Origin of the sequence: Paraburkholderia saeva (assembly GCF_907164555.1) — a bacterium.
Lineage (GTDB): Bacteria > Pseudomonadota > Gammaproteobacteria > Burkholderiales > Burkholderiaceae > Paraburkholderia > Paraburkholderia saeva.
In genome coordinates, this window is record NZ_CAJQZC010000014.1 from 1 (window position 1) to 57,671 (window position 57,671).

Sequence of the window (57,671 nt, forward strand, 5' to 3'; positions counted from 1 at the left end):
GACGAATCAGGGCGAAGCGCCGCGACCGAAGGAGCGCAAGGTGGGCACCCGCAAGCAGCGGGAACTGACGCGTGAAGAGCTGAATGAGGCGATCCTGAGAACTGCCGGAACGCGGGTTGGCTCGGTGCTTTAAAGCCCTTAAAAGTAGAGATTTCTGAACCCTGAAACCGGACATTTCTAAAAAGCCCAAACCCGGACATCTGAAACCAGCCTCGACATTGGTTGTAGAGGCTAAGCAGTAATGTCCGCTTTTAGCCAAGTTCAAATGTCCGCTTTTTCGCAGCGTAAGCTGACCGGCCGCCGGCGATCCGGCGCGGGAGGCATGAATGGCTGCGACCGAACGGATAACGATGACAGCCGTGCCGGATCGCCGGCGGCCAAGGGACAAACCCATACACGCTTCCACATGTCCTCATTCCCGGGAATCGCCAGCTTGCGCGGTGGATTGGGGCGGGCGGCACGAACGGTGGACCGAATTTCAGCCAAGGCATGCCTGCGAGGCATGGCCACCCACTCACAAAGTCTTTTCCCTTTGCCTTGGGGACCACTAGATTAGCTCCCATGGCAGCAACGCAAACATGCAGACGCAAGCGCCGCAGCCTCGATTCACAGGGTTTTGGGCGGATATCGGCGCTCAGCATGCACAGCAGGCTTCCAACCTCACTGGAGATTGATCATGACTAATTTGAAAGGTAAAACCGCCCTCGTCACCGGCGCCTCCCGCGGCATTGGCCGTGCCAGCGCCCTCACCCTCGCGAAAGACGGCGCCCAGGTGCTCATTCACTACAGCAGTGGCGAGAAGGAAGCGGATGCGGTGGTCGCGGAAATCCGTGCGGCGGGCGGCAAGGCCACGAAGGTCGGCGGCGATCTGCGTCAGGCGGACGGGCCGCATGCACTCGCCCGGCAAGTGCGCGAAATCGTCGGCGAGCGTCTGGATATCCTGGTGGCGAACGCAGGCATCTCGAAGGCGGCGAGCATTGAAGACACCACCGTTGAAGACTTCGACAACCTGTTCGCGGTGAATGTGCGAGCGCCCTACTTCCTCGTGCAGCAGTTGCTGCCGGTACTCGGCAAAGGCAGCAGCGTCGTGCTGCTGTCTTCGCTCGCCGCGCATTCCGCCGTGGGCGCACTGCCGGCCTACGCGGCCACCAAAGGCGCCGTCGATACGCTGGTCAAGCATTTTGCCGCTGCGCTTGGCGAACGCGGCATCCGCGTGAATGCGGTCGCGCCCGGCGTGGTCGCCACCGACATGTCGAACTTCACCAAGACCGATGCCGGCCGCGAGGCGACGCTCGGCATGCAGGCACTCAAGCGCATCGCGCAACCCGACGACATTGCCGGAGCGGTGGCCTTCCTCGCCTCCGACAACGCACGTTGGGTGACGGGCGACACGCTGCACGTCGACGGCGGCTCGAAACTCTAAGCGCCTGGCATAGCAACACAGACCCGAGAAAACCTGATTATCGACACCCTGACAATGTCCATCGATAAGGAAAACGAAATGAACTCTAACAATCTCAAACTGCTTTCACCGGTCAAGGTCGGCCCGCTCGAACTCTCGCATCGTGTCGTGCTCGCGCCGATGACGCGCCTGCGGGCCGATCCGGACGACAGTCCGAGCGCGATGATGGTCGAGTACTACCGGCAGCGTTCCTCGGACGGCGGCTTGCTGATCACCGAAAGCGCCCACCCGTCGTACGACAGCCGCGGTTATACCGGCGCACCGGGCATCTATACCGACGAGCACGTCGCCGCCTGGAAAAAAGTGACTGACGCGGTTCACGCCAATGGCGGACGCATTTTTATGCAGATTGCCCACGACGGCCGCCAGTCTCATGTCGATCTGAGCTGGGGCAATGCGCCGGTCGCGCCTTCGGTGGTGCCCTACGAGACCACCGTGTTCACGAAGAACGGCTGGGTGCCGAACTCGCCGCACCGCGCGCTGGAACTCGAGGAAATCCCGGCCATTGTCGAATCGTTCCGCCGCGCCGCCGAGCGCGCCAAAGAGGCCGGCTTCGACGGCGTCGAGCTGCACAACGCCAACGGGTATCTGGCGGACACGTTCCTGCAGGACGGCACCAACAAACGCACCGATGCCTACGGCGGCACGATCGAGAAGCGCGCCCGCTTTTCGCTTGAAGTAGTCGATGCGTTCGCGTCGATCTGGGGCGCGGACCGGGTCGGCGTGCGCGTCTCCCCGAGCGGCCGCTGGGGTGCGATCGCCGATAGCGACCCGGAAGCCACATTCGGCTATTTCGCCGAGCGCCTCAACACATATGGCCTGGCCTATCTGCACGTGATCGAACCGCGGGTGATGGGCACCGAAACGCTGGTTGAAGGTCAGGCACCGGTCGCGTCATCGTTTCTGCGTAAGGTTTTCAAAGGTCCCATCATCGCAGCAGGCGGTTTCGACCGCGAAGGCGCGGAAGACATCCTGCAGCGCGGCGATGCCGACCTTGTGGCATTCGGGCGCTGGTTTTCGTCGAATCCGGATCTGCCCGAGCGTCTCCGTCACGGCCACCCGCTCACGCTCTATGTGCGCGATGCGTTCTGGGGTGGAGACGAACGCGCGTATATCGACTTCAGGCCGTTTGCCGCACAAACCATCGAAGCGGTACAAACTGCCTGAGCCGCGGCGGCCCGCAACAGCGGGCTCGTCCGGCGAAAGCCCGTATGCAGCAGTCGTGCCGATCAAGGATCACCTCGCCTTCTACCCCGACCGGGTCGACGCCGTCGACGTGCAAGCCTGAGCGCCGCGAACCCGTGAATTGCAGCGCGAGCCGCCACTGTTATCCGGGCGGCTCGCACAAACCGATCAAGGAATACCCATGACTACGCAACCTGTTGTACTCGTTACCGGTGCACTGACCGGCATCGGCCGCGCCACTGCCTTTGCTTTTGCGCGCGAGAAAGCCAGCGTCGTCGTATCGGGCCGCCGCGTCGAAGAAGGCCAGCAGCTCGCACAAGAACTGCGCGAGACCGGCGTGCAAGCCGAGTTCGTGCAATCGGACGTGCGCTTCGAAGACGACCTGCGCAAGCTGGTGGATACCGTCGTCGCACGCTTTGGACGGCTGGATGTGGCCGTCAACGCGGCCGGCACCGAGGGCGAATCGGGCCCGGTGGTGGAGCAGACACCCGAACGCTACACGGCCGTATTCGACACCAACGTACTCGGCACGCTGCTCGCCATGAAGCACGAACTGCGCGTCATGACGGCGCAAGGCAGCGGCAGCATCGTCAATATCTCCTCGACCATGGGCTTGCGCGGCGCGCCCAACGCCTCGCTGTATGTTGCCAGCAAGCACGCGGTGGAAGGGCTGACCAGGTCGGCGGCGCTCGAAGCCGCGGCATTCGGCGTGCGCGTCAATGCCGTCGCACCGGGCCCGGTCGAAACGGCCATGCTGAACCGCCTCACCGTGAATGCGGACCGTAAGGCCGGCATGCTGGCGACTGTTCCGCTCAAGCGCGCCGGCACCCCGGAAGAAATCGCCGAGGCGATCGTGTTCGTTGCTTCAGACAAGGCGAGCTTCATGACCGGCGAGGTACTCAGGGTCAACGGCGGCAGAACCGCCTCGTAACGCTCACCTCTGGTTGCCGGACGCCACTCGTTCAGCCCAGAGAGATCTTTAATTACTTAGGTATCCGTCATATTTTTAGGGGATTCGCATGTCTACGCTGTTTTCCCGGGCGCAAATCGGCCCTTATACGCTGTCGCACCGCCTGGTGCTGGCCCCCCTCACCCGCATGCGTTCCGGTCAGAACGACATCCCTAACGACCTGATGGTCGAGTACTACTCGCAACGCGCGAGCGACGGCGGCCTGCTGATCGCCGAAGCGACACCGGTATCGATTCGCGGCAACGGCTATCAAGGCGCCCCCGGCATCTACGCCGACGAGCAGATTGCCGGCTGGAAGAAGGTCGTCGATGCGGTTCATGCGAAGGATGCCCGGATTTTCCTGCAACTGTTCCATGCTGGCCGTCAGTCGCACCGCGACCTGCAGCCCGGCGGCGATGCTCCGCTCGCACCGTCGGCCGTGCCGTTCGAAGGCATGGCGCATACGAGGAATGGCTGGCAGCCCGCTTCGGCGCCGCGCGAGATGGGCCTCGAGGAAATCAGGGTTGCCATCGACGAATTCCGCCAGGGCGCGCAGCGTGCGCTCGCCGCCGGCTTTGACGGCGTAGAGATCCACGGCGCGAACGGCTATCTGGTCGACCAGTTCATTCAGGACGGTTCCAACCATCGCACCGACGCCTATGGCGGTTCGGTCGCTAACCGCGTGCGCTTCCTGCTCGAAGTGACCCAGGCCGCTGCTGGGGTGTTCGGCGCGAATCGCGTCGGCGTACGCCTGTCGCCAGGCGGCTCGTTCGGCGGCATGTCCGACAGCAACCCGGGCGCTACCTTCAGCTATGCCGCGCAACAGCTGAACGCACTCGGCCTTGCCTACCTGCACATCATCGAACCGCGGGTCGCAGGCAGCCAGGTGGTTGAGGAAGGCGCCGCACCGGTGGCATCCCGTGCGCTGCGCAAGGTCTTCAGCGGTCCGATCATCGCCGCCGGCGGATTCAGCGCCGCATCGGCTACGGCGGCCGTTCAGGATGGCGACGCCGACCTCGTCGCCTTCGGACGCGACTTTATCGCCAACCCCGATTTGCCGTATCGCGTGCGTCATAACCTGCCGCTCACCCCCTACAACCGCGAAACGTTCTACGGCGGCGATCACCGCGGCTACACGGACTATCCGTTTGCGGAAAGCGCCGTCACCGCAGCGTGATAGCACCCCCGTAGCCAACCTGTCCATGCGCACCGGCAGCGCCGTTTTGCGGCCTGCCGGGCGCCCAGGAGAGAAGCATGCTTTACGAAATCCGCACTTATACGTTCAAGCCGCTGCGCGGCGCCGACTGGCTCGCGCTGTACAGGAGCGAGGGCTTGCCCTTGCAGAAGGAATTTCTCGGCGAGCTGACTGGCTTCTTTACGACCGAGATCGGCGAGATCAGCCAGATCGTGCATATCTGGGCCTATGAGAGCCTCGACGACCGGATCGAACGCCGCGACCGCATGGCGGCCGACAGCCGCTGGCAAGAATTCGGCCGCAAGGTGAAGGCGCTCGACATCCTCGTCAGCATGGAGTCGAGAATCATGCGCCCAACGGAATTTTCGCCGCTGCAATAGCAGCGTTGAAGTCCTCACACCAGGCGCATGGCGTGCCATGCACAACCATAAAGGTGAATACGATGTCCACTCCCGCTTTCGATGAGCTTCCTGCAGCGCTTCAGAGTGTGCAAACGCACCCGTTGTTCGTGATGCGTCTCGATGTCAAACCCATTGTGATCGTCGGCGCGACGCCGGGCCCGTTCCGCCGCGTCGGCATCGTGCCGTCCGGCACCTTTGCGGGCGAACGCCTGTCCGGCAAGGTGCTGGACGGCGGCAGCGACTGGCAGACCGGGCGCAGCGACGGCAGCACCCAGCTCGACGTGCGTCTGATCCTGCAAACCGATGACGGCACGAACATCACGATGGCCTACCGCGGCATCCGCCATGGCGCGGTCGATGTGATCCAGCGGCTGGAAAAAGGCGAAGAAGTCGACCCGGCCAGTTACTACTTCCGCATCAATCCGATTTTCGAAGCCCCCGCCGGCAAGTACGAATGGCTGAACCGGGTCATCGCCGTCGGTACGGGCCACCGGTTTGCGTACGGCCCGGTCTACAGCGTGTTCGAGGTCAAGTAGGCAGAGCAACGGAAGCGTCGTCTCTACCTGAAATGGAATCCAGGAGTTAGTCATGCAAGCGCGTAACCACGACGGTCATGTCCGATCGCTGACAGTCATCCAGGCGATGCTCGCCATCGCCTGCGGCATGATCATCGCAAATGTGTATTACGCACAGCCGCTCACCGGGCTGATCAGTGCCACCTTGGGCCTGCCCCATACGAGCACCGGCCTGCTCGTCACCTTGCCGCTGGCCGGTTACGGCATCGGTCTGCTGACGATCGTGCCGCTTGGCGATCTGTTCGAAAACCGTCGGCTCGCGCTGACGCTGATCTGCATGGAGATGCTGTTCACGCTGGCGCTGAGCCTGACGTCATGGGTGACGGCTTATCTGTTCATCGCCTTCCTGATCGGGCTGGTGGCGTCAGCGGTGCAATTGCTGGTTCCGTACATTACCTATCTGGTCGACGAAGAAGCCCGTGGCCGCGCGGTGGGCCGGGTCGTCAGCGGCGTGATGCTCGGCATCATGCTGGCTCGCCCCTTGTCGAGCCTGATTGCGAACGTCTGGTCGTGGCGTGAGGTGTTCAGGATGTCAGCGGTCCTGATGGCTTTCGTCATCATCGGACTTCGCTTCGTGCTGCCGCCGCGTCGGCCGATGCAGCCGCCTGCTTACGGCAGCCTGCTGAGCTCGCTTGCGAAGATCTTTCTGAGCACCGAAGTGCTGCGGCGGCGTGGCATTTACCAGGGCGCCTTGTTCGGCGCATTCAGCGTGTTCTGGACTGCTGTGCCGCTGTGGCTTAGCGGGCCCAGGTTTGGGCTGACCCAGCAAGGCATCGCGTGGGTCGCGCTTGCCGGGATTGCTGGCGCGATCGCCCCGCCGTTCGCTGGCCGCATCGCCGACAGGGGGCTGACCCAGGCTGGTACCGCAGGTGCCATGTTGCTGGCCTCGGGGTCGTTCATATTCTCCGATCTCGCACGGGGGCATTCGGAGCTCTCGCTCGCGCTGGTGATCGCGACGGCGATTCTGCTGGACTTTGCGGTATCCGCGAATCTCGTGCTTAGCCAGCGTGTTATCTATTCGCTGGGCGCGGAGCAGCGCAGCCGTCTTAATGGTCTTTTCATGGCGACGTTCTTTGCGGGCGGGGCCATCAGTTCGGCGGCAAGCGGCTGGGCATTCGCTCACTTCGGCTGGGCCGGCGTGACCGTACTCGGTATGGTGCTGCCGCTTGCCGCGCTTTTGTACTTTGCAACCGAGCGCCGCAAACCCGTAGTCGAATGTGTTTCGGCGAGTCTTCCGTGATAGAACGGCCACGGGAAGCCCAGCGAGCGCGCTGACGCCATACGCGCAGCGCGACGCGCTCGGGCTGCGACATTACCCTGGAAGATATCCGCCTGAAGGAAATCAAGCGATTATGGATGTAGTTCGACCGTGATGCGCCGGCTTGGCGCGCTGGAACAACTCTATTGGTTCTACGACAGGGCGACGCCGTTTCATTTCGTCATGGCTGCCGAAGTTGAAGGCCAAACGCAAGCCGACGCCTGGCGTAATGCACTCGACCGGCTCCAGCAGCGCCACCCGCTGTTTAGGGCCTCGATTCGGCAGGGGCCAGAAAGGACCTATACTTCGTCTCTGATGACGCAGCACGGATTCCGCTCAGAGTCGTCGCAGATGAGGACGTTTTGAGCTGGGAACGGGAAGCTGCGGTCGAAATGTCCACGCGCTTTCAACCCGGCGACGCCCCGTCGCTTCGCGCGACCGTGGTATTGCGGCCAGAGAGCGCCGTACTCATGCTTGCCGTGCATCACACGATTGCTGACGGCGTGTCGATCGCTCACGCGCTGACGGATCTGCTGCGTCTGATGGCAGATGAACCGCTCGATGCGGCTACGCTTTCACCGTCCCTCGAAGACCTCATCAGCGGCGCTCCCGTTGACGTGGCAGGCAATGAGATGTGACGTTGCAAGGGCTCACGCTACCAGATTCACCTACGACAGAGGGAGACGATCGGCCGGTGCCGTCGGTGTGCAGTCTGCGCCTGTCATCCGGGCACACGGCTCAGCTGTTGGCCGCTGCACGCGAGAACGGCACGACCCTCCACGCCACGCCACGCTGTATGCCGCGCTTGTCTTCGCCGGGCGGCGGCGTGCATCCGCATGGCAGGAAACAGTCGTGCGCATCCTGTCACCGATCAATCTGCGCGGACGCGTCGGACTGGATCATCGTCCAGTCCTCGCGATCGGCGTGGGCGTGCGGCATGCGGCATGCGGCATTGACGGTCCGCAGGATTTCTGGCAAGTCGCGCGTGCGCTCAAGTCGGAACTGAACGACTGCCAATCGGGCGAGAATCTGCAAAAGGTGGGCGCTGCGACCGGTCAACTGGTCGCTCATGGCCTGGATGCATCAGAGGCCGCACAGTTCATGGTTGGTCATTTCACCTCCGAAGCGACGGTGACCAACCTGGGTGTGCTTCCTTTTGCAAACCGGTATGGGCATCTCGGTCTCAAGGCTGTGTGGGGACCGTCTGTCCTAACCAACCCGCCTGGCGAACAGGTAGTCGGCGCAAGCACATTCGACGGCTGCCTGCAGTTATTGCATACGAGCCTCGACCCTCATCCGTCGCTTCTGCAGGAGATTCAGGCCGTTTTGCAGCATGCGGCCGGCATCGTCACGAAGCATGAGGCACGAGCACGAATGGCGCATTGAGTCGTGCTGAAATCCACCATGAGAAAGAGCGCGACCCGCGCGCATCGTTTACTTTGTCGATCCGGCAGGTGGCGCGGGTGAGAACCACCGTTCATGAAGAGGACCGAGCTGCTGCGGGCCCTCTTCATGCTCCCTCCGGGCGGTACAGCACTCGCTTCTCACCCGGCGTTGAACGCGTGAAAGCTGATCGTACGGCCGTAGCCCGAGTCCGTCGCAAGACGCACGGCGAACATGCCCATCACCTCCGCGTAAAGGGCCGTTGAGAGCGGGCCGCCATTGACAGGCTCGAATCCCAGTTCCGTTGCAAGACGCGACACGACCTCTTTCGCCTTATCGTCGTCCGAGCTGACAAATACGCTGGTCTTGCCAGACTTTCCCGGTTCGCGGATGACGTTAGACCAGATCGAGGTGAATGCGCTCACCACGCTTGCCTCCGGTAATGCCGTTGCGATGCGCTCCGCCGAACTGGGCAGGCCGTCTCGCCCAACGCTGTCCGACACCGACACCGCCACCACGATGCCCTGATAACCGCTCAAGGTGGGCGCCGCCCGCTCGATCGCAGCAGCCGGCACGACGACGAATACGATGTCGCTGGCGAGAAAGTCCTGCTTCGACGCTTCCATGACACCGAGTTCGTCCATTAACTTGAGCGCCGACGCACTGCCAGGCTGGGCGCCGCGCACTTTCAGGGCGTGACGCGTCCTGCGGCCGATCGCAGTGGCAATGGCGCCGCCCATGTCGCCGGTTCCAAGTATCGAGATCTTTAGTTCATCCATTGTATTTCTCCAGTAGCCCATCGTGGCTTCGTTCCATAAACCAGGCGTTACCTGGCTCAATGATTCAACATAGTCATTTAAGGAAGCCGCCGGCTCAGCCCGACAAAACTTCCAGCATCTGCGCGTTAAACCCGTTTACAAGATCGTGCTCACCTGGTCCGGGATTGCCACGGAACAGCTTGGCGCCTTCGACCAGCACCTCATTCGAGTCAGTGCCGAGGATGGCAATCGTTTCGTCGATAAACGCGTCCAGCGGCATGGCCTGTTCGGCTTCGCGGCTGTTCATCAGGTCCGTGCGCACCCACGGTGGCGCGATTTCGAGTACACGCACGCCGGTATCGCGCAGCATGAAGCGTTGCGACAGGATGTAAGAATGCAACGCCGCCTTGGTCGACGAATACACTGCCGTCACGGCAAGTGGCACGAAGGCCAGCACTGAACTGGTATAGGCGACCACGGCATCGTTCTTCGTCTTGAGATGGTCGATCAGCGCGGAGGTCATACGGATCGGGCCCACCAGGTTGGTCGTGATGGTGGAGACCATCAGCGCATCGTCGATCTGGCCGGCGGCGGTATCCGGCTGCATGACCCCCGCGTTGTTAACCAGTACGTTGAGATCGGGATAGTCCTTGATCAGTTGTGCCGCTACCCGCTCGATGCTTGCAGCATCGGTAATATCCAGCTCGATTGCCGCCATGCCGGGGTTCGCCGCCACCACCTCGTCGAGATGGCTGCGCCGGCGTCCAGCGATGATCACCTTGTTGCCACGCTGATGCAGCGCTTCGGCCAGACCGCGGCCGATTCCCGAACCGCCGCCTGTAATAAAGATAGTGTTTCCGCTGAGTTTCATGTTGGAGTCCTTAGTGATATTTAGAAGATCAGAATTACGAGATCGAATGCCTTAGTGCTCAAGCTGGGAAGCGATCGCCGAACATCGGCAGGCCGCTTACGGATTGCGCCTCAGTCGCTTCGTCTTGCAGCACGTCCCAGTGTTCGGCCAGCTTGCCGTCTTCAAAGCGGACGACGTCGGCTGCAATCCACGCGGCCGGTCTGCCGTTGCCCGAGAAGCGGCCGTGTGCGATGACATAGTCGCCCTCTGCCACGACGAGCTGGTTCTCGTAGCGCAACGTGTCGGGCAGCGTGCGGATCAGGGCAAACAGACCCTCGCGTCCCGGCGCGATATGCGCGCTATGCTGAATGTAACGGTCCGACCAGAAGCGTTCGGCTGCCGCGTAGTCGCGCTTGTTGAACAGCGTATCGAATGCCTCGAGGACGAGGGCCTTGTTCTGCTCAGGTGTCGTTTTGCTCATGTCAGTCTCGATGAAAGTAAGTGAATCACAATCGCAGCTCGATGTGAGTCAGGCATTGGCGAGGCGCGTAGCGGGATAGTCGGAATAGCCTTGCGGACCCGAACCGTAGACCGTGGACCAGTCCACCTCGGCCAGCGGCGCACCCGCGGCGAGCCGTTCGACCAGATCGGGGTTGGCAATGTAGGGACGCCCAAATGCCACCATGTCGGCGAGCCCTGCCTCGATCAGGCGGTTGCCACGTTCGGCGTCCATTTTGACGTTGGCGATCAACGTACCGTGGAAAATCGGCCGGAAATGGTGGAACATGCCATCCCCCATCAAGGGTTCGAGCGGCGTGCCGGTGAAATCGGTTGTGTTGCCCATCAACAGCAGATGCGACAAGCCGTAGCCATTGAGTTCGCGGATCGCGTATTCCGCCACGGGCAGCGTCTCGTCGTTCGCAGCGAATGGGCCACCCTCGTGCATCGGGCTGATCTTCACGCCCACCCTGGCAGGTTCGACTTCATCGAGCACGGCCTCGACGACCTCGAACAGGATTCGCGTGCGGTTTTCGATGCTGCCGCCGTAGCGATCCGTACGGCGATTGGTGGTGGTGTTAAGGAACTGTGCGAGCAGGTAAAGATAGTTCGCGAGAATCTGCACGCCGTCGAAACCCGCATCCATCGCGTTGCGGGCGGCGCGCGCAAAATCCGCCACGGTCTGGCGAATTTCGTCCTGGGTCATGGCTCGCGGGATAACGGTTGGTTTGCGGCCGGTGGGCGTCACCGACTCATGCTGCACATTGACGTTCGAAGCCGACAACGGCGGCGCGCCGTCGCGCAGGTCCGGATGCGAGATTGCACCGGTGTGCCAGAGTTGCGCGACGATACGCCCACCCGCGGCATGCACCGCATCCGTGACGCGTCGCCATCCGCGTACCTGCTGGGGGCTCCAGAGCCCGGGCGTATCGGCCCAGCCAAAGCCCGCGGGACTGATTGCCGTGGCTTCCGCGACGATCAGCCCGGCGGAAGCGCGTTGCGCGTAGTACCCGGCCTGGAGATCGGTGGGCACTTGATCGGCCGGGTTTGCGCGCATGCGGGTCAGCGGTGCCATCACAATGCGGTTGGGCAAATCGAGATCGCCCAGGCGGACAGGTGTGAAAAGAGCTTGAGAGGACATGTGTTTTAGGCCCTGGAAACAGGATTGGAAAGGGTTCAAACCGTGACGACGATCTTGCCGACCTGCTCGCCCGCTTCGATAAAGCGGTGCGCGGCGGCGATCTCGTCGAAGGGAAAGGTCCGATCAATCGCTGGACACAGCGTGCCGTCGGCAAGCCCGTCGCTGACGAAGCGCTTGAGCGCCGCCAGTTGGGCGTCGTCGCGGGTACGGGCTGTCAACGCGAGACCACGAACCGTCAGATCGCGGGCAAGGATGTCGAAAGGCGGTATCACGGTGAGGTCGGTGGCGAGCGCACCGTAGAGCACCAGCGTGCCGCCATTTGCGGTGGCCCGCGCGAGATCGGCGAAACCGGGGCCGCCCACGGGATCGAACACAAGTTCCGCACCTTTGCCGTCGGTCAGGCGCTTGACCTGCGCGACCACATCCTGCTCGCCGGTCGCGACCACAGCCGCGGCACCGTGGCGCAACAGTGCGTCAGCCTTGGCGCGAGAGCGCGTCAAGGCCAGCGGACGCGCACCCACGCGGTTGGCGATCTGGATGGCGGCAAGACCGACGCTGCTCGATGCGGCAGAGATCAATAGCGTCTGGCCGGCCGCGAGGCGACCGACGGCGACCAGTCCGGCCCACGCGGTCCCGTATGCGGCCCAGGTTGCGGCGGCTTCGACAAAGCTGACGTGTTCGGGAATCGCGACCAGCGAACGTGCCGGCGCCAGCGATACTTCGCCGTAGAGCGAATACTGCGCGGCACCATACGCGGGCACCAGCGCAACCCGGTCGCCTACCGCAAACCCGGTGACCTCGGGGCCGAGCGCCTCGATAACACCTGCGGCTTCGAAACCGATACCGCTCGGCAGCGCCGGTTTGACCGGCGCACGGCCGGAGCGCAGCGTCAGCTCCGTGCGGTTCAGGCCGATCGCATGAATGCGCAAGCGCACTTCCCCTGCGCGCGGTTCGCCCACCGCGACGTCTTCAATCTGCAGCACATCGGGATTGCCAAACTCGTGGATGCGTATGGAGCGTGTCATCGTCGTTTCCCTTCACTTTGGTTGCGTGGTGAAGGGAAAGATAATGGCGCGCCGCGCGCGGCGGTAGCCGTCCGTTTCTGCTATCTCTTATGTACGAGGTGCATAGATGGCGAGCTCGCGCCTGAAGTCGGCGGTGAGGTGCTCGACGACTGCGCGTCCCGCGGCGCGGGTTGCCCGGCCCATCGGAAAGTACGCGTGCACCGGAATGTCGGCGGTCTTCCAGTCGACCAGCAGCCTGACCAGCGAGCCGTCAGCGAGCTCGCGGCGGCAGGCCCATTCGCTGGTCGAAGTAATGCCAATGCCCGCTGCCGCCGCAGCCACGGCGCCCTCGTTCTCGTTGGTCGAGAAATGCGCATTGAGATCGACCACCGCCTCCTCGCCTGCACGCACAAACTTCCACGCCGTCGGGACCACCGACGCCGGTCCGCCAACGATGCGGTGCCGTGTCAGCTCCTCTGGCGTTACCGGTTCGCCGTGGCGCTCGATGTAGTCCGGCGACGCAACGATCACACGCGAAATCTGCGTAATCAGCGTGGCCGTTGCACTCGAGTCCACCAGACGCCCGAGCCGGATGGCGACGTCCACAGCGTCCTTGACGAGATCCTGCGGCCGGTCGCCCAGCAACACTTGCAGCCGTAGTTCTGGATGACGTTGGAGAAAAGGCGCGAGCCGCGGGATGACCTCGCGGATCGCCACACTGCCCGGCATGCTCATACGCAACATACCGCGCAGTTCGCTGCCTTCGCGCACGCTCTGCCCAGCGTCCTCGAGCGCCATGAGGATGGGGTCCAGACGGGACAGGAACTCGGCGCCCGCGTCCGTCAGCACGACCGCCCGCGTCGTACGCGTAAGCAGGCGCGCGCCCAGATCGCTTTCCAGTTCGGCGATGATGCGCGATACCTGCGATTGCGACAGCCCGAACTCGCGCGCGGCGGCCGAGAAACTGCCGAGCCGCGCGACACGGGTGTAGAGCTTGAGGGCGAGGATGTCCTTCACGGTGCCGAGGGTTTGAGTCAAGGTGAGCGAACCCGGGTAAGGCTATACGATTGATGCGCGATGCGCAAATATGCGTACCACCACGCTGCGCCCCTTTTCTCAGTCGTGGCCGTCCTTGACGCGACCCACAGGCATTAGAAGTCGTGGTGGAGGCCGAGCGCAAAATCACTGATCGATCGCAGACGTAACCCATGCGGTTATAGCGAGGAATGTCCATCGTTGACCTGATAGAAGCCGGTATCGGGCGCGTCATCGTTGACGAACGTCAGCGACGGACAGGTAGCGCAGGCCTTACGACAGGCTCTCCGAGATTGATCAGGGCGCCGTGGTTGATCACAAGCGGCTGGGTCATGTGCTGCAGGTCGCGCAGTTGATTCAGGCCGATCGCGATAACCGCCGCACGTCAGGCTCGCGATCACGAACCAATCAGGGGCAGGCGCCGAGACTGAAGGGACGCAGGATCGGCACAAAGAAGCAGCGCGAGATTACCGTTGAGGATCTGAACACCGCGATTGGCAAAACCGCGGCCAGCCTCCAGGACCCTGCACTCAAAACTCGTCAAAGAGATAACACAAGCACAAACCGCGACACTTCTACTTTGCTGCCACTGCGACACTTCAGAATGGCCTCGACCTGATGTGTAGCGGCTATATTCCAATGTCGCGTTACTGGTCCCGGAATCAATGCTCTGGGCAGGCGTCAATGGTTCACCACTCGCGCCGGAATGAAGGCCCAGATCAGAAAGGCGGACAGGGTCAGCGAACCGGCAACCAGGTACAGGCCAGACGACAGTGTGCCGGTCTGGCCTTTGAGCCAGCCAATCACAGTCGGACTGACGAAACCCGCCAGATTCGCGGTCGAATTGATCAGCGCGATACCGGCGGCCGCGCCCGCCCCGCCGAGAAACGACGTAGGCAAAGCCCAAAACATAGGGAGCGCGCTGACAATGCCTACCGCGACCATCGTCAGACCCAGCATCGACAGCATCGCACTGCCGGCCGTATTCGCGCACAACACGAAGCCGCCGGCGGCGAACAGGCCTGGCACGATTACGTGCCAACGTCGTTCGCGCCGTTTGTCCGCGCTGCGTCCAATCAGCAGCATCGCAATCAGCGCAGCCGTATAGGGGATCGTCGTCATCAAACCGATCAGCGCCGGACTTTTGATGCCCGTACCCTTGATGATGGTCGGTTGCCAGAAGCTCAGCGCATACGAACCCATGATGATGCCGAACAGGATCAATGCGAGCAGCCAGACACGACCGGAGCCGAACACCTGGCTTACCGAACCATGCGTCCGGGTTTTGCTGTCTATGTCGAGGTCGAACTGAACCTGTGAACGCTCCTCAACGGTGAGCCATGTTGCGTGCGCCACTTTGTCGTCGAGGCGCCGGTAGACCATCACGCCAAGCAGAATGCCCGGCAACGCTTCGAGGATGAACAACCACTGCCAGCCCTGCATGCCGGCGAGGCCGGCCGTCGCTGTCATGATGTAGCCCGACAGCGGGCCTCCAATGATGCCGGACACGGGATTGCCGGCGGTCAGCAACGCCACCATCCGGCCGCGTCTGTGCGACGGAAACCAGTAGGTCAGATAGAGCAGCATGCCGGGATAGAAGCCGGCTTCCGCAATGCCGAGAAGAAACCGCACGATGTAGAAATGCAGCGGCGTACTGACCCAGGCCGTGCACATTGAAAGGACCGCCCAGGTGATCATGATCCGGGCAATCCAGCGCCTCGCGCCGAGCCTGTGCAGCAACAGGTTACTGGGCACTTCGAAGAAAAAATATCCAACAAAGAACATACCCGCGCCAAGACCATAAACCGCTTCGCTGAACTGTAGATCGTTCAGCATCTGCAGCCTGGCAAAGCCGACATTGACGCGGTCCAGGTAGGCCACCACGTAGCAGGCGAACAGCAACGGCAGGAAGCGCCAGGCGATGCGTCTGTAGACGGCGTCGGCGGACTCGACAATGCCGGTGCCGGCCGCAACGTTGTGGGGATGGGTATTCAAGGCGTGTCTCCGTTTTTTCAATCGCGATTGAAGCGGTATCGATGCTCGCAGTGTCACTTTTTAAGAGCACTGGAAAAAGCACCTTCCGGTGCGTTTAGACCAAAAAATATTTTTTGTTTGAGATATCTTCATCGGTTAAGCTGAAACGATGAATACCGAGTACCTGGAAAGCTTTGTGGCCGCCGTCGATTGCGGCTCCCTGGCCGAGGCGGCGCGCCGCCTCGACGTGACGGCGGCCACGCTTGCGGCCCGCGTGCATGCGCTGGAAGTGGACCTCGACATGCAGCTTCTCCAGCGTGCCGGCCGAGTGGTCAAGGCGACAGAAGCCGGCCTCAAGATTCTCGAGCCGGCGCGCGCACTGTTGCGCGATGAGCGCAACTTGCGTGTCATCGCGGGCGACGGCGCGCGAGTTGGCGAGTTGCGGCTTGGCGCCTTCGTTTCCGCCCTCACCAACGTCTTGCCACCGGTGCTCAAGAACCTCTATGCGCGCTACCCGGAGGTAGCCTTGTTCATCACCCCGGGCGCATCCATCGAACTATGTCGCAAGGTCGGCAGCGGCGAGCTCGACGCGGCCGTGGTGGTCGAGCCGCAGTTCGCCATTCGCAAAACCTGCGAATGGCGCCCCTTCCTGGAAGAACCGCTGGTCGTCGTGGCTCCCGCCTCAATGGCCGGTCGCGATGCGCACGAGGTGCTGCGCAACGAGCCGTTCATTCGCTACGAGCGCTCGGTGCTGGGCGGTCAGCTGGCTGATCGCTACCTGCGCGACCATCAGATCCATCCGCACCAGCGGCTTGAGATCGATGGCCTGCTCGCGATCGCCGCGCTGGTCGACCAGGGCATCGGCGTGTCGCTACTGCCGGACTGGGTGTCGCTCTGGTCGAGTGGCCTGTCGCTGGCGCGGCTGCCGTTGCCGGGCCCCGCGCCGGTACGACGCAGTGGCTTGATCTGGGCCAGCAACGGGCCGCACGCAGCCCTCGCCCGGGATTTTTTCCAGGAGGCTCTGGCTATTTTCGGCGCCGTCCAGGCCGTGCCGCGCGCGAAGGTACGAAGCCGCTAGTCCTTCGGCGTCGCGTCGTGAATCCTGGCGGCTCGAAGGAAATCGAAATCGACGCCCTTGTCGGCCTGCAGGACCGTGTCGAGGAACAGCTTGCGATACCCGCGTTCGGCTGTCGGCGTCTGTACGGGCGCAGCGGCTGCGCGGCGCGTCAGTTCGTCATCTGAGACAAGTAGCGTGATTTCGCGGGCAGTCACGCTGAGCCGGATGCGATCCCCGTTCTGAACATAGGCGAGCGGGCCACCGATGGCCGCCTCAGGCGTCACGTGCAACACGATGGTGCCGAAGGCGGTACCGCTCATGCGCCCGTCGGAAATGCGAACAATGTCCTTGACGCCGGCACGCGCCAGCTTTTTAGGAATCGGAATATAGCCGGCCTCGGGCATCCCAGGCGCACCTTTCGGACCGATGTTCTTCAGCACCAGAATGTCGTCGGCGGTGACGTCGAGGTCATCCGAGTCGATTCGCTCAGCCATGTCCTGACCGTTCTCGAACACCACAGCGCGTCCCTCGTGCTCCATAAGTCTGGCATCGGCGGCGGATTGCTTGATGATCGCGCCGCCAGGTGCGAGATTGCCCCGCAAGACGGCGATCCCGCCTTGCGGATAGATCGGGTCGGCGATTGAGCGCACTACGTCCTGTTCGAAGCCGGGACCCGCCAGGTCGATCTCCTCGCCCAAGGTGCGCCCGGTGACGGTCATCGCGTCGAGCTTGAGCAGCGGCTTGAGTTCGCGCAGCAACGTCGCCATGCCGCCGGCGTGGTGGAAGTCTTCCATGTAATGCTGGCCGGACGGTTTCAGGTCCAGCAACACGGGCGTTTCGCGACCCATGCGGTCCAGTGCCTTCAGATCGACATCCAGTCCCATGCGTCCCGCAATGGCGGTCAGGTGCACGATGGCGTTGGTCGAGCCGCCGATCGCAAGCAACACGCGGATCGCGTTTTCGAACGCATCAGCGGTCAGGATCTTGTCGATGGTCAGGCCGCTGCGTGCCATCCGCACTGCCTCGGCGCCAGTCTCCTCGGCAATACGGATACGATCGGCCGTCACGGCCGGCGGTGACGCGCCGCCAGGCACGGTCATCCCCAGGGCTTCGGCCACGCAAGCCATCGTGCTTGCGGTGCCCATGACCGAGCAGGTGCCGACGCTGGCTACCAGCTGGTTGTTCACGGCGGCGATCTCGGTACTGTCGATCTCGTCGGCGCGGAACTTGCCCCAATAGCGACGGCAATCGGTGCATGCGCCGACGCGCTCGCCGCGGTGCGAACCGGTCAGCATGGAGCCCGTGATCAACTGGATGGCCGGAATATTCGCCGATGCGGCGCCCATCAACTGTGCCGGCACGGTCTTGTCACAACCGCCGATCAGCACGACTGCATCCATCGGCTGGGCGCGGATCATCTCCTCGGTATCCATCGACATCAAATTGCGCAGGTACATGCTGGTCGGCTGCGAAAAACTCTCGTGGATGGAAATCGTCGGGAAATCCATCGGCAAGCCGCCGGCCAGCATCACACCGCGCTTGACCGCTTCGATCAATTGCGGCGCGTTGCCGTGACAAGGGTTGTAGGCGCTCCCGGTATTGGAGATGCCGATTACCGGTCGATCCAGCGCTTCGTCGGTGTAGCCCGCCCCCTTGATGAACGCTTTGCGCAAGAAAAGGGAGAAGCCGCTGTCACCATAGTTGGTGAGACCTTTACGGATTCCGGTGACCGGTGCGGCCGGCGACGCTTCTGGCTTGGTCTTGGACATGGAGCAACCCGACATGAGAATGAGAGAGAAAGAAGCGTCGCGTGGGCGCGAGGCGCTGCCGCGCACGTGCTTTGGGGACGCGGTTCACATTCATTATGGAAGACTCCGAACAACAAAAAAACCGGCTTTTGACATCTTCAGACAACAAAAAAATTTCCGTGTTGCCGGGTCACCGCAACGACTTGCAGAACTTGCTCGTCGCGCCGTCAGACCCTTACCCGTCATCCTGAAGGCCCAGATCAGAAAGACGGACAAGGTCAGCGAACCGGCAACCAGGTACAGGCCAGACGACAGTGTGCCGGTCTGGCCTTTGAGCCAGCCAATCACAGTCGGACTGACGAAACCCGCCAGATGGCGGTGTCCGACGCTAGCACGGCATTCGCACTAACTGCGGAAGCCCGGGATGCTCCCCTGCAGTTCGTGCATCCTCTCACTTGCCCATAATCCGGTCTTCCGACTCGCCAACAATCACGATCTCAGTGCGGCGGTTTTTGGCTTGCCCCTCAGGCGTGTCGTTACTCGCTACGGGACGGTCGTAAGCAAAGCCCCTTGTCCTGATGCGCGAGGGCGCAATGCCGCGTTCCTCGAGCGCGTGGGCAACGGTCATGGCGCGCGCTTGCGACAGCTGCATGTTGTATTCGTGCGTGCCGACGTTGTCCGTATGCCCTTCGACGATCACGGGTTTGTCACTGCGCTTGAGCAGCACAGCCGCGCGTGCCAGCGCAGGTGCTGCGTCCGCGCGCAGCGCCGACTGGTTGAAATCGAACAGCACCTTCTCGGGCAGGCGCATCTGCACGCCGTTTTCACCCTGCGTCACCTCAATGCCGGTGGCCTGGTTGAGCGCAATCTCGTGGCTGCGATCAAGGCCCGAACAGGCTGAAAGCAGCGCCACTGCGCCGATGCAGGTCCCCAGTGAAAGCAGTTTCTTCAAGTCATTCTCCTTCAGGAAATGGAGCCGCGCCGCATTGCACGAAGTGCAGCGCGGTCCGGTTGCAGAAAAGGCGTGTTCAGTGTGATCGCTCAGCCCTGCCTGAGGGCTCCCGACTGCAGGACCGGCGCCACCGCCGACGCTGGGCTTGCCGGTATGGCCTGCCTGGGCGCTTCGTGTTTGACTGGCTGTGAATCTGCACCTACCAGCACCAGCTCGTTGCCATTGACCTCAATTTTGACGGGGTCAGTTTTCTTCCACTGTTTCTTCTGGATGGCGAGCTTCCACGTCTTGTCCTGTACCGGCTCCCGAAAGAACGCAACCACACCCACGACCTGCGCATCCGGGTTCATCGGTTCGGCAAGACTCGCGCTGGCACCCGGGCGCAACACAACGTCCTTTGTGGCCAGCAGATCCACCTTGAGCAGGTTTAGATCATCAGACTGCAACTGCGCATAATTCAGTTGTGCGAAGGTCTTTGCATCCTTCAGCTGATAGAACCTTACCACCGCCGAGAGCGATTGGCCTGTGGCATCTGAGTTGATTGACGCGCGGCCTGTGAGGTCCACGTTCATCGTCTTGACCTGGGTTGTGAACGCCCATTTCGCCGCGCCCACGGCGCTGTCGCTAACCGCCTGTGCGGCACCGCATCCGGCCGTAGCCACAGCTGACAGTATTGCGATCGCCAGGCTTGCGCGGTATGCCGCGCTTCTCGTGTTTGCGTGCATTACGAAGATACTCCTGTTTTTTTGCTGTCTTTCACGCGTTTGCCTCCCCTGCTCCGTTCCAGCGGCCGAGCTGCACGCGCGTGATGCGCGTCGGCGCGCTGGCTACCAGTGCGGCCGGCGCTTCCAGTTGTGCCGTAAAACCCAGATTCGACTGACGCGGCTCCAGCGTGGGTTTTGGCATCAGGTCGGCCCTCACGTGCATTTCCAGATCCGCTTCGCTTTCGTAGCCCAGATAGAAGTGCAGCAGCGTCATGATCTCGCGGTGGGCGGCTTGCCCCGGCACGAGCGCCAGTACAGTCTCACGCGACGCGGGTGTGATGACGACCCGCACCGTATTTGCCCGATCGTAGAAGCCGCGGCCGAGCAGACACTGCTCACCGAGTGCGGCAGGCTCAGGGTCGTTCACTTCCCGCCACACGGGATGGAACTCCTCGACCTCAATCGAGGCGTCCGGAATGGCATGCCTCAGCACGCCGGCCAGCCCTTCCGCGGTGCGCGTTTTCTGCATGACCAGCCCGAGCATCGAAAGGAGCCGCCACTTGTCGGCTACCTCCGAGAGCTGCTGGCGCGCGGTAGATGACCCGTGCTTCCCTGCGGCTGCGGGCACCCCGTAAACGGACGTGGCGATGCGTGTGGACGTGCTGAATCCAAATCCGGCAAAGCTGAGCAGATAGCGAGACACCGGATCTGTGCCGTCGCGCCTGAAGCCGATCGGATACCGGTATTTGCGGGCGACGCGGTAGTACTGCGTGATGACGCGGTGATGGAACAGGTCGAGAAACGCCGACAGGCGCTCTGCCCCGTCACGGTTCTGCGCCACCTCATCGACGAAGTACGCGGGCATGCGCGCGTCGACGCCATAGAGTCCGAGAAACGTCGTCACCACCGCTACCGGCGCCGACGGGTTGTCGGCGTCGTAGCGGACCGTGTCGATCTCGCGCCCGGGAAAACCCAGTTGCGCGCGCGAGCGGAACCGGATGGGGTCGGCCGCCGGCGAATCCGTCGTGCCGATGGGCGGCGCATCGGGTGCGGCCAGCTCAAGCAGCTCGCAGAAACGGATGAAGTTCATCCGTGGCGCGTCGTCGAGGATGGCCGGCAGCAGTGGTGTTGCCGACGCTGGCATGGTGTGGGCGTTCAAAACGGTGCCCCTCCACCCTTGGTTTCGGGCCATTCGAAACGCTGCCCCGTGGGCTGGGCCACGATCACGAGCTTCGTGTAGAGGTTCAGTGTCGCGTAGAGGCCAAGAAACCGGTTAAGCATGCTGCCGAAGAGTTCGAGATCCCCGTTGCCTGCAAAGCGGCCGCTGTCGAGGGTCACGGTGATCTCCACGCCGCGCAGTAGCCCGCCCTTGACGAGCTTGCTGAGCGGCCTGTGCTGCACGTCGGTGATGGCGTTGATGCGCCGGCTGTTGAGTTCGCCGTCGGTCCAGTCGTAGAGCGCGAGCGAGCCGCGCAGGATCTCCGCATCAAGTAGCGACAGGTAGTTCGGGGCGAGGTGCGAGAGTACACGCCACTGGAACCGGTCACCCGTGGGCGGATAGACCGGCAGGGTCGGCGCCGTGAGGTTGCGCACCGCGCCGATGTTGGTGAAGCCGCCGCGCATGCGCGTGATGCCTGCTTCGCGCAGCGCCCTGCGGGGCAGCATTCCGTTGGTGCCCGTTACCGACAGCGACAGCGTTTCGGTGGGCAGCGTGTTCGCCTGATCCCAGGCGTGGCCGCCGAGCACGATCCAGGTGTCAAACCGGCCTGACGGACCGCGCCGCATCCGGGTGTGGTAATAGCGTTCGGGCATGTCGTGGCGCAGCATGCCGCCGCGATGGCGGAACGCCGCGAACGGCACATATTCGTAGCGCCGGCCACGCTCGAAGTAATCCACGGCATCGACCGAATAGATGTCGACCAGCGAGCCGTGTTCGGCACGCGCACGTACCCGGTACTCGGTTTCGTGCTGCGTGACCGTGACAGGATCGGCGCCCACCGGGAAAAGATTGATGACCGGCGTGCAGTTCAGGCGGACGTTGTCCGCAGTGAAACGCATGTCATCCGGATACGGGCGCTCGAGAACGACCTCGACATCGAGCGACATCGCCGACGCGGGAATCGCCTGAATGTCGAGCCCAAGCAGGTCGACGAACATGAACTTCTCGGGGAACGTAAAGTACTCGAGCAGCAGCTGGTATCCGCCGAATGCGTTGTCGGCCTTCGGCCAGAGCCGTTCTTCGGCCGCGAAGCCTGCGGGCGCGAGGCGCAGTCCCGGCATTGGCATCGGGGCACCGGGCCGGTCCTCGGGCCAGCCCGGCACACGGACCTGCATCGCAACCGGCTTTGCCGTGAGTGCGGCGTACAGGGCAAGCGCAACGGGCCGGTCTGCATTCAGGTACAGGCGCAGGCGTGGCACTTGCAGCCGCTCGCGTTCGGCCTGGGTCTGGATGGCCAGCCGCAGGCGGATCACGGAGCGTCCATCCTCGCGCGCGTAGACCCCCGCTTCACTCAGGGCGAGCGGATACAGGTCGACTTCCTGCGTCGTGCGATAGACGCACTCGATCGCGGTGTCGCCTGCATTGGACCCTGCTTCCACCCGGTCAGACGTGGCCTCAAGACCCGCTTCAAGCGTTTCGTGCTTCTGCAGCGCGCCCTTCTCCGGGATGAGCTCGAGAATGGCGAGCGACGGGATCATGCGCAGGTAATGCGGCCACAGCATGCTGACGAGGCCTTCGGTCAGCTCGGGCAACTCGTCGTCGAGCTTGTGACGCAGGCGCCCCATCAGGAAGGCGAAGCCTTCGAAGAGTCGTTCGACATGCGGATCGCGCTCGCCGACGCGGTCAAGATCCAGTTCACGCGCGCGATCGGGGAACGCCTGCGCGAATTCCTTGCCGGCTTCGCGCAGATAGCGCATTTCCGCCTCGTAGTAGCGCAGGATCTCGTTATCTCGGGTTGGCTCTGTCATGGTAGGGGTAATCCGTCTGGCAATGTGCGGGCTTGTCCTGCGGCTGCGCAGGCGCTTCTGGGGATTTACGCTGAGGGCCTCGGGGCAGGCGGCTAATCCGGCGATTGGCGCGGCCCGAGGCCCACGCCAGGTATGTGCCGCTGCCGAGCGCCCATCCCTTGAGCGTGGCGGCCATGAGGGTTGCGACCTCTCCTTCATCGAGCGGCTGGCCACACAGGTGCTTCCAGGCATGGTGGCGCTCGAAAGGCGTGCTGCCGAGCGCCTCGAAGAGAGCGTGCTCGCTCACAATCGGATCGGTGCAGAGGCCGGCATGGTGCCGGTAGCTGGACCAGCGGTAGTTCTCCGGAGCAGTCGCGAGGCCCGCACGCACCGGAGCACGCTCGACCAGCCGGCTCGCCATCAGAAGGTAGCGCTCGGGCTCGATCACGGTTGCCCGGTAACGTCCTGCCCAGAGCGGCCCGCTCCTGTCGTGGCGTGCGTTGTAGATGGCAACGTACCGTCGGCCAATCGCCTGCATGGTCAGCGATAGTGCGGTTTCATTGGCGGGCGTGGCAACCAGATGGACACCACCTGGCAGCAGCGCCCAGGCGTGAATTCCTGTTTCGTACCGACGCACAGCGTCCCGCAGGCAGTTGACGAAGATGTTGCAGTCCACTTCGTCAACAAATGCAGGACGGTCGTCGAGTCCCGGCAGGATCACATGCTGGGGTTGCCCAGGGATATAGAGGCGGGGAAGTTTTGCCATATATCGGACTACCGGGAAACCGTATTCAGGCGTGCGTGGATCTTCACTCCGGTACGCTCCCCTGCGGGATCGGCACGGCAGCATGCTTCGCGGCCTCCAGTGCGGCCTTGGGCAGCGGCGGCGGACCGGCGGCCACAGGCTGCTTCGCGACAGGCGCCGGGCGATCGATGAAGATACGCGAGGGCAGCGTAAAGCCCCTGAGTGCCAGCAGCTCGAGCGGACCCTTGCCGACATCCGTGCGGATCAGGTAGCTCAGCGGATGCGTCATGATCGAGGGCACAGGCGCAAGCGGCTCCTGTGTCGTGAGCGCCGCGGAGTCGGCGGTTGCGTCGACCTTTGTCATGACTTGCTTCGGATCGACGCCTTCGGGTTTCGCCTGCCACGTCAGCTGGTAGGTCGCACTGTCCACCGGTTCGACCTTTGCCCGCTCGAGCATGCGCACCAGCGCCCAGCGACCACTGAACTCGAAGCTCTTGTTCGTACCAGCCGTATCGGTCTGCCATTCGATCCGGGTGCCGGCGCTCTGCGGATTGTTCGACGGCCACGTCATCGTGTGCCAGGTCTGCACCTGGTTGTAGTAGTGCAGCGTCTGGGCGTCGAGCGTGAGCAACGTATTCCTGCCACCCAGTTCGCCATTCAGGGCTATGGCGATACGCGGCCCATCGCGAGTAACGACACCGAAGCAGGACGTGCAAAGAATCGCCGCGTGGAAATCACGCTGGTGCCCGACGCCGACAAGGGGGCTCCACAGTCAGGCCCGGCGCCGGCACGCACAAACGGGTCACTGGATAACGCGTTTTAAGGTACCCGAAGCCCCTGCTTTGGGATTGTGAAGCCCGGTGACTGACCCCGGGCGATTGTCGCTGTAAAACGAAGGGAGTTAAGAAATGGCAATTCCGTCATACATGTGGCTGAAGGACGATGGTGGTGCTGACATCAAGGGTTCGGTGACCGTCCAGGGTCGCGAGGGCAGCGTCGAAATCACGGCATTCAATCACAGCCTGCATATTCCGACCGACGGAAATACGGGCAAGCTGACTGGCACCCGCGTTCACTCGCCGATCACGCTCGTCAAGGAAACCGATGCGTCGACCCCGTACCTCTACAAGGCGGTCACCAGCGGCCAGACCCTGAAGTCCGCGGAGATCAAGTGGTACAAGATCGACGACGCGGGCAAGGAAAAGGAATACTTCAACACGAAACTCGAAAACGTGAAGATCGTCGCAGTGCGTCCGAAGATGCTGGACATCAAGGATCCGGATTACGAAAAACACAACCACCTCGAAGAGGTCGAGTTGCGCTACGAGACGGTCACCTGGTCGTACAAGGACGGCAACATCATTCACAAGGATACCTGGAACGAGCGTTCCTGATCCACCAGTGGTCTGGAGGCCGGTCCGCCATCCCCGGCGGTCCTCGGAATTACCGGCCTTCCGTTGCCAGTCCGCCCGCGCGGGCTGGCCTTTTTATTGCAAGGGGCGGCCGCTCCCAGCCGGGCCGCCCCTCTTCAGATGTGCGAACAGCCCGACCATGACCGTGCTCAACGACCGAACCCCCTTCTCTCGCGACGCCAGCCAGCTTCTGCAGCGGCTCAATCCATACTGCGCGAAAGCGCTCGAGGCCGCAGCAAGCCTGTGCCAGACACGCCTCGCGGACGAGATCACGGTCGAGCACTGGCTGATCAAGCTGCTCGAAGCCGGGGACGGCGATATCCCAGCCATCATGAACCACTACGAACTGAACATCGACGCCGTGTGGGATGTCCTGCTCAGGGCCATCGATCACACGCCCCGCAACCTGCGCGGCCGCCCCAGCCTCTCTCCGCAGCTGGCTGTCGTCGTCCAGGATGCCTGGTTTCATGCGTCGACCCACGCTGATCGCGGCGATCATGGAAGCGATCCGGCCATCCGCTCCGGTCACGTCCTGCAGGCCATCGTCGAGGCGCCGCATGTCCTTCGCGCGACCAATGCCTGGCAACTGCTGTCGGTGAGCCCCACACAGATCGAACGCCTGCTGCCGCGCCTCGGGCGGCGAACCAGCGAGAACCACCCGCAGGAGCCGGAAGCACGTTCGGAACGCACCGCTATCCCGGCGCACAGCGGCGCCGTCGAACGCGCGCCGGAAGGCAATATTGCCCAGGCAACAAGGCGCAATGTTGAAGGCGACGCGCTCGCCCGTTTCGCGATCGACATCACGGCGAAGGCGCGTGAGGGAAAGATCGACCCCGTGTTTGGGCGGGATCGCGAGATCCAGCAGATGGTCGACGTGCTCGCGCGGCGCCGCAAGAACAACCCCATCCTCGTAGGCGAGCCGGGCGTGGGCAAGACCGCGCTCGTTGAAGGCCTCGCGCTGCGCGTAGCCGTCGGCACCGTACCGAACGTGATCCGCGATGTGCGCATCCTCACGCTCGATCTGGGCCTGCTGCAGGCCGGTGCGGGCGTGAAGGGCGAATTCGAGCAGCGCCTGAAGAACGTCATCGACGAGGTCCAGGCGTCGCCCGAACCGGTCCTGCTGTTCATCGACGAGGCGCACACGCTGATCGGCGCGGGCAACGCGGCCGGCGGCGCCGACGCCGCCAACCTGCTCAAGCCGGCGCTGGCGCGCGGCGAACTGCGCACGATCGCCGCGACGACCTGGTCGGAATACAAGGAATACTTCGAGCGTGATGCCGCGCTCGAGCGGCGCTTCCAGATGATCAAGGTTGACGAGCCCGATGATGCGGCCGCCTGCCTGATGCTGCGCGGCCTCAAGGAGCGCTACGCGGCTTATCACAACGTCCACATCCGTGACGAGGCGCTGGTGGCCGCCGTGATGCTCTCGCGCCGCTATATCCCGGCGCGACAGTTGCCGGACAAGGCGGTGGACCTGATCGATACGGCAGCCGCCCGCGTTCGCATGGGTCTTGAGTCGCATCCGGCGGAACTGCAGCGCGCGCAGGCTGCCGTCGCCGCACTCGAACTGGAACGCGCCACGGTCGATGCGGATAAGCGTGCTGGTATCGAGGACGCACCGGCACGGCGCGACGCACTCGATGCAGCGCTCGTGCGTGCCAGGGGCGAGATGGAAGAACTGCGGGCACGTTACGCGCTTGAACTGCGACTCGTCGGCGCATTGCATGAGCAGCGCGACACCGATCCAGCCACGCGTGATGGAGCATCGTTCGCCGCAGCACGGCAGGCGCTGGCTAGCGCCCAGGGCAAGACGCCACTGATCTTCGCCGACGTCGACGCCCAGGCGATCGCGCGCGTGGTGGCCGAATGGACCGGCATACCGGTCGGCAATCTCCTCGAAGATGAGCTGCAGGGCCTGCTTACCCTGGAAGACCAGCTCGCGAAGCGCGTGGTTGCCCAGGACGACGCGCTGGCTGCACTTGCAGAAAGCCTTCGCACCGCAAAGGCCGGCCTGAAGAACGAACACACGCCACTCGGCGTATTCCTGCTCTCGGGTCCCTCGGGCGTCGGCAAGACGGAAACCGCGCTCGCCCTCGCGGACCTGCTCTTTGGGGGCGAAGCCGCCCTCACGACGATCAACATGTCGGAGTACCAGGAATCGCACACCGTATCGCAGCTGAAGGGCTCGCCGCCGGGCTATGTCGGCTACGGCCGCGGCGGCATCCTGACAGAAGCCGTGCGCCAGCGCCCATACAGCGTTGTGCTGCTCGATGAAGTGGAAAAGGCTCACCGTGATGTGCTGGACATCTTCTATCAGGTCTTTGACCGCGGCGCGATGCGCGATGGCGAAGGACGTGAGATCGACTTCCGCAACTGCGTGATCCTCATGACGTCCAATCTCGGCAGCGCCCGGATTGACGAGGTTACGACCGACAGTCCGGATATCGCACAGGCTGCGCTCCTCGAAGCCATCCATCCGCAGCTCGTTGCACATTTCCAGCCCGCGCTGCTCGCACGCTTCCAGACGCTGGTGTACCGGCCGCTTGACGTGACCGCGCTCGCCGCCATCGTGCGCCTGAAGCTTGAGAAGGTCGCCGAACGCCTGCGCCGGCAGCACGGTGTCGAGCTGGTCTGCGACGACTCGCTCATCGGCGCAATGGCCGAACTGTGTCTGGCGCGCGAATCCGGCGCGCGCAATGTGGATGCGTTCCTCAACCAGCGCATCCTGCCGTCGGTTTCCCGTGAACTGCTCATGCGTATGGCGGCAGGCAGCCCGCCCGCGAAGATTCTGCTGTCCAGCTCAGCCGACGGCAATCTGACGATCGACTTCGTCGATCAGGGCGAGCCAGTCGCAACTGCGGCAGAAGTTGCAACCGCCTGAGGGCAACAGGACCATGCCGGCGCAGCCGTTCCATCACGGTCTGCCGGCCGTCCGCATGACTCGCAAAACGAACTACGTGAAACGACGTTACATCGCAGCCGGAATAATCTTCGGCCTGCTGTCAGTACTGGACTCGCGGCCAGGCAACCTGATGCCTCCGTCAACCGAACCGTGTACAGCGCTGGAACGCGTGGACAGGACGCGATTACTCCAGCATGTCTTTTCCCGGCTTTGGAATGCACCTTCATCAGCGGAAAAGTGGCTGGCTCTCGTAGCCGGTGTTTTTTGCGTGCATTGTCTGGCCCTTTAAATTCAGAAACGTTTCGCTTTTTTCTGAGGATTGGGGAGAGCCGCGCCAGTCAGCCTTTGCGGGCGCCCCTTTTATTTTGATCTTTGTGTCCAGTGCCTTGTTCGCGCTGCGGAGCGGCTTCGACTGAGCGTGCGCCAGGTAGAACGCCTGGTGTTGCGCTCCAAGGCTGCGGGTGTCGCCGACCTCGAGCGTGAAACTTCCTGGGGGCGGACAACCAGCAAAAGCTGGGCGTTATGGCCCTCAGGCGCCCAGTTCTCTTGCCACGGGTTTTGCGTTGCCCAATAATGACGCACGCTTCTTTGAACGTTGCTATCCGTGTGGGGTATTCCATTCGTCTCGTGGCAAACGTAACGCTCCTGATACATGTCGGGACCCGCGCCAGATCCGACCCGAACCTTCCGCCCGATTAGCTGTACCGGGCAGCCTTACGGGAAAACAGCCATGCAACACTACGGCATGGAAAATGTATGGGAACAGGGAGATGTCGTCACGCGCGGCATCGTGCTCGCGCTCATCGTCTTGGCGCTGCTTTCCTGGACCGTCATTGCGCTAAAGCTATGGGATGTCGTGCGGGTCAGGCGCATGACCCGGGATGCCGAACGACTATTCTGGCATTCCGACAGCTTTCACGAAGGGCTGGAAAAACTCGGAGACGAGGCTTCGCCCTCTTCCAGCAATCCATTCGCTGCGCTTGCTCTCACCGGCCACGAGGCGGCTGACCATCATCGGACACTCATTCATCTGCACGGCCGCCTGAACATGTCGGACTGGATCGCGCGCTGTCTGGGCGAGACCGTCGACGAGACAGCTTCGGATTTGCAGCGTGGACTGGCGATGCTCGCGTCGATCGGCAGCACCGGACCTTTCGTCGGCCTGTTTGGCACAGTCTGGGGCATCTATCACGCGCTTCTTGCCATCGGGGTAGCAGGCGAAGCGAGGGTCGATCAGGTGGCAGGACCCATCGGCGAATCGCTGATCATGACCGCCTGCGGTCTGTTCGTCGCCATTCCCGCCGTGCTCGGGTACAACGCGCTAACGCGTGCCAATGCGGCCATCCTGACCTCGCTGAACCGCTTTTCGCACGCCCTTCACGCGTATTTCGTGACCGGCTCGCTGGCGTCACCCGGAACGACGATGGGGCCTCAAGTCACGCCTGACGACGCACCCCCAGTTCAAGCCGACGATAGCGAACTCGGGTTGCAATGAGTCTGCTATCGGCATGGCATGCACGAGCAGCGGTTCAATTGCATATGTGCGAAAGCGGCCCGCTGAATCACGCGGTCAGTGTGCGAACGTGAGAGGCGCGCCTCCGTGCGGATGCGGGATGACGCCCATAGGTATGCCGTAGATCTGCTCGAGTGCATCCTGACGTAGCAATTCGGCTGGCGGGCCGGCCATCAGCAGCCGGCCCCTTTGAGCGCGATCAGGTCATCGCAGAACCGCCCGCCATGTTGATGTCGTGCAGCACGACGACCACGCTCAAGCCGCGTTTTTCACTCAGCGAGCGCACGAGGCTCAGCACTTCGATCTGATGCGCAATATCCAGCGCGGAAATCGGTTCGTCGAGCAACAGACAGTCGCTATCCTGCGCGACCAGCATCGCGAGCCACACACGCTGGCGCTCGCCATCCCGAATCTCCGGAGCGGACATGAAGTGATTGCCACCCCGTATTACGCCGTGTCTTCGAGAAAGTCAGTAATCGCATCACGACCCGGCGCGATGCCTTTCAATTGCAGAACGGCGCCAGCGTTGCCCCGATGATAGGTTCCATGCAGGCATACATGCAGGATGATCTCGCCCCGGCGCATGCGCGCCGGCTTTCCGCTGGTGAAGACAAAATCGACAGGCTGTTCGAAATCGCTTTCCGTCAAGCTATCCACATAGTTCGCGTACCAGTCGTCGACTTCGCGCGCACTCCCCTCAAGCATCTCGAGTTGCGGCAAGCTCTCCGATCGCGGCGCCTGAAACGTGTGCGACAGTCCCTGCAGGTGATGCTGAAAGATTCTGTCGACCACATGGATATGGTCGAGGATGCGGAGCATGATTGACGCATCCTCACTGCCCAGCCGGTCGAAATTCCGGGTGACAGCATCATAGAGGCCCCGATCGGCCCATCGCTTGATGGCAACAAGTTTTGAGTAAGGCTGATAGATCACGGGACGTCTCCTTTCGTCATCAAAGGTTGCGATGTGCGTTCGATCCACGTCGGCTGCTTCGTAGAAATCGACTCACCAGATGCATAATACGAGTGATGACTCGCATTCACCTACTCGCATTTGGAGCGTGAAAAATGGCGCGAAAACCGCTTACCAAACCCCGTAAACACGCCTCTCAGGAGAGATCGCGCGTGACGGTCGATGCCTTGATTGAAGCGACAGCTCGCATTCTGGTCCGGGATGGCTTCGATAAAGCCAGCACGAACCGTATTGCGGAAAAGGCGGGCGTGAGCGTTGGCTCGCTCTACCAGTATTTCCCATCCAAAGAGGCGCTCGTTACCGCCGTCATCGAGCGCCACAGTCAGGAGCTCATGCAGGTCGTACGTGACGCGCTCGCTGACGCTGCAACACTCCCGATGGAACAGGCGGTGCGCGTGCTTGTCAACGCAGCGATCGAGGCGCATCGCATCGATCCCGAGCTACATCGCGTGCTTGCGGAGCAGATTCCGCGCACAGGAAGACCTGAAAATACCGAGGTCTTGAGTGGGGAAACCTACGCCCTGTTCAGGGCCTACCTCGAGGCCCATTGTGAGGAGTTTCGCGCAGTCGACCTGGGGCTTGCGGCGTTTGTGTGCGTGACGTCAATAGAGGCGCTGACGCATACGGCAGTTGTGCACCATTCTGAAAGTCTCTCAAACGAAGCGTTTGAAGTCCTCATCGACGAAGCCACACGCCTCATAGTCCGGTATTTGCAGTAATCGCCGTGATTGACGAGTGAGCAGCGTGCACTTGCAATGGGTTTCGAGTGTTCCGACTACAACGCGGGCGCTCAATACCCCAGATCATTGCGCTGGCGTTGTCTTTGGAGGAAAAGATCTGGGCGCGGCAAACGCAAAAAGAGCGCAAAAGTATCTCAGTTCTGGATGTTTTTCTCGCAATCCTCCCAGTACCTAAGCGGGTCGCGATGGTGTGGATAGTGCACGTTGAGCCACGCCGACAGTCTGACCCAGTCCGGATGGTTATTACCCGTTTGGGCAGACCAGATCGACGACCTCTCAAGAATCTGACCGTTCATGCGATCACGGATAACCAGGCTGCCCAGTCCGCTCGAACCGTTCGATTGCGACTCAACCAGATACCGCGGCAGAATCCTCAGCTCAGCATCCTCGGCCCATCCGAACAGGGCGCGGACCACGCCGGAGGGATCCCGCAACTCTATGGGTCCGCTTGCCGGGCGAACGGCTGTCCAACCTTCAGGAAACTCCGTGACAACTTCGCTTTTGTCTTCCCTCACCCACTTCACGCGCCATGCCCTCGCCATCGACTCACGCGTGCGGGATATGGATTCGTAGCCAGCAGGCAACTCGATCGCCATCGGAAGAGAAATAAGGTTGTCTTTCCAGAGTCTGGTTTGGTCGCCGACGCGCTCGATCACATCGAACGCACCTGCTTCGAATGGGTTTTCGGGTCGGCTCGATGCTCTCACGTTCCCTTGAGGCAGTCCCTCGAAAAGGCGCTCAGCATCATGGCGGGTCAGTTTCGTCTTTCCTTTTTTCATGGGTTTTTCCGCGCCTCGCGGACTCAAGAATATAGCGACAAGGGTTCGGCAACCATTTCGCATCGACGTCGCGAAAGTGCCCGTCTCAAGCGGGAGCAGGTATTCGATGAATAGCTCTTCGCCTGCCCGGATTGGCCGGAGCGCACGCATGTAGATGCGGCCGGCGTCCTCAATTGTCTCGCAATTGGGTGCGCATGCGTGATTGAGCCATCGTACGCTATTGCCACCTCAGCGACCATGTCGCCCGTTCATCCGCACCAGAAGGTTCAAGCCGCCGGCATACCCATTGATCCGTAGCCGACCAACGGGTTGACGATCAGGTAGCCATATATCGAGCGCACCTGGGCGCGGATGCTCAAGATAGCGCGTCGATGGATGCGTCCGGTGCCGCACCCTGTTGCTCACTTGCCGCCCGTGACATCGAGAAACGTGCCGGTGATGAAGGAAGCCTCCGCGCTGGCCAGCCACAGGATCGCCCGCGCAACCTCTTCAGGTTGACCGCCTCTTCCCATCGGGATCGAGTCCTTGACGCGATCCACCCGTCCCGGCTCTCCGCCGCTGGCATGCATGTCGGTGTAGATGTGCCCGGGGCGAATGCAGTTGACGCGTATCCCATCCCGCGCGACTTCCCTGGCGAAGCCCGTCGTGAATGTCTCAAGTGCCCCCTTCGAGGCGGCATAGTCGACATATTCGTTTGGACTGCCGAGCCGGGCCGATGCCGATGAGACGTTGATCACAGCGCCACCTCGACCATTGTAACGACGCGACATTCGCGTCACTGCCTGCTGCGCACAGAGCATAGGGCCTATCGAGTTGACTGCGAAGATACGCTGCATCCGCTCGAATTCGAAATCCTCCAGCCGGGACTGCTGCGCAATGATCGCAGCGTTATTCACCAATACATCGATCCGGCCGAACTCCCGGTCGATCGCGGCGAACAGCTGGGCGACCTGCTCTGGATCCGCGCTGTCTGCGCGCATGGGCAAAGCCCGGCGTCCGACAGCCTCCACATCGGCCGCCACCGCAAGAGCGGCAGGCTCGTTGGAGACGAAGCTTATCGCTACATCGTAACCTTGTGCGGCAGCAAGCCGCGCAGTCGCCGCGCCTACGCCACGGGCCCCACCCGTTATCAGAATCAACGGGGCCTGCGGAACACTATTCATTGAGTGAACCTCCGCGTGACGGTGAAGTAGCGATCCAGAGCGAGGCCGACCCGATGCTGGCGTCGCACTGCGTCGTGATTTCACGAATGCGCCGACGCAGGCGGGATGCCTGCGCTCAAGCGCCGACCTGTGTCGAAACCTGTCCTGGCTCGCCGGATAACAGACGAAGCGCGTCCCGGGTAAAGCTCATGTCGTGCGTAGATGCGAACGAAGGGCAAGCGCCAGTGGCAAGACGGCCAGCGCCGTGGCCGCAGTCGCAATAGTGGCACCGTGTACGCCGATCCGGTCGCCCAGAAAGCCGTAAGCAACCGGAGCGAGTGCGCCCGAAGCGATCGTGCCGGTATAAAAAAGCGCAAACGCCCGCTCGGTACGCTCGACCGAAGTCAGTTCGGGCACCGTTCCGTAGAGGACGGACGATGTGCCGTTGAGCATCACGCCAAGCAGCGGCAACAGGATCACAGCGGGCGTCAGTGGCAGCCAGATCACGGCAAGAATCAACGCTGCCGTACCGCCTTCGGTTGCGAGCACAGTTCCGGTTACGCCGACGCGCGCGCCGAGCCAGCCACACACGAACTTGCCGGCCGCGCCACCGATGAAAACGAGCGCGAGCGCCGTACCCATCATCGGTTGCGAGATGCCTTTCGTCTTGAGGAGAAACGGCAGGAAGGTCAACAGCCCCATACGCACGGCTGTGTCGAGCACGCCGATCGTGAACAGTAGTGAAAAGCCCGATCGCGATCCGTTGCTGTTCTGTCGCGACGTCTCCTCTATGGAAGGCTCGCCCCTCGGCACCGACGGGAGAAAAAGTGCAATCACTGCCGCGGCCAGAACGCCAACCGTCGACACAGCCCAAAGCGCGTGGCGCCACGGCATGATGGTTATCAGCAGCGAGATCGCCGCCGGCAGCACAGATTTTCCGAGGTCCCCCGAAAAATTGTAAACGCTGAGCGGCCCTCGAGCGTTGCGTCCATATACGCGCGAGACCGCGCCCGAGGCCAGCGGATGTTGCGTGCTTGAGCCGCTTCCAGAGATGGCGAGCGCGACGCATAAGCCCAACAGGGTTCCAGACATCCCTGCGAGTGCATAGCCCAGCGCGGCCAGCAGTGTGCCGAACGCAAGCGTCGAGCGCGTGCCCCATGCACGCGCGAGGCGCCCAGCGGGCAATTGCAGCGTCGCCATCGTGCCCGCATAGATGCCGCGCAGAATAGCCAGGGCACCGTAATTGAGTCCAAAATCCGCCTGCCAGACAGGAAGCAACGCGTAGATCATGTCGGTGTACCCGTCGTGCAGCGCGTGCGCCATACACGAGAGCCACAGTACGCGCGTGCGTGGAACGGAGGTCGGCTGGCCGGGGCCGTTGGCTACGCCCGCCGTTGGAGAAGAGAAATAGAAAGGTCTCATGGTTCAACCGGATCGCTCAGGCATGGGCGCCTGCCCCAGCTCGAGCGTTTGTTATAGAACACCCGTAGTCTAGGTTCGTCCAGAACGTGCCACAACTGACGTAAAATTGAGTCAGCCGGGAGAAAAAGTCACGTTATGAGCACAGACAAAGGCACGGGTAAAGACGCGGAAAAGTTGCCCCCGTTAAATGCGTTGCGGCACTTCGAGGCGGTCGCCCGCCTCGGTAGTTTCGCGGCTGCGGCGAGCGATCTGCACGTCACGCACTGGGCGGTCGGCAAACAGATTCGATTGCTGGAAGACTGGTTCGGCGTTCCGCTCTTTGAGCGCCGTTCACGCGGCGTCGTTCCTACCGACGAAGGCGCTGCGCTGCTCAACGATGTCAAAGGTGCTTTCGCGCGCTTGAGCAGTTCGGTCACCCGGCTGCGTCACGAGTCCGCTACGCGCCGTATAACCGGCGTCGTGCGGGTGAATACGCCGGCGAGCTTCGCTTTGTGCTGGTTGATACCGCGCCTGGCAGATTTCCAGGTGCACTACCCGGACATCGATGTGCGGGTTTCGACAACCTCACGCAGGTTGCGCTACGTCGGTGATGCATTCGACGTCGGCGTGCGTTCAGGACCCGAGGACGCAGCGGGCCTCATGTCAACGACGCTGATGCCCGACTTGCGCCTTCCCGCCTGTAGTCCCGCGGTGCTGCAAAGCCACCCGATCAGGACCGTCGCCGATTTGCGAAACCACACGCTCCTTCACTCCACGAGCACGCGCACAGCCTGGTCCGACTGGTTACGGGAGGCCGGCTCGCCAGGCCTGCAGGGTGCCCGCCATCTCGACTTCGATCATGTTTTTCTCCAGCTGGGCGCAGCCTCTGAAGGCCTGGGCGTGACGTTGGCGTCGCTACCGCTCATTGAGCGCGAGATCGCAGCGGGGCGTCTCGTGTGTCCGATATCAGAGCCGGCGTCGCGCGGACCCGATTACACGCTGGTCCTGAACGCCGATCGCGCGGACGATGACGCAGTCATCGCATTCAAAAAGTGGATCATGGCGACGGCTGCGCACAATCCGGCAGCGCAGGCGCGAAGTGGACCTGCACAAAAAGAGCGACGGACTGCACCGCGCGCGAAAACATCGCGGCGTTAGCTGAGGCGCTTACGGGGCCGGCCGTACCTGGTCGCGCAATGCGGTCGGCGGGCCGGTCCTGCCGGAATTGAACAGACGACGCTGGACCGGGCAACGTCGCAGTCGAAAAACCTGAACTACGTCATGACGCCGACGATTTCGACGACGTCTTCAAGTTGCGCCACGCTACGCCGACTCCGCGACCGCCAGCCGCCGGGCCTCAGCCACCGCCCCGGCCAGATCCAGCCGCAGCGACGCATACGCGGTCCGTTTCACATCGTCGGGCAGTGTCCAGTCCCATTTCTCGTTATCGACGTTCTGGATCGTCTGCAACGCGGCCGTCGTTTCTGACACCGTCATCGCCGCGATCTGCTGCAATACGTCGCGCACCGCGCTGATTCCCGCAGCACGGACACTGACCGCCGGCCCCTGATTCCACGCATCAAGACCCTGCGCACGTAGCAGCACGACGAGCGCATCGTTGACCCAGTCGCCGGACCACGTTGCCAGCATTACGCTGCTGCCCGCGACGAAGATCGCCTGCGTCGCAAGGTTCGACGAAACGAAATATCGCCGCGCTTCATCGAGCAGCATCTGCGCCTTTGCGTCCAGAAACGCGACGGGCTCCGTTTCGGCGAGCACCTGGAACATTTCGCGCCGCACTGCGTCGTGGACACGGGCGCCTGCGCCATCGAAAACGGGCGGAGCGCCGCCACGATCCGGATGAACGAAGACAGTCTTCTTTTCCGCATCGACGTCCTGCACGCGCCAGCGTTGCCCGGCGAAAATGATGCTCTGTCCAGGCGTCAACGGATGCGATACCGGCAACGAACCCAGGTGCCGGATGCCGGCGACGACACTGAATTCGTCATCGCTCGAAAACGACGCGTAGAACGCGTAATGATTCACGAGTCGCTCACCCACGATGCCATGCAGCAGCAAACCACCCTGCTCCTGCACGATCAGATCCCGGCTGCCGAGACTGCGCAGGATCGCCGCGAAGGTGGGCTTGTCGATCGTATCGAACGGGCCTTCGACAACGAGCGTCTGCCACAGGTCAATCGCCGTCACGCCGCCGCGCTCGGCGATGATCGACAGGATCTGCTGCACCAGCGTCGAAGGATGCAGTCCACCCGCGCGCGGCGGTTCGAACCAGCGCCGCAGCAACAGCCGCACCATGGCAATCGACTGCACGAGACCTTCTCGCAGGCGATCCGACAGATCCGAGTCGTCGCGCAGTTCCGCCTCGACGCAATAGCAGCGCAGGATCGCCGCTTCGCCCTTGCGGCGGCCCGAGCGGCCGAGGCGCTGCCGAAGGCTCGCCACCGAAGGCGGCGGCCCGATCTGCGCGACGCTCTTCACGGCGCCGATGTCGATGCCCAGTTCGAGTGTCGTCGTGCACACCGCGCTCGCGGGCCGGTCGCCTGCCTTCAGCGCCCGCTCCGTTTCCTCGCGCAGCTCCTTCGAGAGACTGCCGTGATGCGGCCAGAACTCGTTGGGATAGCCGTCGTGCTCGCACGCGCGACGCAGCAGGCTCGCGTAGTTTTCCACCAGACGACGACTGTTCGGAAAGATCAGGTTGTTCGAACCGCGTAGCGCGCGATAGATCTGGTTTGCGACTTCTAGCGTGCTGCCGGGCACGTCGTCTTCGAGTGCTGGACGCTCGTCGGGCGCGAGATCGAAGTCGAGCCGCGCGCCCGTTTCGACGAAGCCCTTGATCAGCACTTTCAGTTCCTGCCCTGCACTGCCGGACTCGATGATGTCGACGGGTTTCTGCGCCCGCGCGCGCAGAAAGCGCGCGGCGAGCTGCATGTCGCCGAGCGTCGCCGAAAGGCCCACGCGCGGCACGGACCGGCCGCATACGTGATCGACGCGCGCCATCAGCGACTGCAACTGCATGCCGCGCTCGGAGCCGACAAACGCATGCAGCTCATCGACGACCACATACCGCAGCGTGCTGAAAATTCCTGCGAGTGACGCGCCGCGATTGACGAACAACGCTTCGAGCGATTCTGGCGTGATCAGCAGCACGCCCGCGGAATGCTTCAGGAAGCGCTGCTTGCGGCCGGCGGATACATCGCCATGCCAGCCTGTCACCGGAATGTCGAGCGACTCGCACAGCCGCGCGAGACGCGACCACTGATCGTTGATCAGGGCCTTCAGCGGGCTGATATACAGCACGGAACCGACGCAACGCGGCTCGCGCAGCAGGTTCGAGAGGATCGGCAGAAAGGCCGCTTCGGTTTTGCCGGCAGCCGTGGCCGCCGCGATGATCACATCGCGGTCCGCACCGATCAGCGCGGGCACCGCCCGCTCCTGTGCGTCGCGCAGCTCCGTCCAGCCTTCACGCCAGATCCAGCGACGGATCCGCTCGTCGAGCAGGTCGAAACTGCGTGAATCAGTCGAGCCGGAAGCTGGTGAGCTCATCGTCGCTGTCCGTGGCGATGTCCGCTGCACCGCCGGTGTCGCGCTCGACTTCGAGGCCGCCAATCAACTGACGCCAGTCCGCTTCGGGATTCTGTTCGAGCACGGCAAGCAGATTGATGAACGCGGTAATCGTGGTGCGCGGCGTGCGGAAGTACGCTTCGCCAAGGCGCGCGGCGGCATGCGCCATGAAATCCTGGATGGCTTCGACGGGCAGCAGCGCCTTGCCCGCGTCGCCAAACGCGTGGACGATGCGGATCTTGTCGAGCAGCACGTAGAAATCCTCGGGCGTGAGGCTCGCGAGACGGATCACTGGCCCGCTATAGTCGACGAGGCTGTTCGTCGCGAACGTGTTCTCCGCAAGCCGCGACTGCAGTGCCGGATAGCTGTAGAGGCCACGCCGCGTATCGAGCAGGAATTCGGGCGTGCCGCCCAGCACGAAGCCCAGCCCGGCCGCCGAGCCTTGCAGCGAGTCGTTGAGAATGCGCAGGATCTGCTCGTAGTTCGCGTTTCGCGCCTGCACGTTCGCGAGCTTGTAGAGGTTCACCAGTTCGTCGAGGCACACCATCAGCCCGCTGTAACCAGCCATCCGCACGAAGCGCCCGAGCAGTTTCAACTGGTCGTACATGCTGGCATCGTCGACGATCGTGCGCACGCCGAGCGCGTTGCGTGCATCGGTGCGCGTCGAGAATTCGCCGCGCAGCCAGCGCACCGCGTCGCTTTTCAGCTGCTCGTTACCCTCTTCGAAACCCCGGCAATACGCCGCGATCACATCCGCGAAATCGTAGCCATTGACCATTTCGGTCAGCTGCGCGAGTTGCGCGCGAATCACAGCTTCGCTCGTGCGGCCGGTCGCTTTCGCCTCGGTCTTCGCCTGACCGATAAACTTTTCGACGACACCTGCGAGCGCGCCGCCTTCGGGTTTCGTGCGCGTCGCCATGTTCTTGACGAGTTCCGCGTACAGCGAGCGCGCCTGCCCGCCGGACGCGTGCAGGCGCCGGTCCGGATTCAGGTCGGCGTGCACGGTGACGAGTTTTTTCTCCAGCGCGATTGCGCGAACCAGGTTCAGAAAAAACGTTTTGCCCGCGCCGTATTCACCGACGACGATGCGAAAGCTCGACCCGCCATCGGCGACCCGTTCCACGTCCTGCAACAGCGCTTCGAGTTCACGCGCGCGGCCCACCTGAATCAGATGCTGTCCAGCGCGCGGCACGACGCCTGCGCGCAGGGACTGCAGGACCGCATCGCGGTCCTTCGGGCGAATCGTTGTCATGCTGCCAGCCTTTGTGCCAGGTCCTGATTGATTTCCACGGGGTCGTCCCCGTCCGTGAGCGGCTCGTCCCAGTGATCGAGCGATGCCTCGTTGACCTGTTCGATCGCGCCGTCCAGCATCAGTTCGAGGTCCGCCGCGGCGTCGGCGAGTTCGGCGCGCGTCCACGCCGGACGCGATACAAGGAGCCGCAGGAACGTCGAATGCGCGTCGTCGAGACCGAGCAGCGCGCCAGGTGCCGGCGCGACCTCTTCCGGCTCGTCCGGCTCGACGGCGTCCTGCGCGTTCGATGCTTCGACCGCTACCGCAGGCTGCTCTTCGACGAACACATCGGCGAGTATCGCCGACACGCGCGCGGTTTCCTGCTGAAGCGCCGCGATCCGCGCCGTATCGAGCACGAATCCTTCGTTTGTTGAACGTGCATCGTGCGCGCCCGCTTTCGGTACCTTGCCCGTTTTCACCGCGCCTGCAACGCGACGTGCCCCGGCAGCGCGAACACCGCCCGAACCCGACGCAGCACTCGCGCCCTGATGCAGATCGATATAGAGGCGCTGCGGGTCGAGATCAAGCATGCGATAAATTTTTTCCAGCAGTTTCACTTCTTCGCGCGACACCGTGCCGTCCGCATTCGCGGTTTGCACGAGGAAACAGGCGATCGCCTGTTTAACCGCCGCGGGCAACGGTTCGAGCTTCTTCTTCAAGCCCGCGCCCGACACCGCCTGTTGAAGTTGAACGAGATTTCGTGCCTTCAGACGCGTCTGCTGCAGCGGTTCGAGATGCGACCACGCGGCGATTTCCCGCTCGATCAGCGCGATTTCCGCCGCCGACGCGGCGCCGTCCGCCCTCGCCACCGCCGCGGCAAGATCGACCATCAACGTCGCGACGACATACGCGTCGTCGGTATGCGCGAGCGCGCTGGTTGCGGGCGCAACGAACAGCGCGACGGCGTCGTCGGGTTTCGGCGTGCGGGCGCCGAGGCGCACGTCCGGCTCGACCGCGATACCCGCCTGCGCGAGTGCGGCGTTGAACGACGCGAGCTTGTCGCGCGTGAGCGTGCCCATCACCTTGAAGCGCGAGAGGAGCGCACCGAACGTAGTCAGCCTCGTCGCACCGGACACTTCGGCGGCGAGCGCGGCAATCGCGTCGCGCGTCGCATCGGGCCAGACGTCCGGCGGCAACATGAGCGTGGCTTCGAGCGAGCCGTACGCTTCCGGATTGCGGCCGAGATAGCGGCTGAACGCGCCGAGCGCGTCGGCGGATTCGTTCATCAGCAACTGCAGCCGGTTGCGCGGGCCGGTGACCGCGGCAACGTCCGGCAACCCGAGCAGAAATCCGGGGAGCGGCACGTTCTGCAGCGCCTTGAACGCGGGCTGCGGCAGCACGTTGAGCCGCGTGCGGTTGACCGGCACCAGCATGCCCTCGTGAAAACGCTCGCGATACCTGCGCACGAACACCCGGTCGAATTCGTCTGGACACCGCGTGACGGCCGCGCGACGGATCATCATCGGATCGAGCTTGACCCACGCGAGCGCCCAGCCTGCCGGCACCGGATGGTTGTCGAGCGCAGCCTGACCGAACGCGACGCGCACATTCAGCGGCACCTGATAGCCAGTCGCCGAGCCGTTCGGCGGCGCCTGGTCGTAGACCTTGCCGGTTCGCGCCGTCATGAGGCCAATGATCTCGAGCAGATTGCGCACGTGCCGCTGCCACGAATAGTCGGCGTCGAGATTGAGCATCCGTTGCAGTTCACGCGTCATCTCGCCGTATTCGGCTTCACTGACCCGGCCGGCCGCACCGTCGAGCAGCACGCGCCGTTCGAATCCAAACAGATGCAGAAAAAGATACCGCGTATGGATGTCGGATTTCCGGCGCGGCGAAGCGAGCCATTCGAGGTATGTGCGCCGCTCTTCGGCCGACAGCGTCGTATAGGCCGGCGGCAGGATGCCGATGTCGGCGGCCGGATTGGCACCTTCCTGCGCGACCTGTGCGCCGGTATCGACAACACACGCGTCGACCGGCCCCGGACGCGCGCGGCGAAAATCGCCGACATAGAAGAAGCCGCGTTCAATCGACAGGTCGCCGATGTCGACCGTTTCGCCCGGCATGATCCAGCGCGTGGATGATGCCGACGCGCCCGCAGGCGCCTTGATCCTGTAACTGCCGGCATTGCCGGAACCGTCGTCGCCTGAAACCGAAACGGTGACCAGCGGCTCATCGCCGTAGGAGCCGGAAGGATTTGTCATGGGATAACGGGCTTGCGATCCTTGTGCGGCCGGTGCCCGCGCATCGCGGACTGGCTTGGGGTTAGCCGATGATTATATTACGGGTTCCAGAACGGGGAAGGACGCGGGCAAAACCGCATCCAGCACCCATGCCTCCAGCAATAGCAAGGCCCGCGCCTGACCAGACATGGCCAGGCGCGGGCCTTGCAGCGTTTCGTCGAAATGCGGAAATCGCGGGAAAAACGGGCTCAGGCAGCCTTAGCCTCCGCCGCCCTGCGTGCCGATCGTGATCTTGTTCGTGACCGACGTCACGCCCGGCACCGTTTTGGCCACTTCCTCGGCCTGGGCGACCTGCCCGCCTTCCGGCACGGTGCCGGTCAGGACGACGGCGCCGCCGCGCGCGCGCACGAAGACGTTCGATACGTCGAATCCCTGCGCCTTCGACAGCGCACGGCGCACGTCCTGCCCGAGCTTGCGATCCGCCTTCTTGGTCGCTTTCGCGCTCGGGGCCGAGGCGGGCGCCATGGCGTCGCTTGACTGGGCCCATGCGCTCGAAGCCACCGACACGCAGACCACCACGCCCAGCGCCTTCAACATCTGCATTGCTTTCATGACCTCTCCTCTTGTTTGATTCGTCGATCGTGTCTTGCGGATCCAGATGCCGTCCCGCAAGGCAGCACGCGCGTTGCCTGCCTGCGCACCCTATCATGCCCGACGAAATCTCGTGGTGCACATTCCGGCGTGACAGCCGTCCGTGCGCCGCTGTTCAACCGGACGGCAGAATGCAATTTAATCCACGCGGGCACCCAGCGCAAAGAATTTAGCGGGCCGCGCGCCTGCATCCCACCTGTCAGCGCGCCAGCTGCATACCCGGTGCGTCATAGGGGGCGAGCAGATGCCGGGCGTAGGCGCGAGCCTCGACGGGCCGGCTGAAAAGATAACCCTGCTGCTTGTCGCAGCCGATGGAGCGCAGAAAAGCCGCCTGTTCCGCGGTTTCGACGCCTTCCGCCGTCACATTCATCCCCAGCGAATGCGCCATCGCGACGACCGCCTGCGTGATCGCCACGGAATCGCGGTGATCCGGCAGACCGGCGACGAACGAGCGGTCCACCTTCAAATTGTGCAGCGGAAAGCGCTTCAGATACGACAGCGACGAATAGCCGGTGCCGAAGTCGTCGACGGAAATGCGCACGCCCATGCCGGTGAGCGCCCTCAGCATCGGCAGCACGGCTTCGCTGTCGCGCATCAGCAGGCCTTCGGTGATTTCGAGTTCCAGCGCGCCCGGGTCGAGCCGCGTGCGCGAGAGGCACGCGCCGATGCGCTCGACGAGCCCGTCGTTGAACTGGCGCGGCGACAGGTTCACGGCGATGACGAGATCCGGCGCGATCGTGCGACGCCATTCCGCGGCCTGCTCGCAGGCGCGTTCAAGCACCCAGTGACCGATCGCGATGATGAGCCCCGTGTCCTCTGCAACCGGAATGAATTCCGCCGGCGAGACCTGGCCCAGCTCTTCGTGGTGCCAGCGCAGGAGCGCCTCCGCGCCGATCGTGCGGCCGCAGCCGCTGTCGATCACCGGCTGGTAGACGAGGCTCAGCTCACCGGCGGCGAGCGCGCGCCGCAACGACTGTTCGATCGTGAAGCGCCGCTGCAGACGCTGGTTCAGCTCGGCGGTGAAAAACTGAAAGTTGTTCCGGCCACGCTGCTTCGCGTGATACATCGCGGAATCCGCGTTGCGCATCAGCATCGTCGCATCCTGCCCGTCGCCCGGCGACACGCTGATGCCGATCGAGACGCCGAGGTAATACTCGTTGTCGGCGACCTCGAACGGAACGGCGATCGTATCGAGCACCTGACGCGCAAGCACCGCGAGATCGTCGACGTCGCGATAGCCGGCGACGACGATCACGAATTCGTCGCCGCCCACCCGCGCGAGCGTATCGGCTTCACCCACGCAGCGCGCGAGGCGTGACGCGACACTGCGCAGGAGCACATCGCCCGCGTCGTGTCCGGCGGTGTCGTTGACCTTCTTGAAGCCGTCGAGATCGACAAACAGTACGGCGATCCGCTCGGGCGGCGCGCTGCCGTCGACGGGTTCGAACAGCTCGCGCATCCGGTCGCCGAGGTATGCGCGGTTATAGAGGCCCGTCAACGAATCGCGCGTCGCCAGCTGTCTCAATTGCTGATGCGCCTCGCGCACAGGGCCGATATCGTTGAACGAGATCAGGACCGAACTCGGTTCGGTTTCCCCCGGCTTGATGATCGGTACGACGTTTTCGGTGATCCACACCATCTCGCCATCGGCGAGCACAAGGCCGACGACCAGACCAAGCAGCGGTTTGCCGCTCGCGAGCACACGGCGGGTCGGCTGTTCGCTTTCGGGAATGGGCGAGCCGTCTTCCCACACGGCACGCTCGAGCACGCTATAGATGCTGTTGCCGACGAGACTCGTCTTCGCGTGCAGCATGCGCTGCGCGCTCGGATTGCACGCCAGCACCACACCTTCCGGCGACTGCACGACGATGCCTTCGTTCAGGTGATCGATCACCAGCCGGTGATGTTCCTCGCTTTGCGCGAGGCGCCGCGCGATGGTGTCCTGGTGCACGGCGAGCCCGACGCTGCGGCCGATGTCGCGCAGGATCGCTTCTTCTTCCCGGCCGGGCCTGCGCGGCGCGCGGTAATAGACGGCGAACGCGCCCAGCACGGTGCCCGTGTCGTCCTGCAATGGAATGGACCAGCAGGCGCGCAGTCCGACCGGCAATGCGAGATGCCTGAAGTCGGCCCAGAGCGGGTCGGTCTCGATGTCTTCGACGACCACCATGCGCCGCTCGAACATCGCCGTGCCGCATGAGCCACAGTTCGGGCCGATCTGCAACCCGTCGAGCGCCGCGCTGTAATGCGCCGGCAACGACGGTGCAGCCCCTACCCGCACGCGGCAGCCGTCTTCCTCGAGCAGCAGGATGGTGCACGATGCGCCGACGCCCAGCAGCGCCTCGGCGCGCCGGCATACTTCAACAAGCAGTTCCGGCAACGGCGTATTGCGTGTGATGAGCCGCAATACGCTCTGTTCGGACGCGAGCACTTCTTCAGCCAGACTCGACCGGTAGCGTGCGCTCTCCGGCTCTGCGTCAATGGCGAACCCTGCGGTCTCATGACGAATCATAGTTGCGCTCCCTAACCCGACATCGGCAGTTCCAGCGCCGGGGCGTACTGGGGTTTACGCTAAAGGCTGCGAAAAGAAGCGTGGGATCGTCCACAGGACTGACAATACACGAAGCCGGCGCGCAGCCGGTATGGTCAATATTCAGCAGGCACTGAGGAAGGGCCGGACGCGTGTTTCGCCGCCTGGCCGCGTCTGCCGCGGTGTTCGCGCGCCGTGGCAGACTGTGCGGATCAACCGTGATGAGGCCCGTCATGGAACATCGTTTTGCCGATCGCGCGGAGGCTGGCCGCGCGCTCGCGCGCCACCTGGATGCCTACGCCGGCCGTCACGACGTCGTCGTGCTCGGTTTGCCGCGCGGCGGCGTGCCCGTGGCATTCGAAGTGGCAAAAGCGCTCGGCGCGCCGCTCGATGTGCTCGTGGTCCGCAAACTCGGCGTGCCGATACAGCCGGAACTCGCGATGGGCGCGATCGCCTCGGGCGACGCGCTGTACGTCGACCGGCAGTTGCAGGACGAAACGGGCGTGACGGAAGCGGAATTCGCACGCGTGCTGATACAGGAGCGCGCCGAACTGGCACGACGCGAAGCGCTTTACCGCCCAGCGCGACCCGCACTGTCCGTCACCGGACGCACGGTGATCGTCGTGGACGACGGCATGGCGACGGGCGCGACGCTCAGGGTCGCCGCGCAGGCGCTGCGCGCGAACGCGCCGGCTTCGATTGTCGCGGCGTTGCCAGTGGCACCCGCGAACGCGGAGCACCGGCTCGGGGACAGCGTCGATGCGTTCGTCTGCGCGATGAAGCCTCACCTGTTCTTCAGCGTCGGCCAGTTTTACGCGGACTTCAGCGAAACCGCCGACGACGAAGTCCGCGACCTGCTCGCCCGCTCACGTCACGACGCACGCTGAAGCGCCCCACGGCGCGATGGATTCAGGCGGCCTTCGCCGTGAGCGCGAGCGGCAGATAGTTCTGCAGATATTCTTCGAAATCCGCCTTCACTTCAGGATGGCGCAACGCGAATTCGACGGTCGCCTTCAGATAGCCGATCTTGCTGCCGCAATCGAAACGCGTGCCGAAATAGCGGTACGCGAGCACCTGTTCTTCCGTCAGCAGCGACTGCAATGCATCGGTCAACTGCAACTCGCCGCCCGCGCCCGGATTCAACGCGCGGATGTGATTGAAGATCGTCGGCATCAGCACATAGCGGCCCACGACTCCCAGGTTCGACGGCGCCTTTTCAGGCGATGGCTTCTCGACAATCCCCGACAGCTTGATGACATCCTCTTCCCACTCGCGGCCATCGACTACGCCGTACGAGCGGCTCTCCTCGCGCGCAATGGTTTCAACGCCCACCACCGAGCTGTGATAGTGGTTGAACACGTTGACCAGCTGTTTCATGACGGGCTCGGTGCTGTGCAGCAGATCGTCCGCGAGCATCACGGCGAACGGGCTGTCGCCTACCAGCTTTTCGGCGCACAGCACGGCATGACCGAGGCCAAGTGCCGTTGCCTGGCGAACGTAGAAACAGTCGACGTTCGCAGGCTTGATGTTGCGCACGAGGTCGAGCAGTTCTTCCTTGCCGCGTGCTTCGAGCTCGGCTTCGATTTCGTACGACTTGTCGAAGTGATCTTCAATCGCGCGCTTGCTGCGGCCTGTGACGAAGATCATCTCTGTAATGCCTGCCTCGATCGCTTCTTCTACCGCGTACTGGATCAAGGGCTTGTCGACCACCGGCAGCATTTCCTTCGGGCTCGCCTTGGTGGCGGGCAGGAAGCGCGTGCCGAGGCCCGCCACGGGAAACACGGCTTTAGTGACTTTCAGCATGGTTGTGTTCTCGCATCTGTGGATGACTGTGCGTTTCGCCCCAGCTTTCGGGGTTCCGCGTTCTCCAAAAAGATTAGCGGAAAATAATTCATTTTGAGAACCGAAATTACGATTGAATCACGCTATGCAAAATCATTCACACCGGTTTGTCATATTATGAAATCTACGCGGAAACACTTACACGGCGATTAAACGAAATCCGGAAGGATTTTCCGGACTTCCCGGTTCGCGTACGACTGCTGAAAGGTGATCGCGCGCGAACCGTTTTTTTCAGTTACTCGTTCTCGTCCACAGGCGGAAGCTTACTACCCTGATTCATTCGAAAGCGGCTTATCGGTTCGTTCTTCAATGCCTCGCGATACGCCGAAATCGCGACGAGGATCAGCAATACGGCGACGCCTGCCAGTAGATGGATGTTCATGTGCCACTCCTGATTCCAGCAATCCAGTCTTCAAACTAGCATGACAAAACGGACAAATAATTCACTGCCCGGAATCGCTTTTCTTTTCCTGGCGAGGTGTCATCGGGGCGTCTTTTAATTCCTTTCAAAAGGCGATTTTTTATTCATTTATTCATTTCCGCCGCGCATTAGGATACTCATGCGGCCGCGTGCGTTGAAGCCGGTCCGCGTTTCGCCGCATCGGCGCCAGCGTTTGCGAACGCATGAACCAGGGATTCCGTATGAGCGACCCGGCATTGCATGCCTCCGGCACATCGCTGCCATTCACGTCCGCTTCACGCACTCACACACGCGTCGAAAGCATCGCCAAGGAGCACGTCGTCGATGCGATGCGGGGCTTTGCCGCGCTGCTTGTGGCGTACTTCCACTGCCGTCAGGTCACGTGGGTCGGCATGGAGACGTTTCACCGCACAGCGGGCCACGTGCTCGACCTCAACACGATCGTCGCGTATCTGACGTTTCCCATCGCATGGGGCTCGGCGGGCGTGCCGATTTTCTTTGTCATCAGCGGTTACTGCATACATCGCGGCGGCGCATTGCGTCTCGCCGCGAATCCGTCATACAAACTCGATGCTGCGAATTTCTGGGCGCGCCGTTTCGCGCGTATCTATCCGGTGCTGCTGGCGGCGCTCCTGCTGACGTTCGCACTCGATTCGATCAGCTACCAGTTGCCACCGGTCAGCCACAAGCTGAAAGACATCGGCCTGCCGGTGTTTCTCGTGAACCTGTTCTCGCTGCAAGGTGTTGCGGGGCGTACCTACGGCTCGAACGGCGCGCTCTGGACGCTCTCGCTCGAAGTCCAGTTCTACGCCGTCTATCCGCTGCTCTTCGCGTTGCGCCGCCGGCTCGGCATGCCGTGGGTTGTCGCGATCGTCGCGGCGCTCAACGTCGTGTCAGCGTTTGCGCTGGAACGCCAGGACGTGCAGTTTTTCACGTCGTATTGGCTCTCATGGACGCTCGGCGCGTGGATCGCCGAAGCCAGAGCGCATGCAGGCACCCGTACGGGCCCGCGATCGCCCTGGCTCTATGCCACTGCGGCGGTGTTCATCCTCGCAGGCTTCGTGGCGTTTCACTTCGGGCAATACGCGGCGTTCCAGTTGTGGGCCATAGGTTTTGCGTGCTATCTGCTAAAGGCGCTCGATCGTCCCGCTTCGAACGCTCCGCGTTTTCCGCTGTTGTCGCGCCTTGGGGATTTCAGCTTCTCGCTTTACGTCGTGCATCTGCCGCTCTTCGTGCTGCTGTCGGCCCTCGTGCTTCATTCGTCGCAGCAGGTTTCGATCTGGCCTTCGTTTGCGTTTCTGCTGATCGCCATTCCGTTCGCCTGGGTGTTTTACCGTCTGGTCGAACTGCCCGCCATGAAGTGGTCGGCGAGCCTCAAGCCCAAGGCAAAAGCGGCGCGGGCTCGAAGCTGAGCAGGCGCCGCTTTCTGTTGCTTCCCACCCTTTCCTGCCATTTCCTTTTCTGCACCGGCCGCTGATGCGGCCGGCTTCATTCCGGCTTGCGCCGGCATGGCCTTCTTACGCGACGGCTGCCCTCTTCAGCTTTCCGGCCTTGCTGGCCTGCCCCGCCACGCTCTTCAGAACCCGCTCGACGCCAGCGACATAGTTCGCCGTGCCAAAGCGTTGCACTGCTGTGCGATGACCATTCGCGACGATCAGCTCGCGCAACGCGATGTTCGACTGAAGCTGCGCCAGCGTCTTTGCAAGCGCGCCTGCATCGCCTGGTTCGCACAGCAATCCGTCCACGCCGTCTTCGACGATTTCGAGCACACCGCCCGCGCGCGCCGCAACCACCGGACGCAGCGCGAGCATGCCTTCGACGATCACGCGCCCAAACGGCTCCGGCGTGATCGACGTGTGCGCAACGACATCGACCGCGCACATGCAGGCGGCGACGTCGTGCTGGAAGCCGAGAAAATGCACGCGTTCCACAAGACCGTTTGCGTCGACAAATGCACGCAGGCCGGCTTCGTATTCGTCTTCGCCGAAGAGTGCCGCACCGACAAACACCGCATGCATGCGCGGATTGAGCACCATCGCTTCGAGCAGGACGTGCTGGCCCTTCCAGTGCGCGAGGCGACTGAACGAGCCGACGAGAAACGCGTCCTGTGGCAAGCCCAGCCGCGTGCGCAACGTGCGTTGCGGCACACCGCGCAATGCATCGAACGGCACCGCGGAAATGCCGTTTAACACGACGTCGATCCGCTTGCTGTCGAAATCGGTCAGATCGGAAAACGCCTGCGCTGAAGCCTCCGAATTCGCCACCACATGCGCGAGCCCGAACTTCGCGCACCACTTGATGATTGCCAGCTGCTTGCGGCCGAAGTGTTGCGCGCTGACGATATCGCGCAGATGCCAGACCACCGGCTTGCGTGCGATTCGACCCGCTATGACGCCAATCACCATCGCGCGCTGGGTGTTCGCGTAGATCACGTCGGCGTCACGCGCGCGGGCGGTCACGGCGCGCACCAGCGAGGCGAGACCCGCGAGCGCGGAGCCTTTCGGCAGTTTGCCACCCTGCTTGCGCACGTGGCGCAATGCACCGGCGTCCAGCACGTCGACCGCGACGCCCGCTTCGTCGAGTGCGGTGCGAAACGGACCATCGTCGAAAAGCGCGACGTGGATGCGGGCGCGCAACGTCTTGACGACTTCGAGCAGCGACAGCTCGGCACCGCCCAGCACGCCGCTTTGATCGATGGCAAGCACGCCAATGCTGCCCGCCTTGAGCGCCCCGTCCGAGGGCGGCGCGGTATCGAACGGCGGCAGCGTCGCATCGCGCAGCGCCGGGACCTTCTGCCTGACATGCTCAAAGAAGCGCTCGCGAAAGAAATGCGCCGAGAACTGCTCGGCGTTCGCGCGGCAATCCGCGGGCGAAAAGCGTCCGACGTTGGCGTCGAACTGCTCGACGGCCTCGATGATCGAAGCGGTAGTCTGTTCGTCGAAGAACAGGCCCGTGGGCCGCGCTTCGTACAGGTCACGTACGGTTTCCAGCGCACCGCCCTTGCCGTACGCGATAACCGGCGTGCCGCAGGCCTGCGCTTCCACCACCGAGATGCCGAAGTCTTCTTCTGCGGCGAACACGAACGCCTTCGCGCGACGCATCTGGTCGTGCAGCACCTTGAACGGCTGATAACCCAGGATCTCGACGTTCGGCGTCGCCTTCGCGCGGATCTTCTGCATGTCGGGACCGTCGCCGATTACGACGAGGCGCCGTTCAGGCATCTTTGCAAACGCCTCGACGATCAGGTCGATCTTCTTGTACGGCACCATCCGCGAAGCAGTCAGATAGAAATCTTCCTTGTGCTCGTTGACGAGGAAGGCCTCCACATCGACTGGCGGGAAGATGACTTCCGCCTCGCGCTGATAGACCTTCCTGATCCTTCGCGCAATAAACGCCGAATTCGCGACGAACTCATCCACCGAATTCGACGTGCGGATATCCCAGTTGCGGATGTAGTGAAGAATCAGCCGTGCAAGGGCCGAGCGCGGGCCATTAATCAGGTTCGACTGTTTCAGATACTGATGCTGCAGATCCCACGCATAGCGGATCGGCGAATGCACGTAGCTGATGTGGACCTGATCGGGGCCTGTCAGAACGCCCTTGGCAACAGCGTGGCTGCTGGAAATCACAACGTCGTAAGCGGACACGTCGAGCTGCTCGATTGCGAGCGGCATCAACGGCAGCATCGCGCGATACTTCTTGCGGGCGAGCGGCAGGTTCTGGATAAACGACGTGGTCACCGGCTTGTTGCGGATGAACGAGCGGTCGTCGAGAAAATCGACGAGGCTGAACAGATCCGCATCCGGAAAGCACGCGATGATCTGTTCGAGCACACGCTCGGCGCCGGCATAGGTCACGAGCCAGTCGTGCACGATCGCCACGCGCACCGGCTTGCCCGATGGCGGCAGGCGACGCGCCGGCAGTTCCGGGCGCTGCACCGGCAACAGCGCGCCGGGAATATTCGTGACAGGCGCAACGGGTGCGTCAGGGTTCGTGCGCAGGACGGGTTCGTCAAGGACGTCTTGGTTCATGCGCTTTTCCTCGGGTTCAGCCGCAGCAGCAGCGAGCGGGCAATTCCGCGCACCGCTGGCGTCATCGTGAGAGACCAGCCCGTGTTCGCGAGCACGACGAGCGCGCCCGCGACGAGCGCCACCGTGAAACTCGACAGGAAGGCGGCGAGATACAGGCTGCCCAGCAGAAAGACGAGATGCGGCAACATGTCGAGCCAGATCGGCCGCGCGCGAATCGCCGAGAGCCACAGCAGCACCGCGTAATCGAGGAGCGCGCGGGCGACCACCACCACGGCTGCACCCGTCAGACCGAAATGCGCAATGCCGAACCACAATCCCCCGGCGAAGAGCGGTAGCTCGACGAGCGCGACCCTGGCCGCAGCAGCAGGATTCACCTGCGACTGGATCAGCACGCGCGTGACGTTCGCCTGCCCGATGAGCCAGACGCTCAACACGAGAATGCGGCCGACAGGTGCTGCTTCGCGTGCGAGTTCAGCGCCCACCCACAAGTGCAGAAACGGTTCGAGCGCGAAAATCGCAACGATTGCAACGGGCGTGAACACCGCGTTGAGAAATTCGAGCGCCTGTTGCGCGAGCACGTCCGCATGATCGCGCCGCACCGCCGAAAGTCGGGGAAAGAGCGTGCGTACCACCGCTGTCGAAACGATGTTGAGCCGGTAGACGAGGTTCTGCGGCACCGTGTAATACGTGACGAAACGCGCACCCATTGCCGTGCCGAGCATCATGCGGTCGAGCGAATCGGAGACCATGTTCGTCATGCTCGTCACAAGCATCCAGCCACCGAAGTTGAAGAGGCCTTTGGCGACCTTCAATTGCGGCGGCATGATGCGACGGATGTTGAGCACCTTGAGGGTCGAACGCCCCAGCAGCAACGCGGCGAAAAGCCGTGCGACGACTGCCGCGGCCAGCACGCTTTGCAGGTTCGGTGCGATGAGCCACGCAGCGGCCAGCGGCAGCAGCTGGAACACGAACGTACCAATCGTCTGGTTCGTGTTGTAGATACCAAAGCGTTCGGCGCCGTTGATCGCACCGGAAAACACCCACGAGACGTTCGCAATCGGAATCGCGACGGCAAGCCAGGGCAGCGCCATGTACACCTCATGCTGCAACGCCGGCGACACGCGCGTGAAATACGCGGTGTAGATGAACGCGCCGAAGTAGATCACGAGGCCGCCGATAATGCCGGTGCCGAGGTTGAGCCAGAACGCGCTCCAGAACACCCGTGCGCATTCTTCTTCGTCATTCGAGGCGCGCGCCTTCGAGATGTGATTCTGCGCGGCCATGCTCATGCCGAGATCGAGAATCCCGAAGTAGCCGATCAGCGTCCACACGAGGCTGATCACGCCGTAGCGCTCCACGCCCAGCGCCCTGATGTAGGCCGGCACCGTCACGAGCGAAACGAAGGTCGGCAACACCAGCCCGCAAAAGTTGATCGCTACGTTCTTGAGGATGCCTTTTTCCATCAGATGCCTTTGAGTCAGTCTTGCGTCCGGCGCCGACGCGCCGGGAGATGCTTCGAGTAAAGCACGTAAAAAATCCCCGCTGGCGTTGTCGAACGCCAGGAAAATAATCGGCCGAGGTGAGAAGAAAATACCTTGAAAAAGGCTTCAAAACACTTTTATGTCAGGTTGACTTCCAGCGATACATCAACACTTTTCCACGGGCGTCTTCCTCGACGAACACCAGGTATTCGCCGTCGCTGCGCCTGAAGGCGCTAATGCCGTTCGGCACGTCGACCCAGCCCGACGCGCGGCCCACTTCCGGACCCGGCCGGATCACGCCGACTTCACGACCGGAGTCCTTGTCGTACACATGAATCGTCGCAAACGGTTCGACGGCGAAGATGTACTGGCCTTCAACCGTGAAGCCCATGATCGTCGCAACCGGCCGCGTCTTCGTTTCCCATGGCAACGTAATGGCGTAGCGTTGCACGGGCTTGCCGGACGACCATTTGTCGTAGCGCACCAGCAGACGCCCCGCTTCCTTCCAGAATGCCCGGTCCACACCGAGCTCGGCCGTATAACCCGTCGCGTACATCGTGTCGGTGGGCGCGTCGTACACGGCGCGGCGCAATTCCGTGAAAGGCGCGGGCACCGGATAGGTGGTCATGTTCGACCACGCGTAGACCGGGTTGCCGCTCGCATCGAGGCCGCCGAAGTGCAGGCGGTAAATGCCCTGCGTGTCGCGTGTGCGCCAGATGTCGCCGGCGGAATCGATCCACCAGCCCCACCCACCTGGAAACTTCGCGCCACTGTCGTTTCGCGAGAATTCGTTTGCATCGAAACGACCATTGCCGTTTGCATCGCGCCACATCCAGTCACCGCCCGGCGGCGCATTCGGGATGTTTTCGACGGCCTTCGCGCTGCCCGCGATGAACCCCGAAGGAATCGCCGTCTCGCCATTTCTCGCCGCATCGAAGCGATAGATCTTGATGTGATCTGCGTACATGTCGGTGAGAAACAGGAACGTACGTCCCTTCAATTTGCGTGCAACCGGCAGACCGGGCCACTCAGCGACGGTGAACACGGGGTCTTCCGGATACCGGAAGCGGTTCGACAGAAAACCCACGTATTTCCAGTCCTGACCCGCCGGCTTCGACAGATCGAGCTCGAACCGCTTGTTGCCGGTATAGACGCTGTCGGGCCGCGACGGATCCATCCACGCGCCATCGACGAACAGCAGCCCCTGCAACTGCCACAGCTGGCGCCCGTCCGGCGCATAGCTTTCAAGCGTCGCGCCGAGATTCGCGCCAATCACCTTGCGCACCGGTCCGACGCCATTGCACGACACATACACGTTGCCGCGCGCATCGACGCCCACACCCGTCAGGCCATTGAAACGCTGCGGTCCCGGCCTGCCGGAGACGCCGGAGAAAATTCCGCCACGTTCGCCAAGCGTGCCGCTCGCCGTATAGCGGCCGTTCGTGCGGCTGAAAAAGAGCACCTGCTGGCGCGGACCGTTATCGGCCACCAGCACGCGGCCCTGTCCGTCGACTGCGACGTCGGCGACGACCGTGTCGTCGGGCAGCGGCAACGTATCGTTCAGGCGCTGCCCATCGGCCGTGAAATGCGCCACGCGCCGTGAAGCGTCACCGTGTGTGCCGGTCAACACCCAGAGCGTCCCGTCCGGCGCGAGGGCAATACGCCCCGGTTCCCGCACGCTCCACGTCGTTTTCTGCACCATCGAGTCGGCGTCGTAGACCTCGATCCGGTCACGCGACGTGTTCGACACATAGAGCGTGGTGTCGCTCGCGGCGAGGCCGTCGATCTCCGCCTTCTGCCCGGTGGGCACCTCGTTCACCATCAGGAAGCTGGCCGCCAGCCGCGCACGCGGATCGAGCGCGACCGAAACGTTGGCGCCGCTGCGAAACGGCGCACTGCGCTTCGGATCGGCGATCTCGCGACGCGACACGCCGTACCACTGCTTTCCCTTCTCCGGCCACACGCCGGCCGAAACCAGATGGCCGCCTTCGTTGCCCACCGCTACGGCCAGAAATTCGTACTTGCGGTTGATTGCGACGGCCGTGCCGCCCAGGTTACCCCAGCCATGCGTGTCGCCCGCGAGACCGACCACCTTGCCGTTCTGATAGATGCTCGCCTCGGCGCCGCTCTCGTCCCAGATCGTGTTCGTGTACACCTTGCCATCGGGCGACACCGCGATCGCGGCGATGTCGATCTGCATCCATGTGCCGTCGCCGAAACCGAACGTATTGCCGATCCACGACGTCTTCGCGTTCAGCACGTTTTCGGCGTGCAACGGGCACGACGCGAGCGACACCCAGAACAGCAACGTGCACAGACGCTTCGTCACAAAACGGGTGGACAGCGATGCAGTCAGCGAACGCGGCAATACAGATCCTCCAGGCAGGGGCGGCTCGCAACGCGGTTCGCGCGCGATCGATGCGGGTCGTTTCCACCGGATCACCTTACGCGGGAAATTCGCACCGACGAAAATCGAAAATAATTCAAAAATATTCAGGGAATATTCCCGGATATCCGGGCTGGCTGAATTGCGCGCGTGAATAACGCCACGTAACCGCCATGGAATGTGAACCGGCATGAAACGGGGATTTCTGCCGGAATCTTGCATGTTTGCGCGCACGCGCCGGACGGCGTTCTGGAAAGGGATTCGCATGAGAACCTCATCTCGGCATTGGCCGATTACATTCTGATTCCATTGTTTCGGTTTATCAGTCCCGCACTCGTTTTTTCATCAGTTTATTTTCCCTAGAATGGGCGGCACTCCCGTTGTTCACAGGATGTATTTGTGCATGCGGCTTACAACGCGCCCTTTCCGGATGGTTCATGACAGCAAGCGTACTGCCCGTCCCACCTCGCCCCTCCCGCCGCATCGTCCAGCTCGACGGACTGCGCGCCTTCGCCGTTCTCGCCGTGTTCGCCCAGCATGCGCTCAAGGCGCCGTTATGGATGGGCGTGGACCTGTTCTTCGTGCTGAGCGGTTTTCTGATCACCGGCATCCTGCTGGAACGCAACGCGCGCCAGCAGTCGTATTTCAGTTATTTCTACGCGCGGCGTATTCGCCGTATCCTGCCGCCTTATCTGCTGCTGATGCTCGTGTCGTCGCTCGTGTTCGGGCTCGGCTGGGCGCGGCACTGGGAGTGGTATGCGCTCTTTGCGACGAATATCGGCGACGCGCTCGGACAAAGCGGCCATGACAGCCTGAACGTGCTCTGGTCGCTCGCTGTCGAGGAGCAGTTTTACATCGTCTGGCCGTTCGCGGTGCTGCTGCTGTCGCAACGCGCGCTCGCCCTGCTCGCCGCCGCGCTGATCGTCCTCGTGCCGCTGCTGCGCGCGTTCGCGACGCCTTGGTTCGACACGTTCTGGCCGATCTACTACCTCACGCCGTTCCGCATGGATCTGCTGTCAGCGGGCGCGTTGCTCGCGGTGGCGGTACGGCGCGATCGCAACGCGCTCGAACCGTTCCGTGTGCCGGCGGTGTTCGCACTGTTTGCGGCGCTCATCGTGCTCGCGTGGCTGCATCTGCATTTTCCGCGCTTTCGTGCGGCAAATACGCCGCTTTCGAATGCTGCCCTCTACAGCATATCGCTTGTGCTGTGTACATCGGCGCTCGTGATCGCGTTACAGTCGAAGGGTATCGTCAGGCGCGTTCTGTCGCATCCGGCGCTCGTGTATATCGGCACGGTCAGCTACACGGTCTATCTGATTCATCTGACCGTGCTTTACATGCTGTGGCCACTTGAACTGAACCGTTATGTAACCGCCGCGCTGGCGCTTGCCATCACGCTGGCTTACGCAACGCTGACCTGGTTCACGTTCGAACGGCGTCTGATTGCCGGATCGGGTGCAGGGCAGGCGCGCACACGAACGGTGTTGTCCCGCACCGGCTCCGCCGGGTCGCGGCCGTGAACCCTTTCACCCGCACTGCGCCATGAAACCAGCCGCATCGTCACTGTTCCCCGCTGCCCGCGCCCTGCTCTTCGCAGCGCTCGCGTTGTGCGGCAGTGTCCGGACGGCTGCTGCCGCCGAACCGCATGAGTTGCTCATCGAGGCGTACGGCGATTCGACGACGCTCGGCATCTCATGCAGCGGCGGTCACTGCGGAGCGCGCGTGCAAAACGCGGTGACGTATCTGCAGGACGCGTTGCAGTCCACACACGGCTGGCGCGTCTCGGTGACCAATTACGGCGTCGGCGGCACAACGGCATCGCAGTTGCGCGACGGCACGGAACACGGCCGCGTCACGCCGTGGAAAATACGCATCGCGGCCTCACGCGCGCAGATCGTAACGATCAACTACGGCATCAACGAAGTCATGCAGGGCCAGACACCCGAGCAGTTCTACGCAGCGGAAAGCGAACTTGTGAGCAGTGCGCGTGCGTTCGGCAAACAGGTCGTGCTGGAAACATCGAACCCGATGCCCGACGGACAGCTGAATGCGAAACTCGCCGCGATGGCCTCGATGACGCGCCGCGTCGCCGCCGAACAGCACGTTCTGCTCGTCGACCAGTTTGCATACATCAGCGCGCTGCCCGACTGGAAATCGATGATGTCCGACGGCGCGCATCCGAAGCCGGAGCTTTACCGGATCAAGGCAGGACAGGACTTCAACGTGCTCGACCCGCTCGTGCGGCAGATGCTCGAGCGCGGCAACGCCGTTCGCGCCTCGTCTCAATGAATTTCACTACCCGGAAGGATCATTCATGAACACTCCACGCAAGGCCATCATCACGGGCGTGTCCGGACAGGACGGCGCCTATCTGACGAAGCTGTTACTGAACAAGGGCTATCGCGTCACCGGCACCTACCGGCGCACCAGTTCCGTCAACTTCTGGCGCATGGAAGAACTCGGCGTGCTCGACCACCCGAACCTTTCGCTCGTCGAACACGACCTGACCGACCTCGGTTCGACAATGCGCCTTCTCATCGCCACCGAGGCCGACGAGGTATACAACCTCGCGGCGCAAAGCTTTGTGGGCGTGTCATT

At 62.8% G+C, this 57,671-nt stretch carries 49 protein-coding genes and 3 pseudogenes (1 of these 52 running past the window's edge); 22 read left to right on the forward strand and 30 right to left on the reverse strand.

Annotated features, from left to right (window positions below):
• Positions 1-676: 676 nt before the first annotated feature.
• The 9 genes from LPA36_RS26390 (at position 677) to LPA36_RS26430 (ending at position 8,411) form a co-directional block, all read left to right on the forward strand.
• Positions 677-1,423: an SDR family NAD(P)-dependent oxidoreductase gene (locus LPA36_RS26390; RefSeq protein ID WP_228883219.1), complete on the forward strand. Its 747-nt coding sequence runs from the start codon at positions 677-679 to the stop codon at positions 1,421-1,423.
• 78 nt (positions 1,424-1,501) lie between these two features.
• The gene (locus tag LPA36_RS26395) at positions 1,502-2,629 is read left to right on the forward strand and encodes an alkene reductase (protein ID WP_228883221.1); all 1,128 of its coding nucleotides are present in this window, start codon (positions 1,502-1,504) and stop codon (positions 2,627-2,629) included.
• Between the two features lie 199 nt (positions 2,630-2,828).
• Positions 2,829-3,578 (forward strand): SDR family NAD(P)-dependent oxidoreductase, encoded by a 750-nt coding sequence (locus tag LPA36_RS26400; protein ID WP_228883223.1) that lies wholly within the window; start codon positions 2,829-2,831, stop codon positions 3,576-3,578.
• 88 nt (positions 3,579-3,666) lie between these two features.
• Positions 3,667-4,773 (forward strand): alkene reductase, encoded by a 1,107-nt coding sequence (locus LPA36_RS26405; protein WP_228883224.1) that lies wholly within the window; start codon positions 3,667-3,669, stop codon positions 4,771-4,773.
• Positions 4,774-4,850: 77 nt separating this feature from the next.
• Positions 4,851-5,171, forward strand: coding sequence for an NIPSNAP family protein (locus LPA36_RS26410; RefSeq protein WP_228883227.1), 321 nt, complete (start codon positions 4,851-4,853; stop codon positions 5,169-5,171).
• Positions 5,172-5,233: 62 nt separating this feature from the next.
• Complete coding sequence (locus LPA36_RS26415) at positions 5,234-5,728, forward strand: DUF3237 domain-containing protein (protein ID WP_228883235.1); 495 nt, start codon at positions 5,234-5,236, stop codon at positions 5,726-5,728.
• Between the two features lie 52 nt (positions 5,729-5,780).
• Positions 5,781-7,007, forward strand: a complete 1,227-nt coding sequence (locus LPA36_RS26420; protein ID WP_228883237.1) for an MFS transporter — start codon at positions 5,781-5,783, stop codon at positions 7,005-7,007.
• Between the two features lie 410 nt (positions 7,008-7,417).
• Complete coding sequence (locus LPA36_RS26425) at positions 7,418-7,663, forward strand: hypothetical protein (protein WP_228883239.1); 246 nt, start codon at positions 7,418-7,420, stop codon at positions 7,661-7,663.
• A gap of 214 nt (positions 7,664-7,877) precedes the next feature.
• Positions 7,878-8,411 (forward strand): hypothetical protein, encoded by a 534-nt coding sequence (locus LPA36_RS26430; RefSeq protein ID WP_228883241.1) that lies wholly within the window; start codon positions 7,878-7,880, stop codon positions 8,409-8,411.
• Between the two features lie 158 nt (positions 8,412-8,569).
• Here the strand turns inward: LPA36_RS26430 and LPA36_RS26435 are convergent, their stop codons facing one another.
• From LPA36_RS26435 to LPA36_RS26460, 6 genes are all read right to left on the reverse strand, one after another.
• Positions 8,570-9,187 (reverse strand): NADPH-dependent F420 reductase, encoded by a 618-nt coding sequence (locus tag LPA36_RS26435; protein ID WP_228883243.1) that lies wholly within the window; start codon positions 9,185-9,187, stop codon positions 8,570-8,572.
• 94 nt (positions 9,188-9,281) lie between these two features.
• Positions 9,282-10,037: an SDR family oxidoreductase gene (locus LPA36_RS26440; protein WP_228883245.1), complete on the reverse strand. Its 756-nt coding sequence runs from the start codon at positions 10,035-10,037 to the stop codon at positions 9,282-9,284.
• Positions 10,038-10,095: 58 nt separating this feature from the next.
• Positions 10,096-10,497 (reverse strand): nuclear transport factor 2 family protein, encoded by a 402-nt coding sequence (locus LPA36_RS26445; RefSeq protein WP_228883247.1) that lies wholly within the window; start codon positions 10,495-10,497, stop codon positions 10,096-10,098.
• Positions 10,498-10,545: 48 nt separating this feature from the next.
• Positions 10,546-11,655, reverse strand: coding sequence for an alkene reductase (locus LPA36_RS26450; protein WP_228883249.1), 1,110 nt, complete (start codon positions 11,653-11,655; stop codon positions 10,546-10,548).
• A 35-nt stretch (positions 11,656-11,690) separates the two neighbouring features.
• Complete coding sequence (locus tag LPA36_RS26455) at positions 11,691-12,680, reverse strand: zinc-dependent alcohol dehydrogenase family protein (protein WP_228883251.1); 990 nt, start codon at positions 12,678-12,680, stop codon at positions 11,691-11,693.
• 87 nt (positions 12,681-12,767) lie between these two features.
• Entirely contained in the window at positions 12,768-13,697 is a 930-nt protein-coding gene (locus LPA36_RS26460; RefSeq protein ID WP_228883252.1) for a LysR family transcriptional regulator, read from the reverse strand.
• Positions 13,698-14,001: 304 nt separating this feature from the next.
• On the opposite strand from LPA36_RS26460, the gene LPA36_RS26465 reads away from it, so the two are divergent.
• Positions 14,002-14,313: a hypothetical protein gene (locus LPA36_RS26465; RefSeq protein WP_407674337.1), complete on the forward strand. Its 312-nt coding sequence runs from the start codon at positions 14,002-14,004 to the stop codon at positions 14,311-14,313.
• Positions 14,314-14,375: 62 nt separating this feature from the next.
• Here the strand turns inward: LPA36_RS26465 and LPA36_RS26470 are convergent, their stop codons facing one another.
• Complete coding sequence (locus LPA36_RS26470) at positions 14,376-15,689, reverse strand: MFS transporter (RefSeq protein ID WP_228883254.1); 1,314 nt, start codon at positions 15,687-15,689, stop codon at positions 14,376-14,378.
• Between the two features lie 148 nt (positions 15,690-15,837).
• Between LPA36_RS26470 and LPA36_RS26475 the strand changes: the two genes are divergently transcribed.
• Positions 15,838-16,746: a LysR family transcriptional regulator gene (locus tag LPA36_RS26475; RefSeq protein ID WP_228883255.1), complete on the forward strand. Its 909-nt coding sequence runs from the start codon at positions 15,838-15,840 to the stop codon at positions 16,744-16,746.
• Here LPA36_RS26475 and LPA36_RS26480 read toward each other — a convergent pair.
• From LPA36_RS26480 to LPA36_RS26510, 7 genes are all read right to left on the reverse strand, one after another.
• The gene (locus LPA36_RS26480) at positions 16,743-18,494 is read right to left on the reverse strand and encodes an IlvD/Edd family dehydratase (RefSeq protein WP_228883257.1); all 1,752 of its coding nucleotides are present in this window, start codon (positions 18,492-18,494) and stop codon (positions 16,743-16,745) included. The genes LPA36_RS26475 and LPA36_RS26480 overlap by 4 nt on opposite strands.
• 430 nt (positions 18,495-18,924) lie before the next feature.
• Positions 18,925-19,425 carry an OmpA family protein gene (locus tag LPA36_RS26485; RefSeq protein ID WP_228883259.1) on the reverse strand — a complete coding sequence of 167 codons (501 nt, stop codon included), beginning with the start codon at positions 19,423-19,425 and terminating at the stop codon, positions 18,925-18,927.
• Between the two features lie 89 nt (positions 19,426-19,514).
• The gene (gene tssJ, locus LPA36_RS26490) at positions 19,515-20,150 is read right to left on the reverse strand and encodes a type VI secretion system lipoprotein TssJ (protein ID WP_228883260.1); all 636 of its coding nucleotides are present in this window, start codon (positions 20,148-20,150) and stop codon (positions 19,515-19,517) included.
• Between the two features lie 31 nt (positions 20,151-20,181).
• The gene (gene tssG, locus LPA36_RS26495; protein ID WP_228883418.1) at positions 20,182-21,273 is read right to left on the reverse strand and encodes a type VI secretion system baseplate subunit TssG; all 1,092 of its coding nucleotides are present in this window, start codon (positions 21,271-21,273) and stop codon (positions 20,182-20,184) included.
• Between the two features lie 11 nt (positions 21,274-21,284).
• Positions 21,285-23,096, reverse strand: coding sequence for a type VI secretion system baseplate subunit TssF (gene tssF, locus LPA36_RS26500; protein ID WP_228883262.1), 1,812 nt, complete (start codon positions 23,094-23,096; stop codon positions 21,285-21,287).
• On the reverse strand, positions 23,074-23,841 hold the full coding sequence (locus LPA36_RS26505) for a transposase (protein WP_228883264.1): 768 nt from the start codon (positions 23,839-23,841) through the stop codon (positions 23,074-23,076). The genes tssF and LPA36_RS26505 overlap by 23 nt, the downstream gene beginning before the upstream one ends.
• A gap of 43 nt (positions 23,842-23,884) precedes the next feature.
• Positions 23,885-24,451: a type VI secretion IcmF C-terminal domain-containing protein gene (locus LPA36_RS26510; RefSeq protein ID WP_324250986.1), complete on the reverse strand. Its 567-nt coding sequence runs from the start codon at positions 24,449-24,451 to the stop codon at positions 23,885-23,887.
• A gap of 3 nt (positions 24,452-24,454) precedes the next feature.
• On the opposite strand from LPA36_RS26510, the pseudogene LPA36_RS26515 reads away from it, so the two are divergent.
• From LPA36_RS26515 to LPA36_RS26530, 4 genes and pseudogenes are all read left to right on the forward strand, one after another.
• A pseudogene (locus LPA36_RS26515) lies at positions 24,455-24,643 on the forward strand (OmpA/MotB family protein); the annotation flags it as partial.
• A gap of 85 nt (positions 24,644-24,728) precedes the next feature.
• Positions 24,729-25,214: an Hcp family type VI secretion system effector gene (locus tag LPA36_RS26520; protein WP_228883266.1), complete on the forward strand. Its 486-nt coding sequence runs from the start codon at positions 24,729-24,731 to the stop codon at positions 25,212-25,214.
• A gap of 157 nt (positions 25,215-25,371) precedes the next feature.
• Positions 25,372-28,113: a type VI secretion system ATPase TssH gene (gene tssH / locus LPA36_RS26525; RefSeq protein WP_228883268.1), complete on the forward strand. Its 2,742-nt coding sequence runs from the start codon at positions 25,372-25,374 to the stop codon at positions 28,111-28,113.
• Between the two features lie 751 nt (positions 28,114-28,864).
• Positions 28,865-29,629, forward strand: coding sequence for a MotA/TolQ/ExbB proton channel family protein (locus LPA36_RS26530; protein ID WP_228883419.1), 765 nt, complete (start codon positions 28,865-28,867; stop codon positions 29,627-29,629).
• A gap of 75 nt (positions 29,630-29,704) precedes the next feature.
• On the opposite strand, the pseudogene LPA36_RS26535 reads toward LPA36_RS26530, so the two are convergent.
• Together LPA36_RS26535 and LPA36_RS26540 are read right to left on the reverse strand one after the other, a co-directional pair.
• Positions 29,705-30,050 (reverse strand): annotated as a pseudogene (locus tag LPA36_RS26535) (Fe3+-hydroxamate ABC transporter ATP-binding protein FhuC); the annotation flags it as partial.
• A 44-nt stretch (positions 30,051-30,094) separates the two neighbouring features.
• A complete protein-coding gene (locus LPA36_RS26540) occupies positions 30,095-30,580 on the reverse strand; it encodes a DinB family protein (protein ID WP_228883270.1) in 486 nt (161 codons plus the stop codon).
• Positions 30,581-30,771: 191 nt separating this feature from the next.
• On the opposite strand from LPA36_RS26540, the gene LPA36_RS26545 reads away from it, so the two are divergent.
• Complete coding sequence (locus LPA36_RS26545; RefSeq protein ID WP_228883272.1) at positions 30,772-31,338, forward strand: TetR/AcrR family transcriptional regulator; 567 nt, start codon at positions 30,772-30,774, stop codon at positions 31,336-31,338.
• 155 nt (positions 31,339-31,493) lie between these two features.
• Here LPA36_RS26545 and LPA36_RS26550 read toward each other — a convergent pair whose 3' ends face one another.
• The 4 genes and pseudogenes from LPA36_RS26550 to LPA36_RS26565 form a co-directional block, all read right to left on the reverse strand.
• On the reverse strand, positions 31,494-32,138 hold the full coding sequence (locus LPA36_RS26550) for a hypothetical protein (protein ID WP_228883274.1): 645 nt from the start codon (positions 32,136-32,138) through the stop codon (positions 31,494-31,496).
• A 111-nt stretch (positions 32,139-32,249) separates the two neighbouring features.
• A pseudogene (locus LPA36_RS26555) lies at positions 32,250-32,351 on the reverse strand (SET domain-containing protein-lysine N-methyltransferase); the annotation flags it as partial.
• A gap of 188 nt (positions 32,352-32,539) precedes the next feature.
• Complete coding sequence (locus LPA36_RS26560) at positions 32,540-33,301, reverse strand: SDR family oxidoreductase (RefSeq protein ID WP_228883276.1); 762 nt, start codon at positions 33,299-33,301, stop codon at positions 32,540-32,542.
• Between the two features lie 186 nt (positions 33,302-33,487).
• Positions 33,488-34,702: an MFS transporter gene (locus tag LPA36_RS26565; RefSeq protein WP_228883278.1), complete on the reverse strand. Its 1,215-nt coding sequence runs from the start codon at positions 34,700-34,702 to the stop codon at positions 33,488-33,490.
• Between the two features lie 135 nt (positions 34,703-34,837).
• Here LPA36_RS26565 and LPA36_RS26570 point away from each other — a divergent pair, with 135 nt between their 5' ends.
• A complete protein-coding gene (locus LPA36_RS26570) occupies positions 34,838-35,839 on the forward strand; it encodes a LysR substrate-binding domain-containing protein (RefSeq protein WP_228883280.1) in 1,002 nt (333 codons plus the stop codon).
• A gap of 165 nt (positions 35,840-36,004) precedes the next feature.
• Here LPA36_RS26570 and LPA36_RS26575 read toward each other — a convergent pair whose 3' ends face one another.
• The 5 genes from LPA36_RS26575 to LPA36_RS26595 all read right to left on the reverse strand — a co-directional run bounded on the left by LPA36_RS26575 (position 36,005) and on the right by LPA36_RS26595 (position 44,894).
• A complete protein-coding gene (locus tag LPA36_RS26575; RefSeq protein WP_228883282.1) occupies positions 36,005-38,245 on the reverse strand; it encodes a DEAD/DEAH box helicase in 2,241 nt (746 codons plus the stop codon).
• Positions 38,217-39,515 carry an ATP-binding protein gene (locus LPA36_RS26580; RefSeq protein WP_228883284.1) on the reverse strand — a complete coding sequence of 433 codons (1,299 nt, stop codon included), beginning with the start codon at positions 39,513-39,515 and terminating at the stop codon, positions 38,217-38,219. Before LPA36_RS26580 ends, LPA36_RS26575 begins: the two co-directional genes overlap by 29 nt.
• Complete coding sequence (locus LPA36_RS26585) at positions 39,512-41,755, reverse strand: tellurite resistance TerB family protein (RefSeq protein ID WP_228883286.1); 2,244 nt, start codon at positions 41,753-41,755, stop codon at positions 39,512-39,514. Before LPA36_RS26585 ends, LPA36_RS26580 begins: the two co-directional genes overlap by 4 nt.
• Before the next feature lie 237 nt (positions 41,756-41,992).
• Positions 41,993-42,346: a BON domain-containing protein gene (locus LPA36_RS26590; protein ID WP_228883288.1), complete on the reverse strand. Its 354-nt coding sequence runs from the start codon at positions 42,344-42,346 to the stop codon at positions 41,993-41,995.
• A 238-nt stretch (positions 42,347-42,584) separates the two neighbouring features.
• Positions 42,585-44,894, reverse strand: coding sequence for a putative bifunctional diguanylate cyclase/phosphodiesterase (locus LPA36_RS26595; RefSeq protein ID WP_228883289.1), 2,310 nt, complete (start codon positions 44,892-44,894; stop codon positions 42,585-42,587).
• 251 nt (positions 44,895-45,145) lie between these two features.
• On the opposite strand from LPA36_RS26595, the gene LPA36_RS26600 reads away from it, so the two are divergent.
• Positions 45,146-45,799, forward strand: coding sequence for a phosphoribosyltransferase (locus LPA36_RS26600; protein ID WP_228883291.1), 654 nt, complete (start codon positions 45,146-45,148; stop codon positions 45,797-45,799).
• Between the two features lie 22 nt (positions 45,800-45,821).
• Here LPA36_RS26600 and galU read toward each other — a convergent pair whose 3' ends face one another.
• Together galU and LPA36_RS26610 are read right to left on the reverse strand one after the other, a co-directional pair.
• Complete coding sequence (galU, locus tag LPA36_RS26605; protein WP_228883293.1) at positions 45,822-46,715, reverse strand: UTP--glucose-1-phosphate uridylyltransferase GalU; 894 nt, start codon at positions 46,713-46,715, stop codon at positions 45,822-45,824.
• Between the two features lie 274 nt (positions 46,716-46,989).
• Positions 46,990-47,136, reverse strand: coding sequence for a hypothetical protein (locus tag LPA36_RS26610; RefSeq protein ID WP_228883295.1), 147 nt, complete (start codon positions 47,134-47,136; stop codon positions 46,990-46,992).
• Positions 47,137-47,396: 260 nt separating this feature from the next.
• Between LPA36_RS26610 and LPA36_RS26615 the strand changes: the two genes are divergently transcribed.
• Complete coding sequence (locus LPA36_RS26615; RefSeq protein ID WP_228883420.1) at positions 47,397-48,587, forward strand: acyltransferase family protein; 1,191 nt, start codon at positions 47,397-47,399, stop codon at positions 48,585-48,587.
• Between the two features lie 105 nt (positions 48,588-48,692).
• On the opposite strand, the gene LPA36_RS26620 is transcribed toward LPA36_RS26615, so the two are convergent.
• From LPA36_RS26620 to LPA36_RS26630, 3 genes are all read right to left on the reverse strand, one after another.
• Positions 48,693-51,206 carry a glycosyltransferase family 4 protein gene (locus LPA36_RS26620; protein WP_228883297.1) on the reverse strand — a complete coding sequence of 838 codons (2,514 nt, stop codon included), beginning with the start codon at positions 51,204-51,206 and terminating at the stop codon, positions 48,693-48,695.
• The gene (locus LPA36_RS26625) at positions 51,203-52,669 is read right to left on the reverse strand and encodes a flippase (RefSeq protein ID WP_228883299.1); all 1,467 of its coding nucleotides are present in this window, start codon (positions 52,667-52,669) and stop codon (positions 51,203-51,205) included. Before LPA36_RS26625 ends, LPA36_RS26620 begins: the two co-directional genes overlap by 4 nt.
• A gap of 160 nt (positions 52,670-52,829) precedes the next feature.
• A complete protein-coding gene (locus tag LPA36_RS26630; RefSeq protein ID WP_407674340.1) occupies positions 52,830-55,016 on the reverse strand; it encodes an NHL repeat-containing protein in 2,187 nt (728 codons plus the stop codon).
• 494 nt (positions 55,017-55,510) lie between these two features.
• Between LPA36_RS26630 and LPA36_RS26635 the strand changes: the two genes are divergently transcribed.
• The 3 genes in view from LPA36_RS26635 to gmd are tightly spaced (at most 25 nt apart) and all read left to right on the forward strand, a layout consistent with a single transcriptional unit that may run on beyond the window.
• Complete coding sequence (locus tag LPA36_RS26635; protein WP_228883301.1) at positions 55,511-56,593, forward strand: acyltransferase family protein; 1,083 nt, start codon at positions 55,511-55,513, stop codon at positions 56,591-56,593.
• A gap of 22 nt (positions 56,594-56,615) precedes the next feature.
• Entirely contained in the window at positions 56,616-57,362 is a 747-nt protein-coding gene (locus tag LPA36_RS26640) for an SGNH/GDSL hydrolase family protein (protein ID WP_228883303.1), read from the forward strand.
• A 25-nt stretch (positions 57,363-57,387) separates the two neighbouring features.
• Positions 57,388-57,671, forward strand: partial view of a GDP-mannose 4,6-dehydratase gene (gene gmd, locus LPA36_RS26645; RefSeq protein WP_228883305.1) — the 5' end (the start) only. The gene runs 760 nt beyond the window's last position; only the first 284 of its 1,044 coding nucleotides appear in the window; its start codon is at positions 57,388-57,390; its stop codon lies beyond the right edge, outside the window.

What these genes read in the sequence shown, in the direction of transcription:
- LPA36_RS26390 (WP_228883219.1), top strand. Translation starts at nt 677, where the DNA reads ATGACTAATTTGAAAGGTAAAACCGCCCTCGTCACCGGCGCCTCCCGC.
- LPA36_RS26395 (WP_228883221.1), top strand. Translation starts at nt 1,502, where the DNA reads ATGAACTCTAACAATCTCAAACTGCTTTCACCGGTCAAGGTCGGCCCG.
- LPA36_RS26400 (WP_228883223.1), top strand. Translation starts at nt 2,829, where the DNA reads ATGACTACGCAACCTGTTGTACTCGTTACCGGTGCACTGACCGGCATC.
- LPA36_RS26405 (WP_228883224.1), top strand. Translation starts at nt 3,667, where the DNA reads ATGTCTACGCTGTTTTCCCGGGCGCAAATCGGCCCTTATACGCTGTCG.
- LPA36_RS26410 (WP_228883227.1), top strand. Translation starts at nt 4,851, where the DNA reads ATGCTTTACGAAATCCGCACTTATACGTTCAAGCCGCTGCGCGGCGCC.
- LPA36_RS26415 (WP_228883235.1), top strand. Translation starts at nt 5,234, where the DNA reads ATGTCCACTCCCGCTTTCGATGAGCTTCCTGCAGCGCTTCAGAGTGTG.
- LPA36_RS26420 (WP_228883237.1), top strand. Translation starts at nt 5,781, where the DNA reads ATGCAAGCGCGTAACCACGACGGTCATGTCCGATCGCTGACAGTCATC.
- LPA36_RS26425 (WP_228883239.1), top strand. Translation starts at nt 7,418, where the DNA reads ATGTCCACGCGCTTTCAACCCGGCGACGCCCCGTCGCTTCGCGCGACC.
- LPA36_RS26435 (WP_228883243.1), bottom strand. Translation starts at nt 9,187, where the DNA reads ATGGATGAACTAAAGATCTCGATACTTGGAACCGGCGACATGGGCGGC.
- LPA36_RS26440 (WP_228883245.1), bottom strand. Translation starts at nt 10,037, where the DNA reads ATGAAACTCAGCGGAAACACTATCTTTATTACAGGCGGCGGTTCGGGA.
- LPA36_RS26445 (WP_228883247.1), bottom strand. Translation starts at nt 10,497, where the DNA reads ATGAGCAAAACGACACCTGAGCAGAACAAGGCCCTCGTCCTCGAGGCA.
- LPA36_RS26450 (WP_228883249.1), bottom strand. Translation starts at nt 11,655, where the DNA reads ATGTCCTCTCAAGCTCTTTTCACACCTGTCCGCCTGGGCGATCTCGAT.
- LPA36_RS26455 (WP_228883251.1), bottom strand. Translation starts at nt 12,680, where the DNA reads ATGACACGCTCCATACGCATCCACGAGTTTGGCAATCCCGATGTGCTG.
- LPA36_RS26475 (WP_228883255.1), top strand. Translation starts at nt 15,838, where the DNA reads ATGAATACCGAGTACCTGGAAAGCTTTGTGGCCGCCGTCGATTGCGGC.
- LPA36_RS26480 (WP_228883257.1), bottom strand. Translation starts at nt 18,494, where the DNA reads ATGTCCAAGACCAAGCCAGAAGCGTCGCCGGCCGCACCGGTCACCGGA.
- tssJ (WP_228883260.1), bottom strand. Translation starts at nt 20,150, where the DNA reads ATGCACGCAAACACGAGAAGCGCGGCATACCGCGCAAGCCTGGCGATC.
- tssG (WP_228883418.1), bottom strand. Translation starts at nt 21,273, where the DNA reads ATGCCAGCGTCGGCAACACCACTGCTGCCGGCCATCCTCGACGACGCG.
- tssF (WP_228883262.1), bottom strand. Translation starts at nt 23,096, where the DNA reads ATGACAGAGCCAACCCGAGATAACGAGATCCTGCGCTACTACGAGGCG.
- LPA36_RS26505 (WP_228883264.1), bottom strand. Translation starts at nt 23,841, where the DNA reads ATGGCAAAACTTCCCCGCCTCTATATCCCTGGGCAACCCCAGCATGTG.
- LPA36_RS26520 (WP_228883266.1), top strand. Translation starts at nt 24,729, where the DNA reads ATGGCAATTCCGTCATACATGTGGCTGAAGGACGATGGTGGTGCTGAC.
- tssH (WP_228883268.1), top strand. Translation starts at nt 25,372, where the DNA reads ATGACCGTGCTCAACGACCGAACCCCCTTCTCTCGCGACGCCAGCCAG.
- LPA36_RS26530 (WP_228883419.1), top strand. Translation starts at nt 28,865, where the DNA reads ATGCAACACTACGGCATGGAAAATGTATGGGAACAGGGAGATGTCGTC.
- LPA36_RS26550 (WP_228883274.1), bottom strand. Translation starts at nt 32,138, where the DNA reads ATGAAAAAAGGAAAGACGAAACTGACCCGCCATGATGCTGAGCGCCTT.
- LPA36_RS26560 (WP_228883276.1), bottom strand. Translation starts at nt 33,301, where the DNA reads ATGAATAGTGTTCCGCAGGCCCCGTTGATTCTGATAACGGGTGGGGCC.
- LPA36_RS26565 (WP_228883278.1), bottom strand. Translation starts at nt 34,702, where the DNA reads ATGAGACCTTTCTATTTCTCTTCTCCAACGGCGGGCGTAGCCAACGGC.
- LPA36_RS26570 (WP_228883280.1), top strand. Translation starts at nt 34,838, where the DNA reads ATGAGCACAGACAAAGGCACGGGTAAAGACGCGGAAAAGTTGCCCCCG.
- LPA36_RS26575 (WP_228883282.1), bottom strand. Translation starts at nt 38,245, where the DNA reads ATGAGCTCACCAGCTTCCGGCTCGACTGATTCACGCAGTTTCGACCTG.
- LPA36_RS26580 (WP_228883284.1), bottom strand. Translation starts at nt 39,515, where the DNA reads ATGACAACGATTCGCCCGAAGGACCGCGATGCGGTCCTGCAGTCCCTG.
- LPA36_RS26585 (WP_228883286.1), bottom strand. Translation starts at nt 41,755, where the DNA reads ATGACAAATCCTTCCGGCTCCTACGGCGATGAGCCGCTGGTCACCGTT.
- LPA36_RS26590 (WP_228883288.1), bottom strand. Translation starts at nt 42,346, where the DNA reads ATGAAAGCAATGCAGATGTTGAAGGCGCTGGGCGTGGTGGTCTGCGTG.
- LPA36_RS26595 (WP_228883289.1), bottom strand. Translation starts at nt 44,894, where the DNA reads ATGATTCGTCATGAGACCGCAGGGTTCGCCATTGACGCAGAGCCGGAG.
- LPA36_RS26600 (WP_228883291.1), top strand. Translation starts at nt 45,146, where the DNA reads ATGGAACATCGTTTTGCCGATCGCGCGGAGGCTGGCCGCGCGCTCGCG.
- galU (WP_228883293.1), bottom strand. Translation starts at nt 46,715, where the DNA reads ATGCTGAAAGTCACTAAAGCCGTGTTTCCCGTGGCGGGCCTCGGCACG.
- LPA36_RS26610 (WP_228883295.1), bottom strand. Translation starts at nt 47,136, where the DNA reads ATGAACATCCATCTACTGGCAGGCGTCGCCGTATTGCTGATCCTCGTC.
- LPA36_RS26615 (WP_228883420.1), top strand. Translation starts at nt 47,397, where the DNA reads ATGAGCGACCCGGCATTGCATGCCTCCGGCACATCGCTGCCATTCACG.
- LPA36_RS26620 (WP_228883297.1), bottom strand. Translation starts at nt 51,206, where the DNA reads ATGAACCAAGACGTCCTTGACGAACCCGTCCTGCGCACGAACCCTGAC.
- LPA36_RS26625 (WP_228883299.1), bottom strand. Translation starts at nt 52,669, where the DNA reads ATGGAAAAAGGCATCCTCAAGAACGTAGCGATCAACTTTTGCGGGCTG.
- LPA36_RS26635 (WP_228883301.1), top strand. Translation starts at nt 55,511, where the DNA reads ATGACAGCAAGCGTACTGCCCGTCCCACCTCGCCCCTCCCGCCGCATC.
- LPA36_RS26640 (WP_228883303.1), top strand. Translation starts at nt 56,616, where the DNA reads ATGAAACCAGCCGCATCGTCACTGTTCCCCGCTGCCCGCGCCCTGCTC.